Source organism: Pseudomonas sp. KK4, from assembly GCF_001984065.1.
Lineage (GTDB): Bacteria > Pseudomonadota > Gammaproteobacteria > Pseudomonadales > Pseudomonadaceae > Aquipseudomonas.
On the sequence record NZ_LYVP01000036.1, the window covers coordinates 1 to 50,599 of the forward strand.

The 50,599-nt window shown below is 58.5% G+C and carries 69 protein-coding genes, 1 tRNA gene and 1 pseudogene; 25 read left to right on the plus strand and 46 right to left on the minus strand.

The genetic code is table 11. The annotated features are described in order from the left end of the window. From B0W55_RS14200 to B0W55_RS14240, 9 genes and pseudogenes are all read left to right on the plus strand, one after another. Positions 1-725, plus strand: a pseudogene (locus tag B0W55_RS14200) (autotransporter); the annotation flags it as partial. 98 nt (positions 726-823) lie between these two features. Continuing rightward, positions 824-1,888 carry a nitronate monooxygenase family protein gene (locus B0W55_RS14205; RefSeq protein ID WP_077046609.1) on the plus strand — a complete coding sequence of 355 codons (1,065 nt, stop codon included), beginning with the start codon at positions 824-826 and terminating at the stop codon, positions 1,886-1,888. A 223-nt stretch (positions 1,889-2,111) separates the two neighbouring features. After that, the gene (modA, locus tag B0W55_RS14210; RefSeq protein ID WP_077046610.1) at positions 2,112-2,879 is read left to right on the plus strand and encodes a molybdate ABC transporter substrate-binding protein; all 768 of its coding nucleotides are present in this window, start codon (positions 2,112-2,114) and stop codon (positions 2,877-2,879) included. Continuing rightward, positions 2,880-3,560 carry a molybdate ABC transporter permease subunit gene (gene modB / locus B0W55_RS14215; protein ID WP_077046611.1) on the plus strand — a complete coding sequence of 227 codons (681 nt, stop codon included), beginning with the start codon at positions 2,880-2,882 and terminating at the stop codon, positions 3,558-3,560. It begins immediately after the preceding gene. A 3-nt stretch (positions 3,561-3,563) separates the two neighbouring features. Continuing rightward, positions 3,564-4,643 (plus strand): molybdenum ABC transporter ATP-binding protein, encoded by a 1,080-nt coding sequence (gene modC, locus B0W55_RS14220; protein WP_077046612.1) that lies wholly within the window; start codon positions 3,564-3,566, stop codon positions 4,641-4,643. Positions 4,644-4,717: 74 nt separating this feature from the next. Continuing rightward, entirely contained in the window at positions 4,718-5,737 is a 1,020-nt protein-coding gene (locus B0W55_RS14225; protein ID WP_077046613.1) for a DNA topoisomerase IB, read from the plus strand. Positions 5,738-5,810: 73 nt separating this feature from the next. Then, positions 5,811-6,032, plus strand: coding sequence for a hypothetical protein (locus B0W55_RS14230; RefSeq protein WP_077046614.1), 222 nt, complete (start codon positions 5,811-5,813; stop codon positions 6,030-6,032). A gap of 204 nt (positions 6,033-6,236) precedes the next feature. After that, positions 6,237-6,467 carry a hypothetical protein gene (locus tag B0W55_RS14235; RefSeq protein WP_034147138.1) on the plus strand — a complete coding sequence of 77 codons (231 nt, stop codon included), beginning with the start codon at positions 6,237-6,239 and terminating at the stop codon, positions 6,465-6,467. Between the two features lie 191 nt (positions 6,468-6,658). Continuing rightward, a complete protein-coding gene (locus B0W55_RS14240; protein ID WP_077046615.1) occupies positions 6,659-6,943 on the plus strand; it encodes a hypothetical protein in 285 nt (94 codons plus the stop codon). A 54-nt stretch (positions 6,944-6,997) separates the two neighbouring features. Here the strand turns inward: B0W55_RS14240 and B0W55_RS14245 are convergent, their stop codons facing one another. Further along, positions 6,998-7,639, minus strand: a complete 642-nt coding sequence (locus B0W55_RS14245) for a TetR/AcrR family transcriptional regulator (RefSeq protein WP_077046616.1) — start codon at positions 7,637-7,639, stop codon at positions 6,998-7,000. Positions 7,640-7,817: 178 nt separating this feature from the next. On the opposite strand from B0W55_RS14245, the gene B0W55_RS14250 reads away from it, so the two are divergent. The 7 genes from B0W55_RS14250 to B0W55_RS14280 all read left to right on the plus strand — a co-directional run bounded on the left by B0W55_RS14250 (position 7,818) and on the right by B0W55_RS14280 (position 11,973). Then, positions 7,818-8,654 carry an NAD(P)H-binding protein gene (locus B0W55_RS14250; RefSeq protein ID WP_077046672.1) on the plus strand — a complete coding sequence of 279 codons (837 nt, stop codon included), beginning with the start codon at positions 7,818-7,820 and terminating at the stop codon, positions 8,652-8,654. A gap of 104 nt (positions 8,655-8,758) precedes the next feature. Further along, positions 8,759-8,953: a hypothetical protein gene (locus B0W55_RS14255; RefSeq protein ID WP_077046617.1), complete on the plus strand. Its 195-nt coding sequence runs from the start codon at positions 8,759-8,761 to the stop codon at positions 8,951-8,953. A gap of 116 nt (positions 8,954-9,069) precedes the next feature. Further along, positions 9,070-9,357: a hypothetical protein gene (locus tag B0W55_RS14260; RefSeq protein ID WP_077046618.1), complete on the plus strand. Its 288-nt coding sequence runs from the start codon at positions 9,070-9,072 to the stop codon at positions 9,355-9,357. 179 nt (positions 9,358-9,536) lie between these two features. Beyond that, positions 9,537-9,980 (plus strand): hypothetical protein, encoded by a 444-nt coding sequence (locus tag B0W55_RS14265; protein ID WP_077046619.1) that lies wholly within the window; start codon positions 9,537-9,539, stop codon positions 9,978-9,980. A 592-nt stretch (positions 9,981-10,572) separates the two neighbouring features. Then, complete coding sequence (locus B0W55_RS14270) at positions 10,573-10,782, plus strand: hypothetical protein (RefSeq protein WP_077046620.1); 210 nt, start codon at positions 10,573-10,575, stop codon at positions 10,780-10,782. Positions 10,783-10,867: 85 nt separating this feature from the next. After that, a complete protein-coding gene (locus tag B0W55_RS14275) occupies positions 10,868-11,236 on the plus strand; it encodes a hypothetical protein (RefSeq protein ID WP_077046621.1) in 369 nt (122 codons plus the stop codon). Between the two features lie 29 nt (positions 11,237-11,265). Next, entirely contained in the window at positions 11,266-11,973 is a 708-nt protein-coding gene (locus tag B0W55_RS14280; RefSeq protein ID WP_077046622.1) for an SOS response-associated peptidase family protein, read from the plus strand. Here the strand turns inward: B0W55_RS14280 and B0W55_RS14285 are convergent. Next, positions 11,970-12,197, minus strand: a complete 228-nt coding sequence (locus tag B0W55_RS14285; protein ID WP_083743189.1) for a hypothetical protein — start codon at positions 12,195-12,197, stop codon at positions 11,970-11,972. The two genes, B0W55_RS14280 and B0W55_RS14285, sit on opposite strands and share 4 nt — an antisense overlap. 301 nt (positions 12,198-12,498) lie before the next feature. On the opposite strand from B0W55_RS14285, the gene B0W55_RS14295 reads away from it, so the two are divergent. Further along, a complete protein-coding gene (locus B0W55_RS14295; protein WP_077046625.1) occupies positions 12,499-12,762 on the plus strand; it encodes a hypothetical protein in 264 nt (87 codons plus the stop codon). 91 nt (positions 12,763-12,853) lie between these two features. On the opposite strand, the gene B0W55_RS31570 is transcribed toward B0W55_RS14295, so the two are convergent. Both B0W55_RS31570 and B0W55_RS14305 read right to left on the minus strand, forming a co-directional pair. Then, positions 12,854-13,066 (minus strand): lysis system o-spanin lipoprotein Rz1, encoded by a 213-nt coding sequence (locus B0W55_RS31570; protein WP_371807270.1) that lies wholly within the window; start codon positions 13,064-13,066, stop codon positions 12,854-12,856. A gap of 243 nt (positions 13,067-13,309) precedes the next feature. Next, positions 13,310-13,843: a glycoside hydrolase family 19 protein gene (locus B0W55_RS14305; protein WP_077046626.1), complete on the minus strand. Its 534-nt coding sequence runs from the start codon at positions 13,841-13,843 to the stop codon at positions 13,310-13,312. Positions 13,844-14,063: 220 nt separating this feature from the next. Between B0W55_RS14305 and B0W55_RS30970 the strand changes: the two genes are divergently transcribed. Beyond that, positions 14,064-14,705, plus strand: a complete 642-nt coding sequence (locus B0W55_RS30970; protein ID WP_218189763.1) for a hypothetical protein — start codon at positions 14,064-14,066, stop codon at positions 14,703-14,705. Positions 14,706-14,769: 64 nt separating this feature from the next. On the opposite strand, the gene B0W55_RS30795 is transcribed toward B0W55_RS30970, so the two are convergent. Genes B0W55_RS30795 through B0W55_RS14350 form a run of 9 tightly spaced genes read right to left on the minus strand, consistent with a single transcriptional unit; the run spans position 14,770 to position 22,914 of the window. Next, positions 14,770-15,144, minus strand: coding sequence for a phage tail protein (locus B0W55_RS30795; protein ID WP_077046627.1), 375 nt, complete (start codon positions 15,142-15,144; stop codon positions 14,770-14,772). After that, a complete protein-coding gene (locus B0W55_RS30800; RefSeq protein ID WP_077046628.1) occupies positions 15,141-15,476 on the minus strand; it encodes a hypothetical protein in 336 nt (111 codons plus the stop codon). Before B0W55_RS30800 ends, B0W55_RS30795 begins: the two co-directional genes overlap by 4 nt. Further along, positions 15,476-16,693 (minus strand): hypothetical protein, encoded by a 1,218-nt coding sequence (locus B0W55_RS31145; RefSeq protein ID WP_256576295.1) that lies wholly within the window; start codon positions 16,691-16,693, stop codon positions 15,476-15,478. The genes B0W55_RS30800 and B0W55_RS31145 overlap by 1 nt, the downstream gene beginning before the upstream one ends. 24 nt (positions 16,694-16,717) lie before the next feature. After that, a complete protein-coding gene (locus B0W55_RS14325; RefSeq protein WP_077046629.1) occupies positions 16,718-17,377 on the minus strand; it encodes a hypothetical protein in 660 nt (219 codons plus the stop codon). Further along, the gene (locus B0W55_RS14330) at positions 17,374-17,730 is read right to left on the minus strand and encodes a hypothetical protein (RefSeq protein WP_077046630.1); all 357 of its coding nucleotides are present in this window, start codon (positions 17,728-17,730) and stop codon (positions 17,374-17,376) included. Before B0W55_RS14330 ends, B0W55_RS14325 begins: the two co-directional genes overlap by 4 nt. A 3-nt stretch (positions 17,731-17,733) precedes the next feature. Further along, positions 17,734-21,297 carry a host specificity protein J gene (locus B0W55_RS14335; protein ID WP_077046631.1) on the minus strand — a complete coding sequence of 1,188 codons (3,564 nt, stop codon included), beginning with the start codon at positions 21,295-21,297 and terminating at the stop codon, positions 17,734-17,736. 59 nt (positions 21,298-21,356) lie between these two features. After that, positions 21,357-21,950, minus strand: coding sequence for a tail assembly protein (locus B0W55_RS14340; RefSeq protein ID WP_077046632.1), 594 nt, complete (start codon positions 21,948-21,950; stop codon positions 21,357-21,359). A 52-nt stretch (positions 21,951-22,002) separates the two neighbouring features. Further along, positions 22,003-22,425 (minus strand): hypothetical protein, encoded by a 423-nt coding sequence (locus B0W55_RS14345; protein ID WP_077046633.1) that lies wholly within the window; start codon positions 22,423-22,425, stop codon positions 22,003-22,005. 60 nt (positions 22,426-22,485) lie between these two features. After that, positions 22,486-22,914 (minus strand): hypothetical protein, encoded by a 429-nt coding sequence (locus B0W55_RS14350; RefSeq protein ID WP_077046634.1) that lies wholly within the window; start codon positions 22,912-22,914, stop codon positions 22,486-22,488. Between the two features lie 184 nt (positions 22,915-23,098). Between B0W55_RS14350 and B0W55_RS30005 the strand changes: the two genes are divergently transcribed. After that, positions 23,099-23,287 (plus strand): hypothetical protein, encoded by a 189-nt coding sequence (locus B0W55_RS30005; protein WP_139340916.1) that lies wholly within the window; start codon positions 23,099-23,101, stop codon positions 23,285-23,287. A 2-nt stretch (positions 23,288-23,289) separates the two neighbouring features. Here B0W55_RS30005 and B0W55_RS14355 read toward each other — a convergent pair whose 3' ends face one another. The 19 genes from B0W55_RS14355 to B0W55_RS14440 all read right to left on the minus strand — a co-directional run bounded on the left by B0W55_RS14355 (position 23,290) and on the right by B0W55_RS14440 (position 38,908). Continuing rightward, a complete protein-coding gene (locus B0W55_RS14355; protein ID WP_077046635.1) occupies positions 23,290-24,075 on the minus strand; it encodes a C40 family peptidase in 786 nt (261 codons plus the stop codon). A 2-nt stretch (positions 24,076-24,077) separates the two neighbouring features. Continuing rightward, positions 24,078-24,830, minus strand: a complete 753-nt coding sequence (locus B0W55_RS14360; protein ID WP_077046636.1) for a phage minor tail protein L — start codon at positions 24,828-24,830, stop codon at positions 24,078-24,080. Between the two features lie 11 nt (positions 24,831-24,841). Then, positions 24,842-25,180 (minus strand): phage tail protein, encoded by a 339-nt coding sequence (locus B0W55_RS14365; RefSeq protein WP_077046637.1) that lies wholly within the window; start codon positions 25,178-25,180, stop codon positions 24,842-24,844. 3 nt (positions 25,181-25,183) lie between these two features. Then, entirely contained in the window at positions 25,184-28,204 is a 3,021-nt protein-coding gene (locus B0W55_RS14370; protein WP_077046638.1) for a phage tail tape measure protein, read from the minus strand. A 27-nt stretch (positions 28,205-28,231) separates the two neighbouring features. Beyond that, positions 28,232-28,504: a DUF1799 domain-containing protein gene (locus tag B0W55_RS14375; RefSeq protein WP_077046639.1), complete on the minus strand. Its 273-nt coding sequence runs from the start codon at positions 28,502-28,504 to the stop codon at positions 28,232-28,234. Between the two features lie 47 nt (positions 28,505-28,551). Next, entirely contained in the window at positions 28,552-28,935 is a 384-nt protein-coding gene (locus B0W55_RS14380) for a phage tail assembly chaperone (protein WP_077046640.1), read from the minus strand. A 9-nt stretch (positions 28,936-28,944) separates the two neighbouring features. After that, positions 28,945-29,592, minus strand: coding sequence for a phage tail protein (locus B0W55_RS14385; protein WP_077046641.1), 648 nt, complete (start codon positions 29,590-29,592; stop codon positions 28,945-28,947). Between the two features lie 69 nt (positions 29,593-29,661). Further along, positions 29,662-30,078 carry a phage tail terminator-like protein gene (locus B0W55_RS14390; RefSeq protein WP_077046642.1) on the minus strand — a complete coding sequence of 139 codons (417 nt, stop codon included), beginning with the start codon at positions 30,076-30,078 and terminating at the stop codon, positions 29,662-29,664. Next, positions 30,075-30,671, minus strand: a complete 597-nt coding sequence (locus B0W55_RS14395) for a hypothetical protein (RefSeq protein WP_077046643.1) — start codon at positions 30,669-30,671, stop codon at positions 30,075-30,077. Before B0W55_RS14395 ends, B0W55_RS14390 begins: the two co-directional genes overlap by 4 nt. After that, on the minus strand, positions 30,668-31,036 hold the full coding sequence (locus B0W55_RS14400) for a hypothetical protein (RefSeq protein WP_077046644.1): 369 nt from the start codon (positions 31,034-31,036) through the stop codon (positions 30,668-30,670). Before B0W55_RS14400 ends, B0W55_RS14395 begins: the two co-directional genes overlap by 4 nt. A 16-nt stretch (positions 31,037-31,052) precedes the next feature. Further along, positions 31,053-31,556, minus strand: a complete 504-nt coding sequence (locus tag B0W55_RS14405; protein WP_077046645.1) for a DnaT-like ssDNA-binding protein — start codon at positions 31,554-31,556, stop codon at positions 31,053-31,055. 56 nt (positions 31,557-31,612) lie between these two features. Next, a complete protein-coding gene (locus tag B0W55_RS14410) occupies positions 31,613-32,188 on the minus strand; it encodes a hypothetical protein (protein ID WP_077046646.1) in 576 nt (191 codons plus the stop codon). A 51-nt stretch (positions 32,189-32,239) separates the two neighbouring features. Then, a complete protein-coding gene (locus B0W55_RS14415; protein WP_077046647.1) occupies positions 32,240-33,208 on the minus strand; it encodes a major capsid protein in 969 nt (322 codons plus the stop codon). 10 nt (positions 33,209-33,218) lie between these two features. Next, the gene (locus tag B0W55_RS14420; RefSeq protein ID WP_077046648.1) at positions 33,219-33,929 is read right to left on the minus strand and encodes a hypothetical protein; all 711 of its coding nucleotides are present in this window, start codon (positions 33,927-33,929) and stop codon (positions 33,219-33,221) included. A 145-nt stretch (positions 33,930-34,074) separates the two neighbouring features. Next, on the minus strand, positions 34,075-34,227 hold the full coding sequence (locus tag B0W55_RS30805) for a hypothetical protein (RefSeq protein WP_175645508.1): 153 nt from the start codon (positions 34,225-34,227) through the stop codon (positions 34,075-34,077). A gap of 69 nt (positions 34,228-34,296) precedes the next feature. Beyond that, positions 34,297-35,385, minus strand: coding sequence for a minor capsid protein (locus tag B0W55_RS14425; RefSeq protein WP_077046649.1), 1,089 nt, complete (start codon positions 35,383-35,385; stop codon positions 34,297-34,299). Next, complete coding sequence (locus B0W55_RS14430) at positions 35,360-36,820, minus strand: DUF4055 domain-containing protein (protein ID WP_077046650.1); 1,461 nt, start codon at positions 36,818-36,820, stop codon at positions 35,360-35,362. Before B0W55_RS14430 ends, B0W55_RS14425 begins: the two co-directional genes overlap by 26 nt. After that, positions 36,820-38,307: a terminase gene (locus B0W55_RS14435; protein WP_077046651.1), complete on the minus strand. Its 1,488-nt coding sequence runs from the start codon at positions 38,305-38,307 to the stop codon at positions 36,820-36,822. The genes B0W55_RS14430 and B0W55_RS14435 overlap by 1 nt, the downstream gene beginning before the upstream one ends. Position 38,308: 1 nt before the next feature. Then, the gene (locus B0W55_RS14440; RefSeq protein WP_077046652.1) at positions 38,309-38,908 is read right to left on the minus strand and encodes a hypothetical protein; all 600 of its coding nucleotides are present in this window, start codon (positions 38,906-38,908) and stop codon (positions 38,309-38,311) included. 73 nt (positions 38,909-38,981) lie between these two features. Between B0W55_RS14440 and B0W55_RS14445 the strand changes: the two genes are divergently transcribed. Beyond that, complete coding sequence (locus B0W55_RS14445) at positions 38,982-39,197, plus strand: hypothetical protein (RefSeq protein ID WP_077046653.1); 216 nt, start codon at positions 38,982-38,984, stop codon at positions 39,195-39,197. A 63-nt stretch (positions 39,198-39,260) separates the two neighbouring features. Further along, positions 39,261-39,719 (plus strand): hypothetical protein, encoded by a 459-nt coding sequence (locus tag B0W55_RS14450; protein WP_077046654.1) that lies wholly within the window; start codon positions 39,261-39,263, stop codon positions 39,717-39,719. Here the strand turns inward: B0W55_RS14450 and B0W55_RS14455 are convergent. The 14 genes from B0W55_RS14455 to B0W55_RS14520 all read right to left on the minus strand — a co-directional run bounded on the left by B0W55_RS14455 (position 39,714) and on the right by B0W55_RS14520 (position 48,144). After that, a complete protein-coding gene (locus tag B0W55_RS14455; RefSeq protein ID WP_077046655.1) occupies positions 39,714-39,905 on the minus strand; it encodes a hypothetical protein in 192 nt (63 codons plus the stop codon). The two genes, B0W55_RS14450 and B0W55_RS14455, sit on opposite strands and share 6 nt — an antisense overlap. Positions 39,906-39,957: 52 nt before the next feature. Beyond that, on the minus strand, positions 39,958-40,302 hold the full coding sequence (locus B0W55_RS14460) for a hypothetical protein (RefSeq protein WP_077046656.1): 345 nt from the start codon (positions 40,300-40,302) through the stop codon (positions 39,958-39,960). Then, positions 40,299-40,637 carry an MFS transporter gene (locus tag B0W55_RS14465; protein WP_077046657.1) on the minus strand — a complete coding sequence of 113 codons (339 nt, stop codon included), beginning with the start codon at positions 40,635-40,637 and terminating at the stop codon, positions 40,299-40,301. The genes B0W55_RS14460 and B0W55_RS14465 overlap by 4 nt, the downstream gene beginning before the upstream one ends. 328 nt (positions 40,638-40,965) lie before the next feature. Beyond that, positions 40,966-41,040, minus strand: a tRNA-Met gene (locus B0W55_RS14470). 200 nt (positions 41,041-41,240) lie between these two features. After that, the gene (locus B0W55_RS14475; RefSeq protein ID WP_083743188.1) at positions 41,241-42,281 is read right to left on the minus strand and encodes a PDZ domain-containing protein; all 1,041 of its coding nucleotides are present in this window, start codon (positions 42,279-42,281) and stop codon (positions 41,241-41,243) included. 219 nt (positions 42,282-42,500) lie between these two features. Continuing rightward, on the minus strand, positions 42,501-43,046 hold the full coding sequence (locus tag B0W55_RS14480; RefSeq protein ID WP_077046659.1) for a hypothetical protein: 546 nt from the start codon (positions 43,044-43,046) through the stop codon (positions 42,501-42,503). Next, positions 43,043-43,645: a recombination protein NinG gene (locus B0W55_RS14485; protein ID WP_077046660.1), complete on the minus strand. Its 603-nt coding sequence runs from the start codon at positions 43,643-43,645 to the stop codon at positions 43,043-43,045. The genes B0W55_RS14480 and B0W55_RS14485 overlap by 4 nt, the downstream gene beginning before the upstream one ends. Then, entirely contained in the window at positions 43,642-44,112 is a 471-nt protein-coding gene (locus tag B0W55_RS14490) for a hypothetical protein (RefSeq protein WP_077046661.1), read from the minus strand. Before B0W55_RS14490 ends, B0W55_RS14485 begins: the two co-directional genes overlap by 4 nt. Then, positions 44,109-44,621 (minus strand): hypothetical protein, encoded by a 513-nt coding sequence (locus B0W55_RS14495; RefSeq protein ID WP_077046662.1) that lies wholly within the window; start codon positions 44,619-44,621, stop codon positions 44,109-44,111. Before B0W55_RS14495 ends, B0W55_RS14490 begins: the two co-directional genes overlap by 4 nt. Further along, the gene (locus B0W55_RS14500) at positions 44,618-45,415 is read right to left on the minus strand and encodes a hypothetical protein (RefSeq protein ID WP_077046663.1); all 798 of its coding nucleotides are present in this window, start codon (positions 45,413-45,415) and stop codon (positions 44,618-44,620) included. Before B0W55_RS14500 ends, B0W55_RS14495 begins: the two co-directional genes overlap by 4 nt. Further along, entirely contained in the window at positions 45,402-46,373 is a 972-nt protein-coding gene (locus tag B0W55_RS14505; RefSeq protein WP_077046664.1) for a phage replication protein, read from the minus strand. The genes B0W55_RS14500 and B0W55_RS14505 overlap by 14 nt, the downstream gene beginning before the upstream one ends. A gap of 1 nt (position 46,374) precedes the next feature. Then, entirely contained in the window at positions 46,375-47,097 is a 723-nt protein-coding gene (locus B0W55_RS14510; protein ID WP_083743190.1) for a Rha family transcriptional regulator, read from the minus strand. A gap of 149 nt (positions 47,098-47,246) precedes the next feature. Further along, on the minus strand, positions 47,247-47,669 hold the full coding sequence (locus tag B0W55_RS14515; protein WP_077046666.1) for a phage regulatory CII family protein: 423 nt from the start codon (positions 47,667-47,669) through the stop codon (positions 47,247-47,249). A gap of 295 nt (positions 47,670-47,964) precedes the next feature. Continuing rightward, positions 47,965-48,144 carry a Cro/CI family transcriptional regulator gene (locus tag B0W55_RS14520; protein WP_077046667.1) on the minus strand — a complete coding sequence of 60 codons (180 nt, stop codon included), beginning with the start codon at positions 48,142-48,144 and terminating at the stop codon, positions 47,965-47,967. Between the two features lie 109 nt (positions 48,145-48,253). Here B0W55_RS14520 and B0W55_RS14525 point away from each other — a divergent pair, with 109 nt between their 5' ends. The 4 genes from B0W55_RS14525 to B0W55_RS30015 all read left to right on the plus strand — a co-directional run bounded on the left by B0W55_RS14525 (position 48,254) and on the right by B0W55_RS30015 (position 50,429). Then, entirely contained in the window at positions 48,254-48,907 is a 654-nt protein-coding gene (locus B0W55_RS14525; protein WP_077046668.1) for a LexA family transcriptional regulator, read from the plus strand. A 293-nt stretch (positions 48,908-49,200) separates the two neighbouring features. Beyond that, the gene (locus B0W55_RS14530) at positions 49,201-49,596 is read left to right on the plus strand and encodes a type II toxin-antitoxin system RelE/ParE family toxin (protein WP_175645509.1); all 396 of its coding nucleotides are present in this window, start codon (positions 49,201-49,203) and stop codon (positions 49,594-49,596) included. Positions 49,597-49,606: 10 nt separating this feature from the next. Further along, the gene (locus B0W55_RS14535; RefSeq protein ID WP_077046670.1) at positions 49,607-49,999 is read left to right on the plus strand and encodes a helix-turn-helix transcriptional regulator; all 393 of its coding nucleotides are present in this window, start codon (positions 49,607-49,609) and stop codon (positions 49,997-49,999) included. After that, a complete protein-coding gene (locus B0W55_RS30015; RefSeq protein ID WP_139340917.1) occupies positions 49,992-50,429 on the plus strand; it encodes a hypothetical protein in 438 nt (145 codons plus the stop codon). Before B0W55_RS14535 ends, B0W55_RS30015 begins: the two co-directional genes overlap by 8 nt. Positions 50,430-50,599 lie beyond the last annotated feature (170 nt).

Sequence of the window (50,599 nt, forward strand, 5' to 3'; positions counted from 1 at the left end):
ATTACGGGTGGGGCTATGCCTGGGGGCCGCGTCTGTATCCGGCACCCATGCCGTGGGGCGGCGTCGCCTATGGCTATCACGGCGGCGCGGCGGCCTGGGGACCCGGTGGCTGGGCCGGCACCACCGGCAACATCTACCGCCAATGGGGCGATCGCGCCTCGGTCAGTCGCTACGGTGCCGGCTACAACGCATGGACCGGCAACCGCTGGGCCGGGCAGGTCGGCGCCTCCTATAACTCGCGAACGGGCATCGCAGCCGCCGGCCAGCGCGGTGCCATGCAAAACGTTTACACCGGCAACTACGCGGCCGGTCGCAGCGGCGTCGCCACTGGCCCCAATGGCGGGGCAATCGCCGGTCAGCACGTCACCGCCGGCAACGCTCGCACCGGCACCCAGGTCACCGCCAACCGCGGCGCCGTCTACAACCCCAACACCGGCAATACCACCGACTACAGGAGCGTTCGCGGACGCAACAGCGGTGCTGCGCAAATTGGCGACAACGTCTACGCAGGCCACGATGGCAATGTCTACAAGAAGACGGATGACGGCTGGCAATCGATGGTCGGCGGGGCCAACCGGCCCAATCCGGCCAATACTGCTCAAGTACAGAACCTTGACCGGCAATCCCAGGCGCGTTCGTTTGGCAATGATCGCTTCAACAACGTCCACAATTCGTCCCAACTGATGAACCGCTCTTTCGGTGGCGGCGGACTGCACCGACGCTGACGATGCCGGGATGATTGACATGACAGGTGCCGAACCGGTCATGCTGGTAAAAAACCGGGCGTCGCCCTGCCCGGTCCCCACGTCGGAGAACACTCAAAATGAGCCAATGGCCAGACACCCGCATTCTTGATCTGCTTGGCATCGAACGGCCGATTATCCAAGGCCCCATGGCCGGTGCCACGAACGCGTCCATGGTCATTGCGGCCAGCAACGCCGGCGGCCTGGGTTCGATGCCGGCAGCCATGCTCAGCATCGAACAATTGCGCGCGGAGCTGACGACGATCCGCCAACACAGCCAGCGCCCGATCAACGTCAATTTCTTCTGTCACCAACCGCCGGCCGTCGACGAGCAACAGGCGCAAGACTGGAAGAATCTGCTCGAACCCTATTATCGGGAGCTGGGCGTCGACTTCGACGCACCAACCCCGGTGTCCAACCGCGCGCCGTTCGATGCCGCCGGTTGCGAGGTGGTCGAAGCGTTTCGCCCCGAAGTCGTGAGTTTCCACTTTGGCCTGCCGGAACAATCCCTGCTTGATCGGGTGAAGGCGACCGGGGCGAAAGTGCTGTCCTCGGCCACCACCGTCGAAGAAGCCATCTGGCTCGAGCAACATGGCTGCGACGCGATCATCGCCATGGGTTACGAAGCCGGCGGGCATCGCGGGATGTTTCTCAGCGATGACCTGAACAGTCAGATCGGCACCTTCGCGTTGGTGCCGCAGGTGGTCGATGCAGTCAAAGTGCCGGTGATCGCCGCGGGCGGCATTGCCGATGGGCGCGGGGTTGCCGCGGCGTTCATGCTGGGGGCGTCGGCGGTGCAGGTGGGGACGGCGTACCTGTTCACCAAGGAAGCCAAGGTCAGTGCTTCGCACCACAAGGCGCTACGCACCGCTCAGGCCAGCGAGACCGCCGTCACCAACCTGTTCACCGGACGCGCGGCGCGGGGGATTGTGAATCGGGTGATGCGTGAGCTTGGGCCGATCAATGCCAAAGCCCCAGCCTTCCCCTTGGCCGGGGGCGCGTTGATGCCGTTGCGGGCCAGGGAGGAGGCGCAGTTCAGCAATTTGTGGGCTGGGCAGGCGTTTACCTTGGGGGTTGAGTTGACCACCGCTGAATTGACGCGGCGCCTGGCAGAGGAAGGGTTGGCTAGATTGCTACTGCGTTGAATCGAACAACCCTCTGTGGCGAGGGAGCTTGCTCCCGCTGGGTCGCGCAGCGGTCCCAAAAATGTCGAGACTGCTGCGCAGCCGGACGGGAGCAAGCGCCCTCGCCACAAAAGCTTTGAACAGTTGACGAGTCGCGTGATAGTCCAAGTTCCGTTTGTGGGCTTTTCGCTATATATTCCGTTATATACCGCCTCACCCCCACTGTTTATAACGGAGCCGTTTCATGACCCTTCGCGCCTCACGTTTCGCCCCCACTTGCCTGGCAACGCTGCTCGCCGCCTTGGCCTTCGGTTCTGCCCAGGCCGATGAAGTCCAGGTGGCGGTCGCCGCCAACTTCACCGCGCCGATCCAGGCCATTGCCGCCGATTTCGAAAAAGACACGGGCCACAAACTGGTGACCTCGTTCGGTGCGACCGGTCAGTTCTACACCCAGATCAAGAACGGCGCGCCGTTCGAAGTGTTCTTTTCGGCAGACGACACCACCCCGGAAAAACTCGAAAAAGAAGGCGACACCGTCAAAGGCTCACGCTTCACCTACGCCATCGGCACCCTGGCACTGTGGTCGGCCAAGGAAGGTTACGTCGATGCCAAGGGGGAGGTTCTGAAAAAGAACGAGTACCAGCATCTGTCCATCGCCAACCCCAAAGCCGCGCCTTACGGCCTGGCCGCCACTCAGGTGCTGGCCAAGCAAGGCCTGACCGACAAGGTCAAGGACAAGATCGTTGAAGGCCAGAACATCACCCAGGCCTATCAATTCGTTTCCACCGGCAATGCTGAGCTGGGTTTTGTAGCCCTGTCGCAGATTTACAAGGACGGCAAGATCACCAGCGGTTCGGCGTGGATCGTTCCGGCCAACCTGCATGACCCGATCAAACAGGACGCGGTGATCCTCACCAAGGGCAAGGACAACCCGGCCGCCAAGGCGCTGGTTGAGTACCTCAAGGGCCCGAAAGCCGCGGCCGTGATCAAATCCTACGGTTACCAACTCTAAATGACCCTGACGAGTGCCGATTTTTCCGCCATCTGGCTGACCCTGAAACTGGCGTCCCTGACGACCGTCATTCTCCTGGTGATCGGCACTCCGCTGGCGTTGTGGCTGTCGCGCACCCAATCCTGGTTGCGCGGCCCGGTCGGGGCGATCGTCGCCCTGCCCCTGGTACTGCCGCCTACGGTGATCGGGTTTTACCTGTTGCTGGCGCTCGGGCCCCATGGGTTCGTCGGCCAGTTCACCCAGTCACTGGGGCTCGGCACTCTCACTTTCAGCTTTGCCGGGCTGGTGATCGGTTCGGTGTTGTATTCGATGCCGTTCGTGGTCCAGCCGCTGCAAAACGCATTTTCGGCCATTGGCACGCGGCCATTGGAAGTGGCCGCGACCTTGCGCGCCAACCCCTGGGACACCTTCTTCAGCGTGACCCTGCCCCTGGCCCGCCCCGGTTTCATCACTGCCGCCATCCTCGGCTTCGCCCATACCGTCGGCGAATTCGGCGTGGTGCTGATGATCGGCGGCAATATTCCCGACAAGACCCGGGTGGTGTCGGTGCAGATCTACGATCACGTCGAAGCCATGGAATATGCCCAGGCCCATTGGTTGTCCGGGGCGATGCTGGTGTTCTCCTTCGCAGTGTTGCTGGCGCTGTACTCCAGCCGAAAAACCAAAGCGGGCTGGAGCTGATCGATGATTCATATGCGCCTCACACTCAGCTATTCGGGGTTCGCCCTGGATGTCGACGAGCGGCTTCCCGGTCGCGGGGTCACTGCGCTTTTCGGTCACTCGGGCTCCGGCAAGACCACCTGCCTGCGGTGCATCGCCGGTCTGGAAAAGGCAGGTCAGGGCTGCATCCAGGTCAACGATGAAGTCTGGCAGGACAGCGACAAGAACATTTTCGTAGCGCCGCATAAGCGGGCCATTGGCTACGTCTTTCAAGAGGCCAGCCTGTTCGCGCACCTGTCGGTACTGGGCAACCTGGAGTTCGGTCTCAAACGGATCCCGAAACCGCAGCGCCGGGTAGACATGGCCCACGCCACCGAACTGCTGGGGATCGGCCACCTGCTCGATCGCCATCCGCAGCATTTGTCGGGTGGCGAACGCCAGCGTGTCGGGATTGCCCGCGCCCTGCTCACCAGCCCGAAACTGTTGTTGATGGACGAACCCCTGGCGGCCCTGGATTCCCAACGCAAAAGCGAAATCCTGCCCTACCTGCAACGGCTGCATGATGAGCTGGACATCCCGGTGCTGTACGTCAGCCACTCCCAGGACGAAGTGGCGCGACTGGCCGACCATATCGTGCTGCTCAGCGAAGGCAAGGCACTGGCCAGCGGCCCCATTGGCCAGACCCTGGCCCGTCTCGATCTGCCGCTGGCCATGGGCGACGACGCCGGCGTGGTGATCGAAGGCCGTGTCAGTCAGTACGACGCCGACTATCAATTGCTGACGGTGCAACTGCCCGACACTGCCCTGCACATTCGCGTGGCGCATACGCCCTTGGCGCCAGGCCAGACGCTGCGCTGCAAGGTTCAGGCGCGGGACGTGAGCCTGAGCCTCAACAACGCCGAGCACAGCAGCATCCTCAATCGCCTGCCGGTCACCGTGATCAGCGAGCTGGCGGCCGATAACGCCGCCCATGTGCTGGTGCGCCTGGACGCGGCGGGTACGCCGCTGTTGGCGCGCATCACCCGTTACTCGCGCGATCAACTGAACGTGCATGCCGGCCAGCAACTCTGGGCCCAGATCAAGGCCGTGGCGGTGCTGGCGTAACTGATTGGCACGACTGTGAAGGCATGGGGTCAATGGTTTTAACGGCCCCTGCCCCCTCGCCAAGGACAATCGCCATGCCCGATGCCCTACCCTGCGACCTGCACTACGTCGATGACACCCTGCCCGGAATCAGCCGCAAGAAAGTGCGCGGCAAATTCCACTACTTTGATCCGGACGGCCAACGCATCACCGATCCGGCGGAAATTCAGCGCATCAATGCGCTGGCGGTGCCGCCGGCCTACGTCGATGTGTGGATCTGCGCCGACCCGCGCGGGCATCTGCAGGCCACCGGGCGTGATGCTCGCGGGCGCAAGCAGTACCGTTACCACGTGCGCTGGCGCGAAGTGCGCGACACCGATAAATACTCGCGCCTACGGGATTTCGGCCTGGCCCTGCCGAAATTGCGCAAAAAGCTGGAATCGATATTGGCCGCTCCGGGCTTCAGCCGGGAAAAGGTCATGGCCACGGTCATCACCTTGCTCGACGCCACACTGATCCGCATCGGCAACACCCAATACGCCAAGGAGAATCGCTCCTACGGCCTGACCACCTTGCGTGACCGGCACGTCGAGATCAACGGCAGCGCGATCCAGTTCCAGTTTCGCGGCAAAAGCGGCGTCGAACATCAGATCACGGTCAAGGACCGGCGACTGGCGCGGATCGTCAAGCGCTGCCAGGACATCCCCGGACAACACCTCTTTCAATACCTGGATGAGGACGGAGAACGGCACCCCATCACCTCAGCAGACATCAACGCCTATCTTCAAACCCTGACCGGTGCCGACTTCACCGCCAAGGATTACCGGACCTGGGCCGGCAGCGCCCTGGCGTTGGCGGTGTTGCGTCAACTGGCGTGGCAACCGGAAACCGAAGCCAAGCGCCATGTGGTGCAGACGGTGAAGGACGTCGCCAGGCAGCTGGGCAATACCCCTGCAGTCTGCCGCAAGTGCTATATCCACCCCGGCGTACTGGACGGATACCACCTCGGCGCACTGGCCGAGTTGCCCCGGCCGAGGATTCGCAAAGGCTTGCGGGCCGAGGAAGTGGCCCTCGCCATGTTGCTGGAAAAACTGGCGTCAGAGCCGACGAATTGACCTGGCTATTTTTTGCACGATGACAAATGACTTCTATAGTTGATCTGTACACGAATCAGCTGCGGTAGAAGCCATGGAAGACATTTTCGTCGTCAAGCGCTGCAACAAGATCATCATTCATGGCCGCCGGGCCGGGGAATCCGGTCATCCACCTCCTGATGCCGCTGTGTGGTACCGCATCAACGATACCCGCACCAACGGCTTCATCGGCGACGGCTACGAAAGTGAAGAGGACGCGCAGCGCGTCTGCCGCCAGCTCAACGCCCGTTCACAAGTGACGGCCCGCCAAGGCTGATGAGCCTTGACCCGTCTATTACGGGGCTATACTGAAAGGGATCAACCCTTTCCCCTGTAGGAGCGAGCTTGCTCGCGATGCATCAAAGAGCGCTGCAGCCAGTTGCCCCGCGTAATCGTTAACGACCATCGCGAGCCAGCTCGCTCCTACAGTAGTCATTCAGCCGCATGACCGTACAACCTGTCTTCAACGGAGGTGCTTCCCATGTCCGAAAAAGAGTCCATCACCACCCTGCTCACGCTGCTCGATTCCCGTCAGGTTCGCCTGGCCGCCGCCTGTAAGGAAATCGCCGATTGGGTCGATCATCAAGGCGGGCACCCGACAGCCCTGCGCATTCGTGATCGCCTGAACGACATCGAAAAGGACACCCCGCTCATTCGCAACACTCTGTCAGCGCTCAAGCCTGTGGATCGGCCGCTGCCACGGTTCAGATGAGTTGACCCGCGACTGTTGCAAACTCCTCGAGCCTGACTGACGAGCTTTCGTCAGCGGGCGCGTGTTCGTCCCACCACTCCATGCCTGCCCCCCCGCACCTGCCCGGCGCTGGGATTGTTACGCAAAAAGCCATGGCCGAACGTCACCAGCCCCCTGATGTCAAACGAACACACGTCAGGAGGAGACGACCCATGGTCACTCACTTCAAAGTCAGCGGGCATCTGGCCTGCGGTCACAAAGGCAACAATCTGGTATCGACCCGCGAACTCAATCGGGTCAAATGCAGAAGCTGCCGCAACACTGACGCCTACAAAGAGGCGCGCAAAGCCCAGCGCAATGCGACACGACGCGCCGCCCGCAAAACCCGAGCCATCCAAACCGTAAACGACTGGCGCCAAGCCTGGACCGAGCGCCTTGCAGCGATGCCCGGACCGCAAAGACTGCCCCGTGGTTTTACCGGACAGCCTTTCGTATAGCCGATGGGGTCGGCGGCTGTTTGCCATGAACTGACACAGCCGTCCGATGCTCTTTCAATCAGCTTGCATGATCTCGCGCAATGACATGCGCTTGTACGTCTCGACCAATGCCCGCCCCTCTGCGGGTGCGCAAGAGATGGCCAGGCGCATGGTCGACTCCCCTAGATGCCAGATCAGAAACGCAGCCTCCCTGACCTTTCGCGGATCGCTGTGGGGGTACACCCGCAGCATCGCCTCGGCCAGCAGCCCGCCGGCATTGCGGCTTTCCTCGAGTTCCAGCGCCAACAGTTGCTTGTCGGCCTGCATCCCGCACCAGATGTCGCGCATCGCCGGGGTCGCCAGAACGATTTCGTAGTATTGATCGAGCAGGTCTGAAAAGGCCCCTCGCAGCCCAGGCTCATCTTTCACCGCTGCCAACGCTTGCTCGATACAGCATCGGCATTCGCCGTTATACCGCTCGGCCAAGGTGCGAATCACTGAGCTTTTATCCGGGAAATATTGATAGAGAGAGCCAATTGAGATGTCCGAGCGCTCGGCGATTTCACTCATCTTCAATTGATCGCTGCCCTTGGCTGCAATCAACTCCGTGGCCACGGCCAGGATGCGCTCCTGGCGCTGGCGACTGCGCTGCTGCGTGGGGTTGCGTCGAATGGGCTCCACAGACTGTTGCAGGGATTGGCTGGTCTTCTTGGGCACGGCGGTGCTTCCGACTGATAAACATGACGTTGACTCACCTTAGCACTCTCATTGTGCGCACCCAAGAGGCGGCGTCCGTTTGTCGCTTTGTACGATCCAGCAATTGACGACTAAACATGAGGGTTTATCATCTTTTTAAAGGTGAGTGTTACTCACATTGACCAGGGAGATGAACGCGATGAACAGCAGCCAATCGACTTTTCTGATTCTCGGCGCCACGGGCAAGACCGGACGGCGCATCGCTCAGCGGCTTGAGGCTGGCGGCCAGTCTGTTCGCCTGGGCTCGCGAGGGGCTACCCCACCGTTCGACTGGGATGACCGGTCAACCTGGGCCGCCGCCCTCGATGGCGTTGAGGCTGCGTACATCTGCTTTCAACCGGATCTTGCGGTGCCTGGCGCTCTGGCCACAATCCAGGCATTCACCGACCAGGCAGTCGCCAGTGGCGTTGGCAAGTTGGTGCTGCTGTCGGGCCGTGGGGAGATTGAAGCCGAGCAAGCGGAACAGGTTGTGCAAAACAGTGGCGTGGACTGGACCATCCTGCGTGCCAGCTGGTTTTGCCAGAACTTCAGTGAGGCGCATTTTCTCGAACCGATCCTGCAGGGTGAACTGGTGCTGCCCGTCGGCAACGTCGCAGAGCCTTTTGTAGACGTCGAAGACATCGCTCAAATCGCGGTGGCGGCGCTGACCCAACCGGGGCACTCGGCTCAACTGTACGAACTGACCGGCCCTCGGGCACTGACCTTTGGCGAAGCCGTCGCCGAGATCGCCCGCGCTACAGGCCGTGAAATCGGTTTTGCAGCCGTACCGGGGGATGCCTATCGTCACGGGCTGGAGCAAGAGCAACTGCCTGGCGAATTGATCGATCTGGTGATGTATCTGTTCACCACGGTGCTGGATGGGCGCAACACTGGCGTTGCCGACGGCGTCAATAGAGCGCTGGGGCGGCCGCCGCGAGATTTCTCAGAGTATGTGCGGCGCACCGCAGCCACAGGCGTGTGGCATCCGCAGGATTGATTGCCGACGCGCTGCATTGGCGCCAATCGCCTTCCTCGGCTAGGGTCTCTTGCGTATTGAACAGCGACGCCTTTATTGGCAGGAGCCTGATTAAGGAGGAAGCGATGTCATCCATACGCAGTGCCGAAGAAACCTACCGGAAGTGGTCCAGCCCCATCCTGCTTGAACTCAAGGAGCGCGAACACCAATTGGCACCGTCAGACCGGGAAGCGCTGCACAATATTCTGCTGGAACGCAGGCTGATCAACAGCGGCAACCCCCACGGCAGCGATCGGCGCAGATCAGAACCGGGCACATAGCGACTTGCAGGAGCGAACATGTCGCTCCTGCAAGGTTTCCGCTCGTCAGGCACTCAGCACCTTTTCCTTCGCAGCCCTTCCAACGCTGTATATCCCTGCACGCGGAAGGCTTGAACATGAAAAGAACAATCGCTGCATTAGCCGTTGTCACGATGCTATCGACCGGCTCGCTGGCCGTATTGGCCGCTGATACCTCCACACGGGAATCCGTCGTTCCCCCCGCCGCGATTCCAGGCTTGAATCAAGGCACCGAGTCCAACCACGAGAAGGCCAGCAAAAAAGGCGAGGAAGCGTCAGGCTCGAACTCGGGTGTCGATGCGCAGACCCATGAGAAAGAAGCAGCTTCCACCCAGCGTTCGAAGCATCAGACGAAAAAACAGGCCGGTAGCGCCTCTGGAAGTTGAATTTCGGACCTGCCATTGATTTATTTCATTCGCAACGCCTTTACTCCCTCCCGGGCTATTCTTTGCCTGGAATTTGCCCGAACCACTGTTCCCGCCGCATCCTGAGCTAGTCTTTCTACTCTAAAATACAATTGAACAATCTCCTTCCTGCCCCACCCTTCTTTCAAGAGTACGTCAATGTGAAAGGCAGATTGATTGGCGCTGCGGTCGTCGCGGCCTGCATAGGTGCCGGGGCTTATGGATTAAGCGCCTGGGAAGCCATCAAGGATCGGCGCCAGGACGAGCTGTGCCAGGTTGCGCGCGACCATCTGAAATCGGCGGAAATCGAAGCCCGCGCGATGGTCGCTGGCCTGTCGGTAGAGGGTTACGCCGAATCGGAAAAAGAAGACGTCGGCAAGCTCATCCACGCGCTGGACACCGCTAACACCAAAGAAGAAGTCGAAGCCGTCATTTCCGAACACTCTGCGACCGTCGAGGCGAAGGTGGCAGCGACCGATGCCGAAGTGAGGTCCCGCGGCGATCAAACCTTCCTCGGGCAACAGCTCAAGGAGCAGCGTATTACCGTTGATGTGAAACAGGAGATTCAGCGGGCGGAGAAGGCTGTTGCGGGGGCTTGTGAATGAACCAGGGTTTTCGTCAGGCAAAAATAAGGGCTTGCATGAGGTATCTCATGCAAGCCCTTGATATTCATGGTGCCCGAAGCCGGAATCGAACCGGCACGCCCTTACGAGCGGGGGATTTTAAGTCCCGAGAGGAAATCAATCAGGACGCGCCTTGTGATAGGTTTTCCGGTCCGCAATCAATCTCCAAAGCCTTCCATGCAGACCAATGTTTCCGCATGTCTTGAAATGATTGCGGCCCAGAAAATCTTGTCCTTTTTGAGTCAGAAAAAGGTTATCAGCAGCTCAACGGAGCGATAACGTTATGCCGATCCTGCATAGCACCAGAGCATCCGGCGCCGCAATTTGGGTGTCAAAGCCTGGGATGCCGCATAAAAACCAATCAAGGCCTTTTAAATCAAGGCCTTGAGTCCAGAACCAGCATAAAAAACCACCCACTTTTGCGACTCTTCTGAACCCAATAAACATTGGTCAAAACGGTTGCGTTTTGGGGAAGAATTTCCCGCCAACACTCCCTCCTCCGGTGTCCTGCCGACCGTTAAAAAACCTTCATGCAACTCGGTGCTACGCTGACCTCATAACCGAGGATCCAGTCATGCCAAATTCAGATTTGCTGCCTTCCCTGCTCTTCAAAATCAACGAAAACCAACTCGCCTTGGAAGCCGCCATCATGGAGCTCTCGAACTGGGTCGACGCCAGCGGCTCAGCCGATGTCGCTGACAACGTGCGCAGCGCCCTGGTAGCAATCGACCGGAATGAGGAGTTCATCAACATGACGCTCGCGCTCATGATGACTCCGGACTGAAGCCGAGACTGTTCGTCACCAACCTATCACCTAATCGCTCCGCCTCAATTACTGTATATAAAAACAGTGTTGGTAAGGCGCACCGATGGACTCGCACGAAATAGAAGACACCGACGACTGGCTCGGTAGCCCGACACCGCTCGAAACTTGCAGGCATTCGTTGCGTGTGTATGAAAACGAAGTCCAGGAACTGACCCTGCAACTGCGCCAAGCTCGCCAGAAGATCTACCAACTGGTCGAGATGCACACGGAAGCCGCCAAGGAGCGCGACACGCTCCGGACGCAACTCGCCGCCGCAAAGGCGGAAACGGCCGAAGCAAACCGGAGAGCGACGGATATTGAGACAAAAACTAATTGGCAGCTCATGGCTCAGAACAAGCACATCAGTGAGCTCGCCGGGAAGCTCGAAAAGGCGACGGGCAAACACCATCGTACAGATCGCCCCTTGAACTAGGCTTTTTGTTCGGGCTTGAGGATTCATCAATGTGCGGACGACTTTCTCAATACAGCGGCATCCACGACTTCGTGGCGGCGCTGAGCATGCCCAATGCCCTGGTCAACACTACCGGTGATCAGGCATTCGATCGCTACAACGCCGCTCCATCGACGCAACTGGCTCTCTTCCACCAAGAGGGTGAATACCTGCACGCCGACATGGTGCGCTGGGGATGGCGTCCGCATTGGGCCAAGGATCGTGCCGCCCCGATCAATGCCCGGGTTGAGACAGTCGCCCACGGCCCGTTCTTCCGTGCAATCTGGCCGCACCGGGCAATCATCGCGATCAACAACTGGTTTGAGTGGGTGGACGAAGGCGAACCGAAAAAGCAGCCCTACCTTATTCGCCATCGAGACCAGTCGCCGATCCTGTGCGCGGCCATCGGCCAATACCCGAATGCAGAGCATGAGCTAGGCGAACACGATGGATTCGTGATCATCACTGCCGACAGCGCCGGCGGCATGGTGGACATCCACGACCGGCGCCCCGTGGCGTTATCGCCGGAACTGGCTCGCGAATGGCTGGATCCGGCAACACCGAAAGAGCGGGCCGAACAAATGGTATTGCTGCAGGGTGAGCCGACGCAGGCATTCGAGTGGTTCAAGGTCGACCGAGCCATTGGCAATGTTCGAAACCAGGGCCACTTTCTGATACAGCCGGTCGAGGAGCAGCCCCAAGACGGGGAACTTTTCTAAGACGCCAGCGCTTTGAGGCGGTCCTCCAGCGCTGTTTCGAAGATGATGTAGAGCCGCTCCGCGTCGCCGGCCCTCAATGCTCCGGCCGTTTCCAAGCCCAGCACGAACCCTTCTGCCCGGGCGCCGGCCTTCACCGCAACAATCATCGAATCAGCGCGCCCGATCTGGGCCAGCAGACGGTCGGCCTCGCGCTTCATCTTGTCTCCGAGCACTACATTATCCAAAGCCATTACCTTCAGTGCGACATCCAATACATGACCAGTAACACCGCAGAAACCCAGACAATAGTCATGAGGATTGAAAGTCCCGCCAGTTGCTTGTCCATGTGCGGCTGTCTATCAAATCGGTGAATGGTGATGATGAGCCAACCTGTCACCACCGGCAAGAATAGCCTCAGGCCATCACTGGGAACGCGGATAACGCTCATCCCAAGCCGACGCTCAACATCTAATGAGAACGGCCGATAGCACTGGAATGCCTCATATTCGAGGCTTAACCCGATTGAGCGCGACAAAGGCAAAGCTGATGAACAATATTTACCTTCTCATTGAGCATGGACAGGACCAAGGCGAAGTGTACGTCCTCGGATGGTTCGACGACGAAAAGACAGCAAAAGATGTGGCGGAGGAAAAGGAGTGGGAGGAGTATCGCGCCAGCATGAAAGCTTCTCACTCTTGGTCTAATCACAAGCCGTTGGCGCCAGATCAAACTAAATACCGTCGCTTTTGGATCAAAGAGATTTCTAAGTTTGATCGCGTGCCAGTTCCCAGGTCTTCGGCTGTTCATTGATCCTGTTTACCGCTGGTGCTCCAAAACAGAAAGCTGTTTTAGGGGCGCGTACCGATCTCGCGCACGTAGGCCTGGCAGGCAGCCAGCGCAATCAGTCCCCGATCACCTTCATCGGTGATGGCAACAATTCGTTGAGAATGCGCTGGGTCAAGTTCGGCTCGTATGGCTCCATGAACCACGCCGCCGGTGCCGGCGGTTGCAGGCACTGAACAGCCACCGGCTGAACCCTGGGCGAGGACGACTGACAGCCGCAGATCAGAAGTGGCAAGGCGATCGCGCAACAGAGCCTGATCTTTTTGGGCATTGGTCAATTTCTCGGAATGGTTTTTGTCGCTGGCTGCCAGTCGCTGCTCGAGCGCGAGGCGCTTATCCTGCTCGGCCTTCTGCGCTGCGGCGCCGACCATGGCTAGTTGGTTGAGGGTGTCGGTGTGGGAGCGGGCCTGCTCGGCCAGTTGCGCGGTGTAGCGCCAGTCCTGGAACTGCCAGGCACTGGCGGCGCCCAGCAGGACCAGCGCCAGCGTGCCGACAAACTTCCACGGAACGGCAATCACACTAGCACCTTCCGCGCACGCGCCCAGATCTCGAGGCGATCCTGCAGCCCATTCAAACCGCCATTGATGCGCCGGGTAATGGTGTTGAACTGATCCCGATCGGCCAAGTCATTCAGCCCCTTCTGCTTCCAGAACCACGCCGCTGACATCGCGGCATGCTGCGGCAATTCCAGCAGCTCGGGGTGATTGATCAGGTCCAGGCCCAACGCCTCGCCGCATTTGGCGTAGTTCGCCCGGCCGGTGATCTGGATCAGGCCGCGCCCGCAATACTTCCGGCCGTCCCCCGGAACGGTGTTGCCCAGGTCTTCGCGGCCTTCGTACCCATGCTGCGCAGCGGTCGGGCCCCAAATCTCACGAACCCACTGAAACTGGCCGGACTCATGGCCGATCTGCGCAATGAACGCTGCAGCGCGTTTGATCCCGACTATCTGGTACCGCTGCATCGCCGTGTTCAGGAGAGGAACAAAAACGCCGGCGTTGGCGCCGGCGTTTGGGAGCATCTGCAGCAGTTGCTGCGCGGTAATGGGCATAACTTGTTCTCCAATCAGAACCGTTCAATTTTTTAAAAAAACCATAGCAATTCGATACTGCATCACCCATTCAAATTGCAACTTCGAATCAACAACGAACCAACTGTAACAACTACGAAACAGCAGAACCCATACATTAGGTAATTTAATTTATTTCCAATTAATATTACGAAACACGGATAACCGGCTATGTTAAACCATAGATAACAGGAGCAACACAATGAAAAAACTTCATATCACTTTCACAACAATTTTTTCTCTGCTCATACTCCCACTTACGGCCCATGCTGCATATCCACGAAATTTGTTTGTAGTAACTCCGCTTCATTATGATGCTGTGCGTGCCCCGCATGGATTAGATTGGTATCTTCAATCTAGGGAGGCAACTGCGATAATCGCTTCAATATCCGGTGCCATGGGCGTGAATCCTGCCTACGTAACTCTCGGAACCCAAACTGCGACGGCCGCACCGGTGGGTGAGGAAACAAATTATGTAGTGCCCGTAGAGCCCGGATATGCTTATTGCGCGACCCGACTCAAAGTAACATCCATTGTCCCAGCAGATGGAGATAGGGCCTCGACAATTAACGCAGCTGTAAATCCAACCGAATTACAAATGACGACCTGGACCCCAGTCCGACATCTAGGCGAGGGTAATTCTTGGGCAGAGGGTGACATTCAGGTTTACGGAATAAAACCCGAGTACCTTGATGAATTCGTTAACAAAGGAGTATGCAGGAGAGTAACGACTCAAGTTGCGATTATAAGCTGTAGAGGACGATCGGGATGTGGCGAAGGAGTAACACATGGAGACCCCTTGGGCGCTGGGCCTACCACTCCAGATTTATCATCAGGCTTTTAAAATAAACTAAAATTAACTATATCCATCGCACGTAGTGACCCGTCATCGATCACGCGATGCCCGATTAATCGGTTTTAATATCGAACGCGGGTGGTGACTCAGGGTCAGCCACGATTACGGGCACGGACGGCTCGACTGGCCACACAGGCGTGCCGTACCAGGTCGGCTGGCTCGTCACCTTGCCTAGCGAGAACTTGTAGGTCTTCCAGGCCTTCACGCTGAGGAGCAAAGCAGCCTGCTCAGCCTCGTCTTCTTCCGTAGCCTCGCCTACCTCGATGCCGAATCCGATGGTGTTTATACGTTCCTGGATGCGGGCGATCTGCGCCAGTGCGCTGGTGTTCCTGGAGGACAGCTCAGCTTTTGCACTCGCGAGCTGAGCGGCTTGAGCTGCAGAGTCTTTCATGGCCTTGGTAATTAGTTGGGACCAATCGATATTCATTCAACACCCTCGGGATCTGTTTCAACTTCAAGCTCTGGTAGCGGGCCGGGAAATACAACAAGACCCTCTGGAACGTTTTCCAGCGGCACCGGGAATGCCTGCTCAGGACTATAATTAAACGGGTTTGGCAATATCAGAGTTAAGACAAGCTCGCCGTCGATCCGATCAACCTTATCGAAAAACCACTCCGAGGCGATGGCTGATGCAGGCAGTGTGTCGCCATTACCAATCGGCGAGAAGTCGAAATCCTCACCGTTTACGGTCAGGACGTCACCGGTTTTGATAACTTCAAGAGTGTCATCCCGACGCTGCGGGGATAGATTGATGCGCATCAGAACCACCTTCCTACTGCAATGACGCTTATTGTCGAGGCGCTTCCGTTTGATGCGCCGAAGCACACCGCCCAGTTGCCCCACGTTGTAGTTGTTGAAAAAGTTGCTTGCGTTGCCCACCCTTGTCCCGAGGCATTGTATAGCCCGCTAGCAACTACCCACGGCGCCGCCGCGAAGGAAATCGGGAAACTCCCGGAGGCTGGCGTAGAAATAAAGATCGAACCTTGAGTTGTGGCGGTTCCTCCGCTAATTAGATTTCCTGCACAGATTTGCAATCCATTTGCGAATCGCCAGTAGGACCCATTAGCATTAGACCCGGACTCCATCAATGCACCAGTAGGGACGCCCGCCGTTTGACCTACGGTGCCGACGACATTGGACTTCTTGTATGCATCGGTCAGTCCTAGCGCGGCCAACAGAGCTGAGAGCGAGGTAACGCCGGTGCCGCCCTGGGCAACGCTTAGAAATGTCTGCCCGGTCGGGTACAGACAGAAGTAGTCATCCGGCGCCCAGACCCCTGCGCTTTTGCGACGCAGCGCGACCATCGAAGCCGTGCGGTTTACGATGATTTGACTTTGATGATTCGCGGTCCAGGTCATCGCAATACCGCTTGAACCAGCAGCGAACGGCACAGTGGTGCTACCCAATGCCCAGGGGATGTTCGAGGCGCCTGTATTGATCCCGAATTTCTGGCTGACCGCGATCGCGTTCAAGTCGGCAGGATTATCGGATGACAGAGCACCCCAGCCCCATGCGCCGTTGATCATTGCCCGGCCTGCCGTCGCATCGATGACGCTGGTCTGTATCTCCACCACGGCCGCAGAGCCAAGTCCAAAAGCAGCGCGAGCATCAGCCTGATTCGCAGCACCGGTGCCGCCTTTGGTAATGGGCAAGATGTCGTAGTTGCCGGTTGTGCCAAGGGCGGCCAACTTGGGGCCATAGGCATTGACCAATGCACGCAACGCATCGGCGGAATCCTTGACGTAGCCCTGCATTGGCGCAAGGGCATAAGCACCTGCTGCGTTGGTTGCACCCTTGTACGCCGGCGAGATCGACATTGCAGTGTCGCTGGCAATGTTGGTGACCTCATACCAACCGCCGTCCGGCCCACGAAACGCATCGCCCACCCGACCATTGGAAAGGAAGGCAGTACCCGTGCCGATCACGGCGTTGGAATTCAAGGTGACAGAGACCGTTCCTGATTTGTACCAGGGCATTGGTTATCTCCAAAAAAGTAAAGCTCAGGCCAGTAATTTGGCGCAAAGAAATGGCCGGTGACCTTGGTCGGTCCAGGCGTTTGTCGCGAGGCTGTACATCCTGATTTGGCCATTGGCGTAATCCACGCCCAGGGCGCAGCCACCACCAGAGGAGGCGTTATGGCAGTTCATGGCGAACGGATTGAGCGAGATATATTCGCCGGCGCCGAGCAGCTTGTTTATCGCCCAGATATAGCGTCGCCCGACGGTAAGCACCTCATCACCGAGATAAACCCAGTTGCCAGCGGCGTAGGTCACGACAACCGCCGGGGCACCGCTGTCGTAAACCAGGGCGCCGGTCGGCCCCCACAAACGCATGCCGTATGCGGCGGTGCCCATCGAAGCCCAGGCTGCGACCAAATACTGCCCGCTCAGCGAGGCAGTAACGACTGAAGCCTTCATCGAGAAGCCGGTCCAGTTCCCGGGGCCGCCGGTGAACCATACAGAGATCGGAACCTGCATCACTCCGGCATCCGGTCGTATGAACACAATCGGCGGATCCTGGCTGGTTATGGGCCTGGCGAAAACCCCTGACGCATCCGTGGTGCCGGCGTAGCTCCCTCTAGTCAGCATACATAACCGAGGTAACTCGGAGTCAATCTGAACAAAGGAGCTGTCGTTGATGCTCTGAAAGCCATAGCTCATGTCGAAAACCTTATCGCGTAGCCCTTGGCGACGATCCGTGTTTGCCCAATGGCGGCACCCGCTGAGGGGTTTTTCGGCAAGACGGTCACGACCCCTGCGCCGGTAGTGACGTAGGGGTATGACTTGGTGTTGCCCAAGCCGTCGTTCTCTGCCGTCTGCACGTCCTGCGCTCTGGTGGGAATGATCATGAACACGCAGTTTGCCGGGTTGAAGCCAGGGATGCTGATTGTGTAGCTGGGCACGGCGCCGCTGAAATCGATGACACCTTGCCACAGCACCTGGTAGGTGAATGAATTGGTGTCCATGGCGAGCTGACCGCTCTCGTTAAAGACACGCAGGCCAAATAGAGCCATTGATTACCCCAGATAGCCAAGACGGACACGCAGCACGTTGTTCGCGTCGTAGACCGACACGTTCAACGAGTTGATCACCAGCCGCCCCTGACCGGGAACGATGCCGTTGATCTCCAGTGTTCCGTCTTTGTTGAGAATCCAGCCTTGCTGGCCGGCGATGTAGTTGGTCGAGCTGATGTAGCTGCCGATCTTGGCGTTGGTGATGGTGCCGTCCTGAATGAAGGCGGAGTTCATGAACACCTGGCCACCCTGGACCGCGAACGGGACCGAGATCGCGCCGCCTGCGATGGTGTTGACGATCGCGAACCGGTCCGCGCTGACCAGGAACTGGCTCTGCAAACCGGCACCGGTGTTTTCAATGCTCAGACCGATGCCGGCGGCGACGTACTTACCGTCAGCAGTGAGCTGCATCTTCACCGACCACATCGTCGACAGCTTGCCTGCGGTGTCGGCATAGGCCGTGGCCGTTTCCTGTATGGCTGCGGTGTTCTCGCCAACCTTCACGTTCACCTGCGTGATCGCCGTGGCCGTCGCCTCTTTGTCGGTGGCCACGGTCTGCCGCAGGTCGGTGACCGCTGCCTGGTTCTCGCCGACGATTGACGTCAGGGTCTCCGTCTTCTGTGCAATTGCCAGATTTTCCGAGGCCCTAACCTTCTCTTCGCTCGCGATCGCCGCCGTGCTGCTCCAGCCTTTCAACGCGTCGGCGAGATCGCCCTCCCCGTTGTCGTCCCGGTAAGCAGCGCTCAATGCCTGAAAGGCAGTGGCCTGCGCCGTGATCTCACCGTCGAGCTCGGTGATATCCGCCGTGTTGAATGCAACCTGCTGCGCCAGCCCGTTGGCCGTCTCGATCGATTTGCCAATGTCCAGCCAGTAGGCCGGGTTCGGCGGCGACGTGTTGGTCGGCACCGCACCGGTGGCCTGGTACAACCGTTGACCCAGGCGGACCATGTCCTCATCGGCGTAGGTCTTGGCCGGGTCGTACAGCAGGATGTCGTCCAGGGCGTCGATCTGGTCCTGCAGGCCAGGAATCTTATCGATTTCGTCGAGGATGTCCTGGCCCAGCTCTGTGCGGCCAATCTGCCCGGCGATCATTTCCAGAATCGGCGCAGCCTCGGAACTCGACTGCCCCTGTATACCCAGTCCCACTGGATACCACGGACCGATATTGCCGATCCGGTCGACCAGGCGCGCCCAGAAGTAAAAGGTCACGCCGGCGGCCAGGCCGAGCATCGAGAAGTCGCTTTGCGGGTACGACAGGTCCGTCAGCTTGGCTGCCGCTTCAAGGCTGGTCGACGGCCCATACCAGATTTCCGTGCGCTGGGTGTCCTCGGCGCCAGCCGGGAAACCCCACTTCAGGTAGATGCCGAACAGCAGCGGCGATGCCGTGAGGAACGACACCGCCGGCGGCAGCCCCTGCTTGCCGCTGAGGTTGGTCAGGATCGAGTTGCGCCAGATCGACGAGATGTCGAAAGCACTTACCGCGCGGACGCGGGCCACGTAGGCGCCGGCATAAATGCCAACAACGTCGACGCTGGTACCGCCGGTGCGCTGCAGCTTGATCCAGTTGCCGCTGTCCTTTCGCCATTCCACGTCATAACCAACTGCGCCGTTTACCGCGGGCCACGTGATGGTCATGGTGGCAACGGCGATGCCCTGGGACACGACCGAGTTTGCAATCAGGGTAACGCTTGCCGGTGCCGGTACCACGGTGATCGGAATGACACTGATCGGCCGCTCTTCTAGGCGAGCGCCGGTATCGATGTGCGCGAACTTGCTCGGGTCGTACTGGACAGCTGAGATTTCAAAGACGCCCGCCTCCGGACGAGAAACGGCGGTCACCCGGTACAGCGGCACGGCCAGGTCGTCGGCATCCAGTGCCCAAATCAATTCAGGCTCAGGCGCGATCGAATAGTCGACGGTCACAGTCAAAGCGCGGCCGGACACAGACTGCACGGTGCGCCCTTCACACTTGCCGTTCGGCAGGTTCAAGATCAGCCGATCCCCTGCCTTGGCCTGGGTATCGCGATCCAGCGTGACAGTGCGGCCCGCAACTGCGGAGATGCGCCCACCTATCGGCCGGCCCGCGAGGAGCTCGTCCGCAATGGGGATGACGTAGCCAGGCAGTGGAATGCGCCCATCAAGTCCAACGCGGAAACTGACGGCGCGATCCTTGGAGTTGGTGAGCAGAGCCCACTTGCCCCGGCGCTGAGCCTCAGACTCGCGGTTGCAACCGATCGCGCTGATCTCGAGCACATTGTCGCCGTAGCGCCGCTGCAGCTTGGTATCGGTCACCGCCGTTACGTCGGTGTCGTAGTTGTTCTCCGGGTTGTCGTAACTGATCAGAGCGCGGCTGTACCTGGTCCGCTCCGATGCGCTCGAGTAAGTGAACTTGCCGTCGACAACGTTCGCCCGGGTGTAAGCGAAGTCAAAATCGGTCGCGCGCGGCATGTCGGACAGCGTGAAGACCTGGCCTTGCGCCCAGTAGGTCATGCCCCGGTAGATGGCCGAGATATCGCGCAGTAGCGACCAGGCGTCAGCCTTGCCCTGAAGGTTGAGGTTGCAGAGAAAGCGCGGCTCTTGCCCACCCTTTCCATCTGGGACCAGTTGGTCGCAATACTGGGCGATCCGGTAGAGCTCCCACTTGTCCACCTGCCACGGCTTGATGCGCCGGCCCAGGCCAAAGCGGTCACTGACGGTGATGTCATATGTCATCCACGCGGGGTTGTCAGTCCAGGCCTGCTTGAATGTGCCATCCCAAACACCGGTGTAGGACCGAGTTTCAGCATTGTAATTACTCGGTACCGGCACCTTTTTCAGCTTGGTGTCGACGGTTACCGCTGGGATGCTGCGGAACTGCTCGGCCGAAAACTCGATGTAAAGCAGTGCGGTATTTGGGTAGCGAAGCTTTGCGTCGATTACCTCGGTGAAACCAGCGATCTGCATCGTATCGGCGATTTTGTTGTTGTTCTGGTTAGGCGTGATGCGTGTAACGCGCATCAGCCACCCGCTTGTTGCAGCGGGCAGATCAACGCGGCGAGTGCGCTCATATACGGTGGTGGTTTTGCCATCAACTGCCTCGCTGAGTACTTCCTGATAGGTGCCCCCATCGGTGGCCAGCTCAACTTTGTACTCAATCCGGTACCCGTTCACATTGCCGTTGGCATCAACTGATTGCAGGGCCGGCCAGGAGAAGCGCAGGCGCACAGCAGAGAGCTCGGTGTTGCTGATGGCTCTTACCCAAGGAGTGCCGCTGCGCAACTCAATGCCCAAGGTGGTCTCGTTTTCTACGGAGGGGATACCCTGGATGTAATCCTGCTCGATCGAGCCGTTGCGATACTCCCACTTCACGTTTGGGAAATTCATGTTCCCTTGTGGATCTTGCAGTGGCGTGTTGTCGAGATAGATATCCTGCGCCGTCGGATTGCCGGCGAACTCACCCTCTCCCATCGCTATGAGAATTTTCGCCATGGCCACCGAGCGCAAGCTGTCCGGTGCTTCGGTCGGGGTCTTAGGCTTGTCCGACCCACCCTTAGCGCCGAAAACGTCCAATTGATGTGCTGCACCCATGTTTTCCTCCAGGCAATAAAAAACCGCCTCATGGGCGGCTGTGATGTTGCGACGACTGGCTACATTTGGTCTTCGGCATAAATCGCGGCACTGATGATCGCCCCACCCACCCGACGCTTGCCGTAGCACAGAGGAACAGGATTGCCGCTCGCAGTTGTGTTTTTTGCAGAACCAAACGCGTAGCCGGGAGTGTTCTCGGGGGCAGCACTCGTCTTCAAACCCTTCGGTTGAGGGCTGAGCATTTGGATTACACCACCAGCGACCAGGCCGATACCCGCGCCAATCAGCGGTGTACCAAATGGCGTAGCCGCCGCGAGTACGCCAACGACAATAAGGATTGCGCCGACGATGGTCTGCAAGATTCCACCGCGCTTGCTGCCGACGATGACCGGGGCGATGCGGATATCTCCGCCACCGCTGTAATCAAGCTCGGCTTCACCGATGTTGGTCTTCCCGCGAAACACCGCGAACTCCATTCCGCGAGACTTGGCGTTGGAGAGGAAGCGCTCGAAGCCGGGAATCTGCACGCAAAGCGCTTTAATTGCCTCCGCCGGCGATTTTACCGACAGTCGGAAGGAGCGTCCGAACTGGCGTAATTGGCCATACAAGCGGATCGTAATCATAGGCTGATACTCGATCGCCGTTTCGTACATTGCTTTTCTCCAAGCAATAAAAACCGCCCGAAGGCGGCTATTTGAATTTGAGTTAGTTGTAGTCGACGTACGGACCGATATAGAAACCTGCCATGTCGCCGCTGATCCTATAAAGGCTTTCCTTCCCCGTTTGAACATTTGCCGAGATAGTGCGAATCGCTGCACCTGCGCACAGGCCGGTTCCAGCCAACCCGGCACCAAGGTTGGGTGTGCCAGGAGGAAGATAGAACGATGCGCGCTGGCCGGTACCGATTTTTGCTGCCTTTCTGCCATCCACATAAACGACTATATCGCAGCCCGAACCGACCGCACCTGAGTCACGAACTACCGTTATTTTCCCACTGGCGCCAGAGGGCTTTGACTGGAATGCGTAAACCTCGTCTGACGGAACCGGCTTCGCGTCTCTCACTGAAATTGCAGTCGAAGCACAACCGGCCAGCAACATAACCGCCACCGCCCCTATCAAAATCCGCATGATTCTTCCTCGTCCTGAAAGGATCTGACTTTATCGTGGTACAGGCCGACCAACCAGCGCTCAAGCTTCCAGTTTTGGCCAATTGAACTTGTAGTTGAGCGGAGGGAGTTCGTAGTGCTCTGCCAAATAGAGCGCGAGCATTTCACCTTCCTTTGCATACGCGGCCGCTTTATCAACTGTCGGGTACCAGGTGACCCAGAGAGTTTCTAATGGGAAAACTTTTTCGAAAGACGCGTAATTGAAGCGCCATCCGGCCATGTGGCCGGATTTACCTGGATTCTTGGCGCATCGAACAAACGCAGAGAGCCGACGGCGCAAGTTATCCGATTCGCCAATGGTCAAAACACCATGTTCATCTGAACCAACTGCGCGCTGTATCGCATGATCGGCGCAGATGATATACGCGCCAGGCACCCCCGGGGCGCTCTGAAAATGTTCGGTGAGCTTGAGCCATTCAGGTTCCCAGCCTTCCCAATTTTTTACTTTCATCGATCGCATCCGTTGGTAAAGGCATAACGATATCACGAGCTGTACGAATCCCCAGTAACACATCGCCACTCTGCGTAGTAGCCTTCTGCCTTCAAGCAATGGATAACCCCCAGTCCTTTGCCTACAAACCCAAGGACTGGGATTGCGCCAATCCTGGCGCTAACTGACGACCTAGGAGGTCGATGTGAGTGCAACATATCTCAATCAAATATTGCGATCAGCCGAGCAAAACGCTAACCATATGGCGCGGAATGCCCCACAGGATCAACGAGGCCAAGAGTTTGCTAAGGCAGCACATGCTGCAATAGCTGATTTGGCAAAGGCTGTGATCGAGTTGCACAAACGTGTTGAAGATCTCGAAGAAAAACAGTGAAATTAGGCCGGGGCATTCCCGGCCGTCTCCATTGATTTTGCATCGACGTGCCGAAGAATCAGCCTGGAACGTTCGAGCCAAGGGCCACCGAAGACGATGATCTCGCTCGGGCGCCCGTACAGGTGGTGCAGCAGAAATGGCCCGGGGCCGAAGGCGTTCGAGTCTTCTCCAGGTAGCGCCGGATCGGTGCCGAGGTAAATTCCGGCATGGTTCGGGTGAGCCGTGCGGCCGACGGCCATAACGATCATGTCGCCGCGCTGCGGCCGGTCCACACGAACGAATCCCGCCGCTGCGTAGTTCGATTCATAAAGGCTTTCCGCCTCCGCACTTTCCCACCACCCCTCTTCCCGCTTGAAGGCCTCGAATTCCAGCCCCCACTCCCGCTTGTACCAGTCAGCACAGACCTGCCAGCAGTCCCAGGCGCCGTGCACGAATGGGCGATTGAGCAACGGCGTATTGCCGGTCGGGGTGATGCTTCGCAGGTCTCCTTCCGGCCAGCTCAGGATGTGCCAGGGCAGCGCCGTGGACTCGCACATAGCCAAGTCGTGTGGTGACGGCCGACTGGTTGCATCCGGGTGCGAGTGGAAAATTCCGATCACCTCGCCGACGTCTTCCGCTGCGGCGTAGTCCTCGGGATCGATCCGGAACTCTTCGGTCGGCTCGATGGAGCTGTTTCGGCAAGGGTAATATTTCTGCTTCGTGCCGATCGCCAGCAGCAGCCCGCAGGCCTCGCGCGGGTACTGCGCGGCGGCATGCGCCGTCATGGCGCTCAAGACGTGCTTGCGCATGATCAGCTCCTGGCGATCAGGGACACCGCGGGGAATCCGCCGTGAGGAAGTTGGTTGTTCTGGCCGAAGCGCAACTTGCAGGACTTGAGCCCGCCCTTGCATTCGTCCTTGCTCGGGTCGTCCGTGGGATTGTCGTCGTCATCGAACATCGCCCCGCCGGTGTAACCACAGTTCGGCCCGCGGTAGCCCCCGGTCATTGCCCAGTGGCAGAAGGTCGTCATCTGGCGCCCCGGCAGCCCGTGGTTGTCGATTTCACCAGGTGAAGAAAGCTCCCACTGCACAACCTCGCCGTCCTCGCCGGTCTTCTGGTCGATGAACCAGATCTCCAGCGCCTCCTGAGTTGGGTCGGCAGTCGGATTTCCCTCAGGAAAATTCGCCGCGTCCAGGTACTTGGCCAGGGTTTCGCGCACGGTCAGCTGAAACTTCAGCAGGTCATCGAAAGCCAGGCACAGCGCCGTGATGCGTCCGTTGACGTTGCCGGCCATGAACACTGGCCGCGTAGCGCTGCCATTACTGTCGGCGCCGATGCCGTCGATCTGCACTGGCCAGGCCGCGTACTCATTGCCCTGCCACCAGATCGATTTCGCGGGTAGTTCCTCTGCCGAGCTTTCGTAGGCCAGCAGCTCTTCGGGCGCGTGCGGAATCGCATGGGCATGAAAACGCAGCACGTCGGCGCCGTATTCCGTGCCATCGATTTCAAACAGGCGAATTTCGCCACCGGGCTCCAGCTTCTGGATGTCCGTGATCAGTGCCATGCGGCGTTACCTCAGGGGTGAAAGGTTTGCTGGAAGGTGGCGGTGATGGCGTAGACCTGGCCTCCACGGTGCACGGGCTTGTAGCCGGTGCACTTGTAGAGCCCAAGTACGCCAAGGGGCGGCGTCCAGAGAAAGCCTTTTGAGCCCTTGTGCCGGTCGAGGAACTTCCTGATCTCCAAGATTCGGGACGCCATACCGGTGAAGGTCACCGGCCAGGATTCCGACTGATTGTTGAGACCATCCTCGACGGCCTGCTCGTAGCCATCGCCGAACTTCTTGGAGCGGACACGTTGTGTGATATCACCCTCTGCGCCCTTCTCCACTGCCCAGGTGAATCGCTCAATTGCCATAGATCACCCCTTGATTGCCCGGTTGATTTTGCCGCCTTGGCGCAGATCCACCGCCACCAGCTTCTGGTAACGCTGATCGACGAAGTCGGCCAGGTCCTTACCGAACTGCTGGTAGGCCGGATCATCGGTAGTGGAGCTGGTCGATCCGTCGCTGGCCACCATCACCTGGACATTGATCTGCGCCGCGCCGCCGGCGCTCCCACCGCCCATTGCGGCAAGGTTGGCCCCAGATGTGAGCGGAGTAACGCTGCCGCCATTCGCGCCAGTCATGAGGAACGACCGGCCACCCTCGCTGTAGAGCTCCGGACCGAGTTCGTTGACCTCATACAGGGAGTTTGCCGCCACAGGACCGCCGGCTGCGCGGTAGCCCGAGAAGTCGACATTGGTATAGCCGGCCTGAGAAGCGCCGGCATTCGAAGAGACGGCGCCAGCAGAACCAGAGGCGAGACCATTGCCGCTGCCGCCGGTGAAGTAGCCGGTAGCCGCACCGACCAGACTACCGAGCAGTGCAGAACTGGCTTGTCGTGTGGCAATGCGCGCCATGTCCGCCAGGATCGACTTCGTGAAGTCCGCAAACGACAGCTTGCCGGTCATGGCGAAGTTGACGATCGCGTCCTCCATCGAGCTGAACGCGTTGGTGAAAAGGCTCTTCGTCTGCCCGGCGACATCCCGAGCCGATTCCAAGTAGTTCTGCCACGCCGACGACGCGCCAGCGCTCCAGTCGCCCTGGGCAGCGGTCATGTCGTCGTAGTTAGATTGCACAGTATCGTGCAGGTCCTGCTGGGTGGCCTTCAGTGCGGCCAGCTTCTGGGTGTACTCGTCGAGGCTCATGCCACGCGAGCCGTCGCCATATTGGTTGGCTAATTCCAGCCGCTGCTGGTTAAAGCGGTCGTCGATCCCGTTCTGCTGATCAGTCAGCGCACGCTGCCGGTCACCCTGGCCGAGGCTCGATGCGGCGCGCAGGCCCTGCTGCCGAAGCGTGTCGACCTGTTGCTGCAAGGCGCTGGTGTACGTATTGACGGCCAACGTCTGCTTACGCAGTCGCCCTTCTTCGTTCGTCGCAATGACCGCCAGTTCGCTGTCGCTGTCCTGTTGAGCCTTGACCATGGCGGTTCGGGCGTCGGCGATCTTCTGATCAATCTGGATGATCTGGGCACCAGTGGTGCCCTTCTTCGCCTTGGCAGCTTCAAGCGCGTCGATCTCCGCCTGGTAGCCCTGGGCAACTTCGTCGGCCTGCTGCTTCAACAGGCTGATGCGCTGCTCGGTGTAACTGGCCTGGCTGATCACGCCGGCGCGCTGGGATGCTTCCAACTCCTTGTCGGCGTTTTTGTAGTAGGCCAGGGTTTCGGCCAGTGCGTTCTTCGCGTTGTTGAAACCGGTGGTGTCGACGCTGCCGGCCGGCGCCTTGGGGTCCTTGAACTGCTCGTTGATGTTCGCAATGTTCTTATCGATGGCCGCCTGGTTCAGCCGGGGATCCGTCGGAGCGACCTTGCGAATGTCGTCGAGCTGCTTTTTGTATTCCTTGAGTGCCTCCGCGCGCTTTTGCTCGCTGGTGTATGCGGATTTGGTCAGCGCATCCACTTTGCCCATGGCAACAACAGCATCACCTTGGGCTTTCGCCTGCTCGCCATCCCATTTGGCGATATCGGCCTGCGCTGCCTTTTCATCCTCCAGCATGTTCAAGCGATTGCGCCTGAATTCGATCAACGCATCCTTGGACTTTTTGCTTTGAAACAGGCCGTCCATGTTCTCGGCTTCGAGAAGGCCAGCCTTCGCGCTCTCGATCTCCGAATCAATGTCGCGACGACCTGCGTTTTTCAGTGAGTCAGCGGCCCGCGCAACGGCGTTATAGGCCCTTTCCCAGAAGCTCAGGTTTTCGAGAATCTTTGGTGTGCGCTCGTTGATGGCGTCGGCGTATTGCTCAGTTGCCAGCTTGACCGCGCCAGCGTGGTCGCCCTGTTTCTCCAGTGCGGCGATCTGCGAGTAAACCGATGCCGTGAGGTAGTGGTACTGCTCATTGAGTGCTGCAGACGCTTTGACCGGGTCGTCTGCCAGTTTCGAAAATTCGGCGACCGTTTCGCTCACAGCTTTGCCGGTCGCTTCCTGCATCGACACTGCGGCCTGGGCGATACCTGCGAAGCTGTCGCCGGCGATCTTGCCATTGCCTGCCAGCAGCGCCAGAACTTCAGCGGCCTGGCCGGTCGTACCCACGGTAGCGCTGACCTGGCGCGCCATTTCGCTAAGTTGCCCGGCGCTCACCCCAGCCGAGTTGCCGGTGAGAATCAATCCTTTGCTGTAGGCATCCTGTTCTTCGCTGCCTTTGTAGTAGGAATAGGCGAGCGCGCCCACCGCGGCGGTGACAAGCGCAATCGGCGCCAAAATGGCAAGAAGACCGGCAGCTGATGCGCCAGCGCCCGCCCCCAATTGAGCCACCGCACGCACGCCACTCCCCCAGTCGCCGGAGGACAGCGCATTTCCCAGCTGAACGACGTTTTCCTGAGCCTGGCGGGTGCCCAGCTTCAGCTTATCGAAGCCGGTCGCCGTTTTTTCGAGCTTCGCGTAGTCCTTGTCGATCTTGCCCAGCGCGGAAGTGAACTCATCCTGGCTAATGCGGCCGGCATCCAGATGCTTGCCCAGGTCCTCAACCTGTTTGTCCAGCTTGGCCAGCGCCGCCTTCGCCGGGTCGATTGCGCCCAGCAGGCTGTTCAGCGCTTTCTGTTCATCCAGCGTCGACTTCGCCAGCGCCGCTTGCTGCTTATCCAGTTGCGCGGTGATCTTGGTGAACTCAGCCTCGCCGTACGCACCGGTTTTGGTCAGCTTCGCCAGGTTCTCGCGCTGCTTGGCCAGTTCCTGCGTGGTGGTCGCGCCTTTCGACAGCGACTTCTCCAGCGCCTGCATTTCGTTCATCAGGCCGACGGCGGACTGCTCAGCGCGATCACCAGCCTTGGTCAGCTTGTCGAGATCGGTCGCAGCGTTGGCGGCATCAGCCGAATCGACCTTGATGCCGAGTTCTGCAATGTTCATCGACTCACCTTGAGTAAGTGCCCGTTCTCACGGGCTGTTGTCGCGGGCTTCCGCCATAACAGAGAGGGCTTCCGTTTCCATCGCACGGATATCGTGGAAGACGCCGGGGCAATCCTTCGCCGGGATGCCGACGAGCTTCATCACATTAGGCAGAACGCCATAATCGAGCCCGGTAGCGCCGCATGCGCCAGTGCGCCACTGGGTGCCCATCGCATCCATGACGAGAAAGGATGGCCAGTTGTCTGGCCAGACTTCGACGGTTTCGTCGTAGTCCTCCGGCGAGAAGCCGAACAAGGCCATCTGCTCCGCCGATCCTTCGGACTCATAGAGCGCACGGGCGGCGGCGGTCAGTTTCCCAAGCGGGCCTTGCCGAATGCTTCGCTGTAGGCCTTCACCACGGCATCCGATACGCCGATGCAGCTCTTCACCAGGGCAGTGATGGATTCATCGCTGAGCTTGTCGGTGAAACCCCATGACACGACCAGGTCCTTGATCTGGTCGACGCCCTGCTCAACCTCTGCGGCGGTAATTTCAGAAAGCGTCGGCTCAGTCCCCTTGAAGCGCTCACCGATGGCTTCTGCCCTTTCTTTCCAGGTGTCGAACAGTTCAGCCAGAGCCGTGCGGTCACGGTATTTGAACGTGAACGGCACCATTGCCGGCTTGCCGCCAACTTGGGGGATCGCCACATCGACGGTGAACGTCGGCTTCGGCGCAATGGAAAACTTCGGCATGGGAACCCCTTAGGCGTTGTAGCGGGTTGGGCGGGAGGCGAACGAAAGAGTGATGGTCCGCGTCATGATGTTGTTGCGGCTCAACGTCGGGGTCGCGGTGATCGACACATAGGCGTAGTAGTAGATCGTTGCGCCGCCCGGGAGATTTGCGCGGATCAGGCGCGGCTCTTTGTCTTCGTCGGCCGCTTCAACGAGTGCGACGTATGCCTGGGATGGATCATCCGCTACCGGCAGGGTCATGCTGCTGGCCGATTTCGTGGTCGGCAGCTGACGGTCATCGTCGTCCTCGAGGAAACCGTAGGTAAGGAACTGCTGCTCGCCGCCGTTCGCCGCTGGCTCGGTGATTTGCGAGATCTGCGTCCAGCCCGACGCCTCGCGAACCTTGCCGGCGCCGGAGCCAGCCGGGTAATTCTTCACGCTGGTGGTATCGATGCCTTCCGCCGCGAACTCGCCGGTGTCGGAGTCGATGACGCGCGCCGGGCGGCCGTTCAGCTTCGCCCAGGCCGATTCGATGACGATCACGTCGCCATCGGTCAGACCGTGCGCGGCTGCGGTGAGCACCGCCGGTTTGGCGTTGCTGATGGCGGTGAACGATTTCGCAAGGCTGAGGGTGGCCGCGATCTCGAAGGTAGTGCCGTTGGGAATCTTGACGCTCATGGGGTTTCCTCTTTGCAGAAATGACAAAACCCGCTCGATAGCGGGTTCCGGGTTGCCCAACGGGCGGGTTTAGTTGGCGTCGGCTCGGTACTGGAACGACACAGGTACAGTGAAGGTGGTGTCGTCCGGAATACCGGGGCCTGGGTCTACCGGGCTCATGGTCACCACGGTGAGCGTACCCTTCGTGATTCGTTCGTACAGAGGGAACAGCGCGGCAATCTGGTCGGCGATCGCGCCGGCCGCGCCGCGAAAATTGCCCGATGGTGTCACGATGCTGACCTGAAACACTCCAGTGAACAGCTTGTGGTCACCAGCGAGCGCATTGCTCGTGGTATCGGCCGGCAAAGTGAACGCCTTCAGGTAGGTCGCGCCGTTCACAGGTGTATAGGCCTCGTTCTCGACGACGACCTTCAACGGAACCGGCAATGCTTTCGCCCAGCTGATCAGCCTGGCCTCGTAAATCGAGGCAATAATGTTGTGGCTCATACCTGGTTGTTCCTGATGGCCTCCAGCACGATCTGCTGGAAGCGGGCCACGGTGATGCGGACCATGCCGCCGGGAGCCTGGGTCGAATGGCCGAACTCCAGCGGAATCGCGTACGGCAGATTGTTGATGAGGTAGGCAGTCTGCCCAGCAGTGAAGTCGCTCACGGCTGAAACCAACGCGGCAATCGTCTCGTCTCCACCCGGGTCAACCTCGTCAAACGTGACGTTCTCAACGACATCAATCGAAAGGTGCCAGTTGGCCCGGAACCGCCCACCGACATAGCCTTCTGGTGCAACGATATCCATCCCGTCGTTCAGCTTGCGGCCTGGCTTGAGTCGACCCGCTTTCGTCAGGTTGTCCGGATCGCTGCGCAGGCTGCTGTTGTGATCGTCAACGGCCTTGTTGTACTGGCGGGCCACGGTGTTCTGCGCCCAGATCTCCGGGTTACCCACCGGCGACATGCGGATGACGCTACTGCCGACCTCGATAATGATATCGCGCAGGCTGGCGTCGATGGCTTCGGTGGCCTGGGCTGCGAACTCGGCAAGGCTCAGGGCGAAGCTGCCGGATTGTCCGGCGCCGGCCCGGCTCAAGATCGCACCTGCAGCTCATACAGAATTGGCGTGCCGGCGGGATTGATCTCTTTCAGCGGCGGGACGATTGACCAGGTGCGGCCTTGAACGATGATTTTGTTCAGCAGGTCAGGCGCCCACTCGAGCCCCTGCGCGGCGATCTTGAGCTTCTTGTCGCCCTGCTTTATCAGGCTGTTGTTCTGGAATTCTTGGCCTGTGAAGTCAAGCAGGATGCCCTGGGCAGTCTGCTCAGTGATGGTGTCCGGCGGTGCGGTACCAGTTTCCGGGTTGTACTCGCCGACAGTAATTGCCCGAATGGTCACGGGCTGGCCGAACTCTGTGATCATCTCCAGAGCCATCACGGCCATTTCCTCGTAGAAGGCCATGATGGCTCCGTATCAGCTATGCGCGGACGGCGAAAAGCCCCCGCTTCTGGAGATAGTCGGCAAACTGCGTGGCGCTCGGCCGACCAGGCGCCGCCGGCAGCAGTCGACCGCTGGTGTTGGGGATCGTGGCGTATTCCCGAGTCACCGCCCCTTCGACACGCTCCAGGGTGATCGCGCCTTTACGCTTCTCGACCGGGTCAATGTCGTCCTGGTGAATCTCGGCGGCCAGCGCCATCTGCCCATATTGGATTCGCGCCGGCAGGTAGTTGTCGGGCTTTATCTCCTGATCCAGCAGTACTTCCTTGCGGGGCCAGGACAAGCCCTGCTCGCTGTTCATTTTGCGACCTTTCCAGGTCATGCCGTCCATCGCCAAGGCGGCTCGACGCAGCAGCGCTTCCTGCGCAGGCACGTCCGCAGGGATGGCCACGCCGAACTTCACGGCATACAGGGCCAGGTCCTCGGCAGATGCGTAGCTTTCGGCATCAGACTTCCCGGTGCCGTCCTCAATGATCAGTGCCATGTGTCAACTCGCTGTGTTTTTGGACATCAGGCGCCGGTAACCCGGAGCCCGAAGTGTTACGCCTTGGGCAGATCGGCAACTGCCTTTTCCAGCGATTCTACCGAAGCATTCGCCCGATACGTCACATTGGCAGCGTCGAGTTGCGCTTTGAGGTTCGCGATCTTCTCGGCATTGTCGACGGGATCCGCTGCCACCTTGAGGCGTTCGACTTCAGCGCGGAGAGATTCAACCTCGCCCGCCAAGTTGTCACGTTCACCCGTGAGGGTTTCGAAACCTTCATGAATGGCTTTCAGCGCACCGAACAAGCGGATCGGCAGTTCGCCGGCGCCTGGGTGTTCCAGTTCAGTCAGACCTTCGGCGGCTTCGATCAGCAGCACGATGCCATCGCGTTCAGCATTCAACTTGTCAATCAGCTCCTGCAGCGCACTGTGATCACCACTATCGGCGATCAGCAGCACCGGTGCCGATTCAACCTGCCGCACCGTCACCTCCGGCACATCATCGGCCTCTCCTTCGCGACTTTCAGTGATGTTCGCATCGATGATTCGCAGGCCGTGTGCCTTTGCCAGCGCCTTCACGTCTTCCCGGTACTGGTGAAACGGTCCGGGCAGATACCAGATTTTGTTGCTCATGATTGGATCTCCGTCAAGCCGGGCACACGTCCCGGCTTGGACATCACGGGGTTACTTGGAGGCGTCACCGATCAGAGCCACACCGGCGGTGTGCTTGATGCTGGTGGCGGTCTTGTCCCAGTTGGTACCGGTTGCCAGTTCGGCGTCGGTTGGCGACTTGCCGCCGGTGGTGGTGTCCCAGGTGTAGCCCTTCAGGCCCAGGCCAAAGGTGTAGTCGGTCTGGAGCGTGGTTTCGATACGCTCCTTGCCGTTGGTGGTCTGGACGTTGCTGATGATGTCGCGACCGTCGTGCACCAGCGCCGCGCCCTGCACCAGAGAAAGGATGATCTCCTTATTCGGGGTCCCGGCCTGCATCAGTGCCGGCGCGTCAGTCACCACGGAAATCTTGCCGAGGATGTCCACGACGCGAACGTTGCCCGCCTGGAACAGCTGCTGCTGGTTTGCCAGGTTCTGACCGACCAACTTGTGATAGCTGGTGCCCTGCATCACCTGGGTGACCAAGTTCTGGCTCGCGTCGCCAAACTTCGCATGGGCGTTGTTCAGACCGGCGTAGGTGATGCCTGCGGTAGCCGACACGTCGTTGACAGCGGCTGCCTGGGCGGTGATCGCGGCCACCAGTGCGGCGATTGCAGTGTTCAGCTGGTCCTTGAGCAGGATCTCAGCGAACGCGCGGCTCGCCACTTCGACTCCCTGAGCAGTTGGGCGCTCCAGCCAGGTCATCTGCGATGGCTCGTAGCGGATCGGACCGAAGCCGCCGGCTACCTTCACCGAAGTGTTCTTCAGCTCGGTCAGGTCGGTCGCTGCGACAGTGGCGTTTGCGCTGTAGCGATCCACACGGCGCTGGGCAGCCGCCAGGGTCTGGAAGAACGACTCTTGAAGGAAGTCGCCCGTGAAGCCGTCCGGGGACAGCACGATTGCACCGCGGCTTGCGGCGTTGAAAGCGGCGAGATACTGATCCAGCGTCTCGAGAGTCGCCGGCATGATGTATTCGTTGAAAACCTGCATTTGCGACAGGGACATGAGTTATTCCTTACGATTGAGGGAGATCCGGGAACCGGCTCGCGATTGCGGCCGTGCGTTCCTCTTTGGTGCCGCCGATTTTTCCTTTTGCGGCCCCGCCGCCACCTCCAGCACCAGCAGCCCCGCCGCCCGATGCCTTGCTACCCGCGATCAACGGGGCGAACGCCGTGTCGTTTGCGAATTCTGCTTTCAGCTCATCCAGCGTTGCCGCCGAGAGCTTGCCCTGCGGATCGAGGACGACCACAACAGGCTTCCCGTCGCGCTGCTCGACGCCAAGGCGGCGCTCGATGTGCGGCAACAGGGCTTTGGCGCTGCCTGGAATTGCCAGTGCAGACGCGATATCAGTAGCGGTACGGCCAACGGTCAGATCCCGGATCTGTCCGCTCAGCGTTCCACGCTCCTGCTCCAACATGCCGTTCAGCTCAGCTTCGCGGCGGTTGTATTTCTCAGTCCAGGATCGTTCGAGTTCTTCGACGTTGCCGGATTTGCGAGCGGCTTCCTCGCGATCGAGGCGGGCTTGTTCCTCGGCATCCTTGCGCGCCTTGTCGGCAGCTTTCTTCTCATCCAGCAGTTCCTGAACCTTGGATTTCAAGCCCGAGACATCTTCGGGCTGCGGCAGACCCTCAATGCCGAGTACGAACTTGCCGTCCTTCTCGGTGTAGAGCGACTTAACGGAGTCATCGAGACCATCAAGAGTGTCCAGCTGATATTTCAAACCCATTTGTTTGTCTCCCAGAGACGATTTGCAGGCCCGGCCCGCAGATATGAAAAAGCCCCGTCATTGACGAGGCCTATTTAAATTTCGTGTATAAAAAAGCCCCGGCGGATGCCAGGGCTCTTTAAGCGTGTTTTACACAACTTGCGGATCAGTCGTAGCGACCCTCTAGGTCGCAATCAATGCAGAACCACTGTTTGCCTTTGTCAGTAAGACGCTCCACCGAACCAACTGCGCCATGGTCATTGGCACATGGCCGATCAACCTCCATCTCGTCATCCTGATCCAAATCTTGTTCGTCCATACGCCCTCCTGAGTTGAGAGAAGAGACTAACTCAAGGAAGTGATACTCATCTAGTCATTGCTTCTCGGCTCATTTGATTCCTGCCCTTTCAAAGGCCAGCGGCTCAAGAGCGCGCATTTGAACCAGAGTCAACGGTGCAAAATTGCGATCAAGCTGCAGCTCAGCAAAGCGCTCGACACTCAGCCCGCCTTCACGGAACAGCTTCGCCCGGACCCGGCCGATAGCCCTGTCCTGAAAAGCTGCCGGTTGTTGCTTGAGCCAGTCGTAGTAGCTGAGGTCCGCCCTCACCTGCTGCGCGCCGCCATCACCGATGGATGCCCGGGTGGCGCCCTCGGCGAACAACGCACTGAAGCGCGTCACCGCAACCACCGTCGAACGACAGTTGATGTGGATCGGCGGCCGCGGCCCCTCGGAGAGCTTGAACCGGCGCTTGTCGAGCGTCCGGCACTGGCTGGTCGTCTTCGTGTCCAGGGTGCTGACCCACTCCACCGACTGCACGACATCGGAGTTCTCTTTCAGCGTCTCCATGCGCGCCTGGGTGGCAACGTGCTGCACAGCCGTTCGAACGATCGCACCGGCGTTCCGGTTGGTCGTGGCCAGGATTCCGTCGTTGTACTTCAGCGCCTTGGTGCCGCGAATGTTCTTGATGATCTGGAAGTTGGTCTGGCCCTCGAAGAAACCCTGCCGGATCGCGCCAGTGAGGCGTTGCCGCTCGGTGCTGGTGAATCCCTCAATGAATGATTCGAGCAACTTCCCGCCATCCGCACCACGCACGCTGAGTGGATTGGTGAGGATGGCTGCCCTGATTGCAGCAGCACCTGGCACCGCGGCGTCGAACGAAACACCCACCGGCGCCGCCCGGGTCAAACTGGTCGCTTCAAACTCGGCCTCGTAGTTGGCGATATCCACCAGGTCGAGGTTCAGCTTCTCGCTGTACCGGTCGAAGATGCCCAGCAGCAGGCTGTCGACTTCGCTCAGCAACCGCTCCAGGCGGGCGACGGTGTAATCCGTGAGGTCGGCCCGGGTCAGCCGCTCCCGTATCGAGCGGTCGATCTCCTTGAGGAAAGGCCCGAACTTCGCAACCTCCCCGGATTTCAGTTGTTCGAGGAAGACGGCGTGCCGAATCGTGGCATCAAGGATCGCCTGGTTTGCCGCCATTCGGGATTACCTCGTCGTCATCCAAGTCAGGGCCGGGATTCTCGGTTTCCAGTTCGTCTCGGATCTGGTCGTCGGTCTTCTCGGGATCGATGACACCGCGATCGCGCAGGTACTGCCAGAAGTCCCCGGCCGGCAGCTTGCCGCCCTGCACCGCATTGAACAGCGCAGCGAGAATCGTCGCGTCCAGGGTGATCTGGCTGAAGTCCTGATTTAGCTTGTAGAGGGTTTCGCCCGTGGCGTTCACGAACTCGGCCATCCAGACCAGGCACTGGCTGTATGCCTCACTGACGTTGCTGACAACCAGAGATAGAACGCTGTGTTCGGCGGCGCTGTCGTTGTCAGCCTGGGTTGCGGTTTTCACCGCGCTGCCCCGTTCGATCAGTCTGGCGCCGAGGGACACCATGTCCTCTTTCTTGGCGTCCATGGCCTCTTTGACAAGCGTGTTCGGTTCCGGCTGAGCAAAGCCGCACGAACCATTGGCCGGGAGCGTCAGCGGCGCCCGAGAGCCGACATAGATGCCGTTCGCTTCCAAGTGATCGCGCCAAGCTTCATCAAGCCCGGAAATCCAAAACTGTGGCTGTCCGGAGAACCACACCGAATCCTCGTAATCCGCACTGTTGCAGTAGTGGCCGATGTTGAGCACGGCCATGTCGTACAGCGGCGAATCGTCGATGCTGGTGTCGTTGTTCTCGCTGCCGAGGAACTGGAACGGGATCAACTTCCAAGGTTGCCCAAGGCCATTCAATGGCGTGAAAGGCGGAGTGATCATTGTCGTCTCACTGCTGCCCTCTTGCCAGACCTCCTGCGTGTAAACGCCGGCGTCGTCCAGGCGCAGCACTCGATAATGCACAACCCGCTCACTGCCGAAGCCGTCATCGGTATCGATGTCCACCTCTTCGCGCAAGACAACCAGGCTCAGCAGGTGCTGCCCCCCAACCTTGCGAGTCTTCCAGTTCCTGATGGACTCGGCCGGGTAGCTGGCAACGCTCGCCCGAGCACGGCCTGCCTGCTCGTCGGCCTTGCTCACGGTGCCGGCCTTCACGGCAGCGTAGTCCACCAGCAGCCCGTGGCGCCCGACTTCGAGCAAATGCCCGATAACCGATTGCGACTGCTGGTAGATGCTCACGCCCTGCCCATCGATGTCCTTCGAGACGTAGTCGAGAGCCCCGGGGACGGTGAGCGTTGGCCAGGTGCGGAACACCGCGCCCACCAGGCTGCGTTTCGTCCGGCCGGTGGCGTTGTAGAACACGGCGCGCTGCTTGTACCCCTTGTACCGTTCGACGTTCTCCTGGCTGATATCGTGCGCATTCGGCTTCGGCAGATAAACATCGCCGCGGGCTTTGACCGTTTCGGAGCCCTTGCACACATCGCGCACCAGCCGCCAACGGGTCTGTGCCGCGTCGTACTCCGGGCGGGTATAGGTGACGTCTGCCATTAGCGTGCGAATCCCATTTTGATTGATTTGACCGGCTTTCTTGCGCTCTGGGCGACAGCGAAGTACCGGAATGCATCGGCTGGATGAGACGACCAATCGTGTAGGGGTTTGTCCTTCCAGCACCCACGCTTGTCGTCCCATTCCTTGCGATAACTCTCCAAGGCGGTGATGCCTTCCTCGCACTTGGCTTCGTCGAAAGCGCATTTGGGGAAGATCTCCCGGGCCTGCTCGATGCCTTCGTCGATACCGAGCTTCGGCACCACCTGGAACGTCATCGAATAGCGCTGGCCGTCGATCTCGTAGCCCTCTCGGGCGAGCTCTCGGCGGGTCTTGCCATCGCTGCCGAACTCCCGATTATCGATATCGTGCGGGCCCCAGTGATCTCCGTAGGTGTAGCCTCGGTCCTTGAGCACCTTCATGTAGTGCCGCAGGCCTTCCCCGCTGTTCTGGTAGAAGTCGATGACGTGGTATTCGTCGCCAACGATCCGGACGAACCATATTGCCGTGGAGTCGCCGACACCGATGTCCCAGAACGTGTGAACCGGCAAGTGGCTGTTGTCTGGCAGCTTGCCGATGCGCTGGGCCGCGTACAGCTTGGTGAACTGCTTGGCGTAGTAAGCGCCCTCGATCGTCTGCTGAAATGCTTCGGCAGGTATCGATGGGTACTCGCGCTTCATGTCCTCGCCGAGGGTCTTTTCCTTGGCGCTGTACCAGGCGCGCTGGCCTGAGTTTGTGACGATGCCGTGTTTGGCGGCCAGGTCGTCGAAGTACTTGGTCAGCCGGTCAGGGATGACGACGTCGGTCGAATCCAGCCAGTAAAGCGGGTTGCGCCACCAGCTGAAGAAAAAGAACTTCCAGTCCAGCAGGCCCAGGGGCACGCCGGCCATTTGTTGCCTCTCGGCAGACTGGCTGTAATCGAAGAAGTACCCGGCCCGGCCCTCTGCTGTCGACTCGATGGTGACGAAGCATTCAGCGGCCACGGCCTCGAAGGCGCCGGTGACGATCTCCCGCGCCTTGTGTGGGAATTTGGCGCAGATCTTCCCGAACTCGGAAACGTGCAGGTAACGCAGCGTGCCGCCACGGAATGAAGTCGAGACATAGAGCGAGCCGCCCTTGCTGAACACCAACTCTCCGGCAGCGTCATTCCGAGCCGGGTTGGCTGCCCTGATCTCCTTGGGCAAGTTGTCATAGGCGTACTTGACCTTCTCCCGGAACAGCCGCTTGGCGTCGTTCAGCGTGTGGGCGATCAGCGCGCACTTCGCAGCTTCGAACAGCGCCGCATCCAGCTGGACGATGCAGACCAAGGTGGTAAAGCCGAGCTGCCGCGCCTTGAGGATGATGTTTCGGGTGTGCATACCCTGGAAGTAATCGATCTGCTCCTGCGTCATGCGGAAGCGGACCTTCTTCCCCTGCTTGTCGGTGATGAAGTAGAGGTTGTTCAGTCGCCAGAATCGATCCCGGAGCAGCTTCATGTGCTCGGGCTTCATGTCAGGCGTCCTTCGATAGTTCGTCCATCAATTGCGAAAGTTCGTCGGAGTCTTTCGACTGCTCCTTGTCATCAAGGCCGAATGCCGTGCGCTCGAGCACCTGCAGGTTTTTCATCGCCGAGGACAATTGGAAAAGGGTTTTGGCGTTGCTGGGCAGGGCGACCGCTGCCAGCATCGAGCCACGACGCAAGCCGCTCTCATCGTCGGCCGTTTCGTCAGTAATGGCGTCTTCGATCTCCTCGCGTCGCTTGATCGTAGTGAGCAGATCATCCATCAGCAGGTTCGCAAGGTTCGTGGCTTTGCGAATGTCTCTGCGATGACTGCGAACAACCGTCGCGCCCTCCTCCGCTGCCTCTTCGATGATCTCGGCGTCCCGCTCGGGGTTCGCACATTGATCATCGCGAACCTCGCCGCGAACCAGCTTATTGCGAACCTCTTTGCGGACTTGCTCGGAAAGGTCTCTCGCCCATCCAAGGGCCCTGGCCTTCTTGCGAATCGCGGTATCGCTGACGTTGTTTCGATCAGCAATGGTTCTGATCGAAAGCGCCCCGGCCCGGTAGGCTCGTTCGATTGCCTCCCAGTTGGGTTGCTTGGTTGTCATTGGAATTCTCTGATACTTGAAATAGTGGCAGGATGCCGGTATTGGTAGGAATCAACTCAAAGGAGATTGCATCATGGCTGAAGGGATTAAGAACATCGGTAACATCGCAGCGCATACATATCGCGGACAGCCTCCCGAGATTCAGCGTGCAATGGCGGTTGGGGCTGCTCTTGAGATGATCGCTGCATATGCTGCGTCAAATGCCGTTGTAAACCTTGAAGCGGAGCTGAAAAGCCTTTCTGGCTACGCCGACCAGATCCAGGAAGCGCTGAAGGTCAAAGCTAAGTGATCCATCCGTGCCGCACTTACCTGCGGCACACCTTAATGTTCGATCGATTCTCAGGAATTCCACATGGCAGAATCTAACATTGACGAATTTGATAATGCCGTTGGCTTGATATTTGCCGAGCTATATCAAAATTTCCCAATACGTATACTTATCGAGCCGAGAATTGCTGCGAACTCTTCCCCAATAGATCCAACGGTTGACGGCTGGGATAAGCGATATTTTCATCAATTGGCCATTTTCAAATTCACGATGTCTTGGCTAATCCAGGCCGGCTATATCTGGTCTGAAAAACAGGACGATATGGCCGAACTCGCTGGTGTTTTCAAAAACTGTGTTCTTTCGGCAAAAGGCTTGGAGATTCTGAAGACGCCAGACAGTTTGAGCGGTGCCAGCATTGGGGCTCAGCTCCAAGATGCTGCGAGAGACGGCGTTTTAAGCTCTGTCAAATCGCTAACAGAAAAGGCGCTCGGTATCGGGGCCAAGATGGGCTACTCCGCCGCTGTAGCATGGGCTAGCTCATGATTTAATCATGCTGAGGGTCTGTGCGTGGGCATGCCCGTGCAAGATGGATACGACCAGGCCTTGAGGCAGGCCTGCAGCCTTAGCAGCGTCAATTGCCTTGGCGATCGCGCCGTCCAGTTCCTTGACCGCGTTGTTGATGGCAGGGCTCAGCGGTAGCGCGTGATGCAGGCGGGTGATGTTGGTCATGCTCACTCCAATGTCGCGACACAATTTGCCGTCTCGCGAAACGTGTCGCGACCTATGATTTCCGGCGCTCAATACCACCAGGGGGCTTGTCGCAGCGCATGCAGTGTTCGCAATTCAACGTCCTGCAAAGCCAGGCCTTCACCTGCTGCCACCAGATAACCATGAAGATGTGGCGCAGGCCGGCAAGGGCCAGGGACACGTGCAAAGTCAGGCCAGCAGTCGTCGGGCCGAAGAAGATGTTCTGGTTGCGGGTCATCACGACGAAACCGCTGATGGCGATCGCTGAATAGATCAGCTTGCCAAGGATTCCGTCTCGCACCCGGCCGCTCAGGACACACCAGGTCGCCCACAAGGCAATCAAGCCGCAGGCGATGGAGTTGATCAGTTCAAGATTCATGGTGGATTGCCTCCCCCGAACCGCTGGCGGATGAGCGCCCAGAGGTCAGCGGCTTTGATGGCGCGGTTGATGGCTGCCAGAAGCGAACCACCGAAGGTGCCCAGCAGGAAGCCGATGCCCGCGACGATTCTCGGCTCGCTCACACCCAGGTAGGTGCTGACCATGCTCGTCAGGTACCAGGAGCAGGCGACACCGGTAATCAGAAAGATCGCCCAGGCGCGCCAGTCTGTCAGGTCGTCCTTGTGCCACCAGCTGGCAATGACGGCGCCAGTGAAGCCAGCGATCAGCAATCCAAACCTGTCGAGATTGTCGAGCAGGCGCTGCAAATACTCCATGCGCTCGACTCCGTTGGCATGACTTGATTTGAATCAGCCCCAGCATCACTCCCAGCTCAGCGCGATGGGTGTGGTGGAGCCGAAAACGAAAAAAGCCCCGCTCATGCGAGGCCTTGAAATAGGTGCGCGCGTCTTTCCGCGCTGTCCGCCAAAGACCTTCGCAGCGTCGACGCCCTTTCTGCATCGATCTCGCTGTTCCAGTCTCGCACCACTCCACAAGCGTGTGAGGTCAGAGTGCACGGGCTGCCGGTGTTGATTCCGTACGTCGCACTATCCGGCTATCGACGTCCAGGCCGTCCCGAAGGCTGCCCTGGCTACAGGTGAAAACTGGTTGCGAGGGATGGATTCGAACCATCGACCTTCGGGTTATGAGCCCGACGATCTGCCATTGCTCTACCACGCAAAAATACATTCGGGAAAACACCAACTTGGGTAGGGGCTTTCCTCCGAGGTACAAAAAAGCCCGGCGCGCATGTCCGGGCTTTTTCTATTGCTACCAGGCGTATTTAGCAGGGACTCAGGACGAGACTATCGGGCGCAGGCTTGACCGTGACCACCACGAAATAATTGCTGGATGCGCGCAATTTGGAAGCCAACTTTTCATCACTGGACTGGCTGGCCCAGGACTACCGGTAAAAACCCAAATGCGCCGTTCCGGGAGATTTTTAGCACCACAGTAGATCCAGTCGGAATCTTGTTGAGCGCCACTAGAAAATCTACGTCGTCCCCAACGTTAATGTCGTCCACTGCCACCACCACATCGGCAAACATTAGCCCAGCACGCGAGGCTGAGCTTCCAGGAATCACTTGTTCTACCGACGCCCCCGCCAAGGGCATTCCTAGGCGGGCGGCTTTAATGGGATCAATAGGGCTAACTTTTGCGCCGAGGCGTCCAGCTAAAAATGGGACAGGTGCTGGACAAGACCGGGTCGCCAGCACTTCGCCCACAGATTTTTTCTTGGCTGACGCTAAAGACCTCACATCCGTATCAGTTGACGCCTCTGCCCGCACACTAACTGCCATCGCTAGCTGCAGATACTCGCAGGACCGCCCCTGGTATTTCGCAGCAGTCTCATTTGCTATCCATTGAGCCTTAGATGTCTGCTGTGGTACCTGCGCTGATATCGAGGATGCTCCTTGCAAAGGCTCTGCTGACGGTACTCCAGCAACCTGCGCGGCCGCAGTCTTATTTGGCGCTGCGAAAGTAGAGCCCGGTGAGACCCTCCCGCCTCCCTTGATATACTCATCCGCACCGGGTGGCATCCTGGATTGTAGTTCCTTCGCCGCGGAAGGCTCCCTGATCACAACATCCATCGCCGCTACTTGAGTAGAAGTAGCACCCGGCAAACAACCAGTCTCGCGCTCAACTTGCTCGATCGACGTGACGGCCCACTGCGCATGCTTTCTGACGTAGTTCTGATGCTCGCCTACATAGACGGCTAAATCTTGAGATTTCTCTCTTTCCACGGCAAGCGCAAGGCAGCTTCTTCCTCGGTAATTGGCAGGCGCCATCCCCACGCTCTCAGGCGTTTCGGTGCCTGACGAAGCTTCCTGCCCCATATTGATAAACTCTACCGGCCCAAGGCAGCCCGTGAGAGATGCTGTTGTCAGGGCAATTACCGCGAAACTAATTAGTCTGCGCATGTCGAAACCTAGTTGATATCAGAAAAACATCATCACTCAGTTAACTTATAGGAGCAATAAGCCACTGGTTACAGGCAACCCTGACCGCTCTACCAAAAAAATCGAGGCAATAAAAAACCCGGCAGGGTGGCCGGGTTTTCAGTGTCAATCCCTTACGCGCAAGATCGACAGGATGGGTAAATCCTCTCTCACTTTCTCACTCATTGCAATGGCTATTTGCTACGCCGCGCAACTTTCGATCAGGCCTTCTGAATCCAGCAGCTCTTGAGCAGCTATTAGCGCCTCGTTCACCTGGTCGTCGAGTGCCTTGCGGATGTTCGAGCGCCATCGGTACCGAGTCGACTCGGGCTTGCCATCGTTGCCCCAGTTGGTGATGTCGTACCACGCGGCCGGGAGCACCGCGGCCGACCGCTTACCCTCTACGCCTGCCACCTGCGGAATTGCCCACGTCAGCACCGCGCATTCACGGAACCGTTGCGGCGCCGGCGACTGTGCCTTCTTGATCAGCTCAAGTATTGCCCCATGCTTGCGCTCGTCATGCGTGGAGTACTTCGCGACTAAGGCCCGCCAGTGCGCTGGTGACAGCGATTTGTGCAGCCGGCCAAACACCCAGCAGTCAGTAAGAAACGCTGCTTCCTTGCCGACAATCTCTCCCTTCTGCCTGGCGCACTGCACCTTGGGCTCAAAATCGCAACCGCCGGCGGAGTTAATGGTTTCGGCGGCGAGCGCCCGGACAACTGCGGATACCACGTTTCGATATGTCATGCCGCTCTCCCCTTCAGCTCTTTTATTTTTACTCGGTAATCGGCCTTGATGGCTTTGATCTCTTCGACGGTGTATTTGCAGGCCGGGTGAGGCCCTTCAATCCACGCCACCTTGTCCGCGCCGATGCGCTGCACCAGGCGGATGCGATACTCCACGGCATTGCCGGAAAGGTTGCGGTTGCACTTCACGCACTGCCGGTGGATGTTCAGCGCCTCGAATCGCAGCTCCGGACAGGCACCCACGGAGCGGTAATGCCCAGCGTCCCAGCGACTGCCAGTGATTAAGTCATGGTCGTTGGGCAGCGAGTCGCAGCTGATGCAAGGCAGATGAGCATCACGCAGGCGCACATACTCGTTCACCGCGGCCTGGGCCTCGCGCAGGTGTTCTGCCCTGCTCTTGAGTTTTTCCTTGCGGACCTTGATCTCGCGGCGCTCGCGCTGATCTATCGCCTTGCGCGCCTTCTCCTGGTTCTTGGGCGCATCGATCATTGCGCAGGCCGGGCTGCAAACTGCCTGACCCAGGCGCTGCGGGACGAATGAGGCCCTGCAGGTTTCGACTCGGCATTTCTTCGGGCGGGGCTTCCTTGCTGTGAGACTCATGCAGCCTCCTGACTCAGAAGGTCATCGAAGTACACGCCCTGCGGTGCGAAGCGCGCGACGATGCGGTCGGTGTAGGCAATGCCCTGGGCACGGTTGAACAGGCTGGTCACCGGGAATCCGTCCGGCCCGAACAGGTGGCACTCGCCCATCATGTCCAGCTTCGTTTCGTAGGGCAGATGGCGCATGATCCGATACCACTCCGCCTGAAACCCGGCATCCTCGTTCAGCAGGATCTGCACGCCGATGTGCAACTTGCAGTACCGGCGGGCGTCCGCTTCGTCGCCGATCTGGGTCATCTCAGCGATGCGTTTGTACATCGCAAACCACAGACGGTTCTGGTCGAGCGTGCGGTCCTTGCCCGGGCGTAGCGATACCACGACGAACCTCTTCTCGCGGAACATGGTGGTCAGCTGGGTGATTGCCTGGGTAAGCCTGGCCTGGCAGTTGACGCTGATTTTGTCGGTCATAACTGCTCTCCCTTGCCCATGGCGGCAGCAGCCAACCATGCTTTGCCGTCTGCGGTTTCGGCACCCTGCCCGCTCGACAGGTTCCACTGGACCGACTGACCTACATCACCGCTTACGAGATCGCTCAGAGCCTTGCGCAGCGCCTCGTTCTCGGCCTTGAGCTGGTCGCGCTCGCTGGAAACATCAATCAACTTGGCTGCATTGCAGTCGCATTGGCCGCGCCATTCGCCGACCATGTCATACACGTCACCGGTGTCTCCGCAATTCCAGCAGGACGGGCCGTGCTTCCAAACCTCAAGCTCTTGCGCAAGATCACGCTCGGTTGTGCTACGCAAAGTCCTCAGGCGCTCGTTCTCGGCCAGCAGCTCAAGCGCCACCTCCTCCACGGTCTTCTCCCCGAGAAAGTCACCCAGCGCCTCAGCGTTCTGCTTCCACTCCGCGCAGTCAGCTTTCCAGGAAGCCACTTCACTCCACAGCAGCTTCTGGAGTTTTTGTTTGTCGATGGTCACTGCGCCGCCCTCCCTGCTTCCAATTGTTCGGCCTGTTGAACCAGCAGTGCCCGGCGATCAGCCAGCTCGTTGGCTGCCTGGATGCGCAGTTCTGTTTTTTTCTCGGCCGACGCTCTCCGCATGGCGAGCATCGAATCCTTCACGGCCGCGAGCTTGGCGCGCAACTTCGGCGCCGGCCGGGTTACGGTGCCGGTGATCAAACCCGCCAGCGCCCGGCCATCCTCGGTGACTGGCTGGACACTCAGATCTGCCAGATATTGCTGGGCGCGCTCTTGGGGGATCCGCTGCATCTGCGCGGCCTTGCTGATTGCCTGCACTCGGCGATTGGCGTCGAAGCCGACAGACACGTGCCAGTTGACCTGCTTGTTGTCCTCCCGCGCCTGGCCGACCAGACGCTCGTAGGCACTGTTGAAAGCCATGCGCGCGCCGACCTTATCGCCAGCATCGAGGACAGGTTTCGCGGCGGCCAGCGCCAGTTGAATTTCGTCGGTCAGCACCACTGTTTCGAACTCGTCATTCGTGGTCATGGCGATCGCCCAGGCTTCGTCTTTGCCCGGGCGGCCATCGGCGGCCTGAACGCGTTGCAGGATGTCGGCCATGGCCAGCCTGCCTTTCACCTCAAAGCGGCAGGCTTTCAGCGCAGCCTTCACGACAGGCACGGAATAAGCGCACAGGTCTTCAGCCATCATTGCCGCAGTACCTGGGTTCATCTCCTGGCCCATGGCCTCAGCGGTGGCGCAGATCGCTGCCGCCAGGCCGGCAACCTGCTGGTCATTCATCTCAAAGGTATTCATTGCGTGCCCCCGCCTGGCGCTTGGCCAGAACCATCTGGGCTGCCTGCTCGGCTGCCGATGCGTTCGCTTCAGTGCGCTCCAACTGGCGCGCGGTGGCACCGTTGATGCGCTGACCAGTCACCCACTGGGTGTGATAGCTCTCGGCGTTGGCCAGCAGCTCGTTGAGGCTGTGGCACTTGCGAAGGACGGCGGCATCGCTGGTTTTCAGGAAGTGAGCCGCGACGTGATGGGCGACATCGGCACCGAGGCGGTCGACGAGTTGGCCGAGCTGACCACCGACTTTTGCGTTCCACACCGGCCAGGTGCTGTAGCGTTTGCGGTAGGCCATGGCGTAGTTCGCCCAGGCCTTGAAGGTTTTACAGGACTGGTCTTTGGGGCCTGGCATGTCAGCGGGAATCTCGACGCGGGGACCGTCGGTGCGATCAACCACCAGCACCAGGTTGCGGGCCGGCTTGTCCGGGCCGTCTTGCAAGTCCTGACTGGTATCCTGATTGGTACCCTGATAATTGGTATCCTGATTTGTCGGAGATTTTTCCGACCCTTGCTCGGATTTTTCTCCGACCTTGCTCGGATTTTTTTCCGAGGTAGATCGGATTTTTTTCCGACCCTTGCTCTCTGGAGGGGTCGGATATTTTTCCGACCCATCAAGCTTCTGATTCCACTCGATCGCCTTCTCGGTCAGGCGGAACAGCGTGATGTTCGAGGTGCTGGAAAGCTCAATCAAGCCGGCCTCTTCCAGGGCCTTCAACATGCGGTAAGCGGTGTCCGGCTTGTCAGTGAGCAGCGGCAGCTCCTCGATGATCTTGGCCTTGCTCAGCGCGAAGAAGATCCCATCGTCCGTCTTGATTGGCTTGGTCCAACTCGGGCAGCCATAGACGAAGGCGAACAGCAGGGCCTGCTGGGAGTTCAGCCCCCACTCCAGCGCCTTCACCTGGTTGATCGTGACGGTGAATTGCATATCAGGCCTTCCCGACCAGTTTGGCCAGTTCGAGGAAGCGATCGACGTACCAGTGAGGCTGCGTCTCGCGGGGGGATTGAGGACTGGTGAGGTTCTTGCCGAAGGCCATGCCCTTTTCGGTCACGGACCAGAAGTCGACGGTTTCCTGCTTGGAGTTTTTGCGCTGCAGTTGCTTGAGAAATCCCTTGGCTGCGAGGGCGCGATTGAACGCCGCCGGCGCGTAGCGAATCCCATGGTCTTTCAAGAGGGCCGTGGCTGACTTTGTGGGCATCGAGCTGCCGCCGGCAGCATCTGGCGCAGCGTCGACGGCGTAGCCTGGGAGAAACTTCGGGTCCAGGCCGTTGTTCTGGGCGATCTTCGTCAGCATTGCCATCTGGCAGGAGGGGGCGGGCTTCAGCAGGCGCGTGAAGCACTCCATGATGGCGATCTCGCCGACGACCTTTGTGCCATTGAGCAGGACCTGTTCGCGGGCGCCCTGCTGCTGTTCAAGCTCGCGCCACCGGCGAATCACCTTCATGCGCATCGGTGCGCTGTAGCCAGTGAGTAGGCAGTCGGTGTGTTCACGATCAAGCAGGTATTGCACCTGTTCGCGATTGCGCCCGTCCAGATAGATGTCCTCAAAAGTGAGTGCATCTACTTTCAGGTCTTTGAGCATTGCGAGGATGTCCCGCTTCACGTTGTCGTGACGCTTACCGGTTACGTTTGCGATCTCGCGGGAAGACATCGTGGTACGCGACACGTTTTCAGAATTCACAAAACGTGTCGCGACATGGTTCGGGGTATTGCTTGAATTGGGTTGGCTCTGCATAATCCGCCTCATTGAGTGGTATCGAATTAGCCGGGGCGCAATCCCGGCTTTTTTGTGCCTGGGATTCAGGCGGCCTTCACCGATGCATCCATCACGTCCAGGCTTTGCCGGACATGGTTGATCTCTTGGCGAATCAAGGATTTTTCGAAGGTGCTGACATGGTCGTCGCCGAGCGCTTCGTGCACGGCGATAGTCAAATCGGCCACTTCCTTGCCGACATTGATGAGCGATTTGGTGAGTGCCTGAGGCTGGGGAGCAGACTTGGCGACCAGGTCGAAACCAAATTCATTTGCGAGCGCTGCCAGAGGCCGCATGTCACCGGTGTGCAGCAAGATCCCGAACAAGTGCTCCACGGTCAGGTGGTGAGCATCGTTATCGGGGTTGGCACGCTGGAGCAGGCCAACGTGCGCAACGCCCATCTTTGCCGCCAGTGCTTTGGCCTCGTTATCCAGAACAGCGCTTTGGCAGGCCCGCAGAAAATCTTCCATTCGTAAAACCTCAAATTTGTTTCCGTGGTGGCGTTACGCCAACAAAGCGATGATCTGGTCATCAACTGATCAGGGACTTATCCATGACCACTCATTCCGAATTACAAGGCGAGATAGCCGCCCTTTGCTGCTTGGTGGTGGCCTTGGCCTCCACCCTTCCCCTGTCGTCTCAACTCAGGCTGTGGCCTGCGTTCGAGCGGATCGCTGACCCTCTGCGAGTTCGGCTTTGCTCTGATGAGTTACGCGGCTTTGAGCGCGCAACCGTCTTGCTCGCGTCGAGGCGAGCAAAATTGAGTTAGGCGGCCTGCTCTTTTTTGATCGCCTTGAACTTGCCCTTGGAAAGGACTTGGATTTGGTACTGACGGGATTCGGGAATGGTTTCCCCCCACATGGTCACTGCGCTCGGACGGATGCCCAGCGCCAGTGCCAGTTTTGTTTTGTTGCCGAAGAATTCGGCTACTTCATGCGTATTCATTGCGCATCCTCGTTCGAGCTTTACGCAATTTCAGCATGCTTAATTTAATGAGTCAACGTGGTTTTGCGACTACTGCATGCTTAAATTCAGTTAACTTAATATTGGGTCCATGGAAAGACACGAACGTATTGCACGAGCCATCAAGCTCAGCGGGAAAAAGAAAGGCGAAATCGCGGCGCTTTGCGGCGTCGCAAATTCGGCCGTCACTCAATGGATTTCGGGGGAAAGCAAAAGCCTTCGGCCCGAGAACCTTTACGCACTGGCAAAAGCGACCGGGTTCAGACCTGAATGGCTTGCGATCGGCGAGGGAGGTGAGCGTGAAGCCTCAGAATCAAATGTCAGCGAAGCCCGTCAGCCCGTAGAATCCTTCCGCTATCCGGTTATCAGCTGGGTTGCCGCGGGCGCCTGGGCCGAAGCGGTCGAGCCCTACCCGGCCGGCTTTTCAGATCGCTACGAATTCTCGGAATACGACTCGAAGGGCCCAGCGTTCTGGCTCGAGGTCAAAGGCGACTCGATGACCTCACCAGTCGGGCAAAGCATCACAGAGGGCACGCTGATTCTGGTGGACACCGAAGCCGAGGCAACCCCAGGCAAGCTGGTGATCGCCAAACTGCCTGACAGCAACGAGGCGACCTTCAAGAAGCTGGTCAATGACGGCGGGAAACTCTTCCTGAAACCGCTGAATCCGGCCTGGCGGATTGAGCCGTTCACCGAGGACTGCCGAATCGTTGGCGTCGTCGTGCGGGCGCTTCAGAAGTTTTGACCAGAGATTCAGTTACGAATTTTTCTGCCCGTCAGATAGATGGAATACGTCCATCCAGACGAGGTTTTGAATATCTTCGCCATTCACCGCTTCTAGCTACACCGTAAAAATCCGCGGACAAAAAAAGTGACGTACAAGGAGGTATTCATGAAGAGCGGCTTGAGAGATCGTTGGAGGAAGAAGCCCAGTCTTCATGAGATGCCGTCGTCTCTGAAACACTTATCGAGTAGACCGTTATTAACCTATGGGTTAACCTTATGAGGCTACTGGTGCTGGAGGAGTCCAAATGGATCGTGACTGCTGCACAGGAAAAAACTGGGGCAGAAGAGTTTCGTTGCCCTCTGATCGAGTCACTGACGGAGCTGGGCCCGAACTACGAGAAATCAATGGACGGGCTATTGAGTATGCTCGCGAAATTTTCCGAGCATGGCCAAAGGATGCTTAATGATGGTATCTGCCATGAGATTGATGAAAATGAAAAACTTTTCGAGTTCATCAAAGGCGACCTGCGTCTTATTTGGTTTTATGGCAAAGGAAATAAAATCATTATTTGCTCTCACTGTTTTATTAAAAAAGGCAGAAAAACTCCATCACCCGAAAAAGCGGCAGCGACAAAAATTAAGCGAGAGTATTTCCGTTTACTAGATCAAAATATAGAAGTTCCGTTATTTTACGAAGACATCGCATAAGAGAATCATCATGAATAGCTATATCGCATTAAAATCTAAAAGCAAGGATCGCTTAGGCTACTGGCTAGAGTCAGCAAAGCAAGATTTTATGATCTCTATTCACGCGGCCATGACTAAAGAAAAAATTAGCAAAGCTGCACTTGCGAGTAACATTGGATGCTCACCTGCTTATATATCAAAAATCCTTAAGGGTGATGCAAACTTCACCATCGAAACAATGGTGAAAATTTCCAGGGCACTAAATTCAAAATTGTGCATACATTTATCCGACCCTCATGAATCTATTCAGTGGCTCGGTGTTGTGTCATCCAAGCGACCTACGCCAGCTACGACACAGCAGAAATACTGGGCATCTGCGCCTCAGAGGACTGTCAACACTGGGCGGTTAACTGCACATGGATAGATTTACTGTAGTACCTAAATGGGTGATTTTTCCCGAAATTCACGTAGAAGCTAACTCTTCATACGATAACTCAAAGCCGATTGGTGAAGGGTCATTTGATATCGGCTGCACTTTCAACGTGGACTCTGAAGACTCTACGCTGCATGCTAGTGTTTTTATCAAAAATGAATCTCATGAAGAGTTAAACTTGGAGTATAAGTTTGATCTCCATATCTACTCCGTGTTCGAGATAAGTGATGACTATAATGCGTTACCCGTCAAGGCAAAAGAACGGGTGGTCATAGATATTGCCGAACTGCTAATAGGAAGCCTGAGGGAAATGGTGATTACATTGACCTCTCGTGGGCCATGGGGCGCGTACATACTTCCTTTCTTGGACGTCAAGAAATTATCAAAAGATCTAATTGGAAGTTATGAACTAAAAGATTGAGCCATGAGTGAAATCTACAGGTCATCTCAGTACCCTAAGATTTTTGAGTTTTCATAGCGATCTAATAACTTCATGATTTAATAAGCCTGCGCTCTCGTCGCAGGTTTTTTTTATCCTGCCGTACCTCATCACCGGATGGGAACGAGATACCGAGCTTTGTGCGCCCCCCC

Excerpts from the sequence above, each read along its gene's own strand:
- B0W55_RS30795 (WP_077046627.1), bottom strand. The coding sequence starts at position 15,144 with ATGAATATCGATTGGTCCCAACTAATTACCAAGGCCATGAAAGACTCT.
- B0W55_RS14345 (WP_077046633.1), bottom strand. The coding sequence starts at position 22,425 with ATGCGGATTTTGATAGGGGCGGTGGCGGTTATGTTGCTGGCCGGTTGT.
- B0W55_RS14400 (WP_077046644.1), bottom strand. The coding sequence starts at position 31,036 with ATGGCCTTCTACGAGGAAATGGCCGTGATGGCTCTGGAGATGATCACA.
- B0W55_RS31570 (WP_371807270.1), bottom strand. The coding sequence starts at position 13,066 with ATGCCCAAAAAGATCAGGCTCTGTTGCGCGATCGCCTTGCCACTTCTG.
- B0W55_RS14465 (WP_077046657.1), bottom strand. The coding sequence starts at position 40,637 with ATGGAGTATTTGCAGCGCCTGCTCGACAATCTCGACAGGTTTGGATTG.
- B0W55_RS14420 (WP_077046648.1), bottom strand. The coding sequence starts at position 33,929 with ATGGGTTTGAAATATCAGCTGGACACTCTTGATGGTCTCGATGACTCC.
- B0W55_RS14355 (WP_077046635.1), bottom strand. The coding sequence starts at position 24,075 with ATGCGCAAGCACGTCTTGAGCGCCATGACGGCGCATGCCGCCGCGCAG.
- B0W55_RS14410 (WP_077046646.1), bottom strand. The coding sequence starts at position 32,188 with ATGAGCAACAAAATCTGGTATCTGCCCGGACCGTTTCACCAGTACCGG.
- B0W55_RS14525 (WP_077046668.1), top strand. The coding sequence starts at position 48,254 with ATGGAAAGACACGAACGTATTGCACGAGCCATCAAGCTCAGCGGGAAA.
- B0W55_RS14445 (WP_077046653.1), top strand. The coding sequence starts at position 38,982 with ATGGCTGAAGGGATTAAGAACATCGGTAACATCGCAGCGCATACATAT.
- modB (WP_077046611.1), top strand. The coding sequence starts at position 2,880 with ATGACCCTGACGAGTGCCGATTTTTCCGCCATCTGGCTGACCCTGAAA.
- B0W55_RS14230 (WP_077046614.1), top strand. The coding sequence starts at position 5,811 with ATGGAAGACATTTTCGTCGTCAAGCGCTGCAACAAGATCATCATTCAT.
- B0W55_RS14390 (WP_077046642.1), bottom strand. The coding sequence starts at position 30,078 with ATGAGCCACAACATTATTGCCTCGATTTACGAGGCCAGGCTGATCAGC.
- B0W55_RS14535 (WP_077046670.1), top strand. The coding sequence starts at position 49,607 with ATGAATAGCTATATCGCATTAAAATCTAAAAGCAAGGATCGCTTAGGC.
- modC (WP_077046612.1), top strand. The coding sequence starts at position 3,564 with ATGATTCATATGCGCCTCACACTCAGCTATTCGGGGTTCGCCCTGGAT.
- B0W55_RS14350 (WP_077046634.1), bottom strand. The coding sequence starts at position 22,914 with ATGAAAGTAAAAAATTGGGAAGGCTGGGAACCTGAATGGCTCAAGCTC.
- B0W55_RS14490 (WP_077046661.1), bottom strand. The coding sequence starts at position 44,112 with ATGACCGACAAAATCAGCGTCAACTGCCAGGCCAGGCTTACCCAGGCA.
- B0W55_RS14295 (WP_077046625.1), top strand. The coding sequence starts at position 12,499 with ATGAACAATATTTACCTTCTCATTGAGCATGGACAGGACCAAGGCGAA.
- B0W55_RS14240 (WP_077046615.1), top strand. The coding sequence starts at position 6,659 with ATGGTCACTCACTTCAAAGTCAGCGGGCATCTGGCCTGCGGTCACAAA.
- B0W55_RS14365 (WP_077046637.1), bottom strand. The coding sequence starts at position 25,180 with ATGGCAATTGAGCGATTCACCTGGGCAGTGGAGAAGGGCGCAGAGGGT.
- B0W55_RS14450 (WP_077046654.1), top strand. The coding sequence starts at position 39,261 with ATGGCAGAATCTAACATTGACGAATTTGATAATGCCGTTGGCTTGATA.
- B0W55_RS30015 (WP_139340917.1), top strand. The coding sequence starts at position 49,992 with ATGGATAGATTTACTGTAGTACCTAAATGGGTGATTTTTCCCGAAATT.
- B0W55_RS14330 (WP_077046630.1), bottom strand. The coding sequence starts at position 17,730 with ATGGCTCTATTTGGCCTGCGTGTCTTTAACGAGAGCGGTCAGCTCGCC.
- B0W55_RS30805 (WP_175645508.1), bottom strand. The coding sequence starts at position 34,227 with ATGGACGAACAAGATTTGGATCAGGATGACGAGATGGAGGTTGATCGG.
- B0W55_RS14340 (WP_077046632.1), bottom strand. The coding sequence starts at position 21,950 with ATGTACGAAACGGCGATCGAGTATCAGCCTATGATTACGATCCGCTTG.
- B0W55_RS14405 (WP_077046645.1), bottom strand. The coding sequence starts at position 31,556 with ATGGCACTGATCATTGAGGACGGCACCGGGAAGTCTGATGCCGAAAGC.
- B0W55_RS14480 (WP_077046659.1), bottom strand. The coding sequence starts at position 43,046 with ATGACATATCGAAACGTGGTATCCGCAGTTGTCCGGGCGCTCGCCGCC.
- B0W55_RS14255 (WP_077046617.1), top strand. The coding sequence starts at position 8,759 with ATGTCATCCATACGCAGTGCCGAAGAAACCTACCGGAAGTGGTCCAGC.
- B0W55_RS14460 (WP_077046656.1), bottom strand. The coding sequence starts at position 40,302 with ATGAATCTTGAACTGATCAACTCCATCGCCTGCGGCTTGATTGCCTTG.
- B0W55_RS14505 (WP_077046664.1), bottom strand. The coding sequence starts at position 46,373 with ATGCAATTCACCGTCACGATCAACCAGGTGAAGGCGCTGGAGTGGGGG.
- B0W55_RS14225 (WP_077046613.1), top strand. The coding sequence starts at position 4,718 with ATGCCCGATGCCCTACCCTGCGACCTGCACTACGTCGATGACACCCTG.
- B0W55_RS14510 (WP_083743190.1), bottom strand. The coding sequence starts at position 47,097 with ATGTCTTCCCGCGAGATCGCAAACGTAACCGGTAAGCGTCACGACAAC.
- B0W55_RS30970 (WP_218189763.1), top strand. The coding sequence starts at position 14,064 with ATGAAAAAACTTCATATCACTTTCACAACAATTTTTTCTCTGCTCATA.
- B0W55_RS14475 (WP_083743188.1), bottom strand. The coding sequence starts at position 42,281 with ATGCGCAGACTAATTAGTTTCGCGGTAATTGCCCTGACAACAGCATCT.
- B0W55_RS14375 (WP_077046639.1), bottom strand. The coding sequence starts at position 28,504 with ATGGCCTTGTTCGGCTTCTCGCCGGAGGACTACGACGAAACCGTCGAA.
- B0W55_RS14275 (WP_077046621.1), top strand. The coding sequence starts at position 10,868 with ATGGACTCGCACGAAATAGAAGACACCGACGACTGGCTCGGTAGCCCG.
- B0W55_RS14430 (WP_077046650.1), bottom strand. The coding sequence starts at position 36,820 with ATGGCAGACGTCACCTATACCCGCCCGGAGTACGACGCGGCACAGACC.
- B0W55_RS14515 (WP_077046666.1), bottom strand. The coding sequence starts at position 47,669 with ATGGAAGATTTTCTGCGGGCCTGCCAAAGCGCTGTTCTGGATAACGAG.
- B0W55_RS30800 (WP_077046628.1), bottom strand. The coding sequence starts at position 15,476 with ATGCGCATCAATCTATCCCCGCAGCGTCGGGATGACACTCTTGAAGTT.
- B0W55_RS14440 (WP_077046652.1), bottom strand. The coding sequence starts at position 38,908 with ATGACAACCAAGCAACCCAACTGGGAGGCAATCGAACGAGCCTACCGG.
- B0W55_RS14370 (WP_077046638.1), bottom strand. The coding sequence starts at position 28,204 with ATGAACATTGCAGAACTCGGCATCAAGGTCGATTCGGCTGATGCCGCC.
- B0W55_RS14260 (WP_077046618.1), top strand. The coding sequence starts at position 9,070 with ATGAAAAGAACAATCGCTGCATTAGCCGTTGTCACGATGCTATCGACC.
- modA (WP_077046610.1), top strand. The coding sequence starts at position 2,112 with ATGACCCTTCGCGCCTCACGTTTCGCCCCCACTTGCCTGGCAACGCTG.
- B0W55_RS14455 (WP_077046655.1), bottom strand. The coding sequence starts at position 39,905 with ATGACCAACATCACCCGCCTGCATCACGCGCTACCGCTGAGCCCTGCC.
- B0W55_RS14415 (WP_077046647.1), bottom strand. The coding sequence starts at position 33,208 with ATGTCCCTGTCGCAAATGCAGGTTTTCAACGAATACATCATGCCGGCG.
- B0W55_RS14500 (WP_077046663.1), bottom strand. The coding sequence starts at position 45,415 with ATGAATACCTTTGAGATGAATGACCAGCAGGTTGCCGGCCTGGCGGCA.
- B0W55_RS14270 (WP_077046620.1), top strand. The coding sequence starts at position 10,573 with ATGCCAAATTCAGATTTGCTGCCTTCCCTGCTCTTCAAAATCAACGAA.
- B0W55_RS31145 (WP_256576295.1), bottom strand. The coding sequence starts at position 16,693 with ATGCCCTGGTACAAATCAGGAACGGTCTCTGTCACCTTGAATTCCAAC.
- B0W55_RS14335 (WP_077046631.1), bottom strand. The coding sequence starts at position 21,297 with ATGGGTGCAGCACATCAATTGGACGTTTTCGGCGCTAAGGGTGGGTCG.
- B0W55_RS14250 (WP_077046672.1), top strand. The coding sequence starts at position 7,818 with ATGAACAGCAGCCAATCGACTTTTCTGATTCTCGGCGCCACGGGCAAG.
- B0W55_RS14325 (WP_077046629.1), bottom strand. The coding sequence starts at position 17,377 with ATGAGCTATGGCTTTCAGAGCATCAACGACAGCTCCTTTGTTCAGATT.
- B0W55_RS14280 (WP_077046622.1), top strand. The coding sequence starts at position 11,266 with ATGTGCGGACGACTTTCTCAATACAGCGGCATCCACGACTTCGTGGCG.
- B0W55_RS14235 (WP_034147138.1), top strand. The coding sequence starts at position 6,237 with ATGTCCGAAAAAGAGTCCATCACCACCCTGCTCACGCTGCTCGATTCC.
- B0W55_RS14425 (WP_077046649.1), bottom strand. The coding sequence starts at position 35,385 with ATGGCGGCAAACCAGGCGATCCTTGATGCCACGATTCGGCACGCCGTC.
- B0W55_RS14380 (WP_077046640.1), bottom strand. The coding sequence starts at position 28,935 with ATGCCGAAGTTTTCCATTGCGCCGAAGCCGACGTTCACCGTCGATGTG.
- B0W55_RS14435 (WP_077046651.1), bottom strand. The coding sequence starts at position 38,307 with ATGAAGCCCGAGCACATGAAGCTGCTCCGGGATCGATTCTGGCGACTG.
- B0W55_RS14385 (WP_077046641.1), bottom strand. The coding sequence starts at position 29,592 with ATGAGCGTCAAGATTCCCAACGGCACTACCTTCGAGATCGCGGCCACC.
- B0W55_RS14360 (WP_077046636.1), bottom strand. The coding sequence starts at position 24,830 with ATGGCACTGATCACGGACATCCAGAAGCTGGAGCCCGGTGGCGAAATT.
- B0W55_RS14305 (WP_077046626.1), bottom strand. The coding sequence starts at position 13,843 with ATGCCCATTACCGCGCAGCAACTGCTGCAGATGCTCCCAAACGCCGGC.
- B0W55_RS14520 (WP_077046667.1), bottom strand. The coding sequence starts at position 48,144 with ATGAATACGCATGAAGTAGCCGAATTCTTCGGCAACAAAACAAAACTG.
- B0W55_RS14205 (WP_077046609.1), top strand. The coding sequence starts at position 824 with ATGAGCCAATGGCCAGACACCCGCATTCTTGATCTGCTTGGCATCGAA.
- B0W55_RS14485 (WP_077046660.1), bottom strand. The coding sequence starts at position 43,645 with ATGAGTCTCACAGCAAGGAAGCCCCGCCCGAAGAAATGCCGAGTCGAA.